48 protein-coding genes (1 of these 48 only partly in view) are annotated in these 57,671 nt (G+C 44.9%); 23 read left to right on the forward strand and 25 right to left on the reverse strand.

The window, feature by feature from the left end; translation table 11 throughout:
• The first annotated feature begins 495 nt into the window (after positions 1 to 495).
• Positions 496 to 1,926, forward strand: a complete 1,431-nt coding sequence (locus VCHENC03_RS22865; protein WP_032802033.1) for a methyl-accepting chemotaxis protein — start codon at positions 496 to 498, stop codon at positions 1,924 to 1,926.
• 468 nt (positions 1,927 to 2,394) lie between these two features.
• On the opposite strand, the gene VCHENC03_RS22860 is transcribed toward VCHENC03_RS22865, so the two are convergent.
• From VCHENC03_RS22860 to VCHENC03_RS22850, 3 genes are all read right to left on the reverse strand, one after another.
• Positions 2,395 to 3,063, reverse strand: a complete 669-nt coding sequence (locus VCHENC03_RS22860) for an HAD-IA family hydrolase (RefSeq protein ID WP_009704474.1) — start codon at positions 3,061 to 3,063, stop codon at positions 2,395 to 2,397.
• 243 nt (positions 3,064 to 3,306) lie between these two features.
• Positions 3,307 to 5,061, reverse strand: a complete 1,755-nt coding sequence (locus tag VCHENC03_RS22855) for an HD domain-containing phosphohydrolase (RefSeq protein WP_009704475.1) — start codon at positions 5,059 to 5,061, stop codon at positions 3,307 to 3,309.
• 71 nt (positions 5,062 to 5,132) lie between these two features.
• Positions 5,133 to 5,642, reverse strand: a complete 510-nt coding sequence (locus VCHENC03_RS22850; RefSeq protein WP_005441903.1) for a hypothetical protein — start codon at positions 5,640 to 5,642, stop codon at positions 5,133 to 5,135.
• A 213-nt stretch (positions 5,643 to 5,855) separates the two neighbouring features.
• Between VCHENC03_RS22850 and VCHENC03_RS22845 the strand changes: the two genes are divergently transcribed.
• The 4 genes from VCHENC03_RS22845 to glgC all read left to right on the forward strand — a co-directional run bounded on the left by VCHENC03_RS22845 (position 5,856) and on the right by glgC (position 11,346).
• Positions 5,856 to 6,329: a CreA family protein gene (locus VCHENC03_RS22845; protein ID WP_005441905.1), complete on the forward strand. Its 474-nt coding sequence runs from the start codon at positions 5,856 to 5,858 to the stop codon at positions 6,327 to 6,329.
• A gap of 130 nt (positions 6,330 to 6,459) precedes the next feature.
• Positions 6,460 to 7,764, forward strand: coding sequence for an inosine/guanosine kinase (locus VCHENC03_RS22840; RefSeq protein WP_009704476.1), 1,305 nt, complete (start codon positions 6,460 to 6,462; stop codon positions 7,762 to 7,764).
• A 237-nt stretch (positions 7,765 to 8,001) separates the two neighbouring features.
• Positions 8,002 to 9,750 carry a formate--tetrahydrofolate ligase gene (locus VCHENC03_RS22835; RefSeq protein ID WP_009704477.1) on the forward strand — a complete coding sequence of 583 codons (1,749 nt, stop codon included), beginning with the start codon at positions 8,002 to 8,004 and terminating at the stop codon, positions 9,748 to 9,750.
• Between the two features lie 381 nt (positions 9,751 to 10,131).
• The gene (gene glgC / locus VCHENC03_RS22830; RefSeq protein ID WP_009704478.1) at positions 10,132 to 11,346 is read left to right on the forward strand and encodes a glucose-1-phosphate adenylyltransferase; all 1,215 of its coding nucleotides are present in this window, start codon (positions 10,132 to 10,134) and stop codon (positions 11,344 to 11,346) included.
• 99 nt (positions 11,347 to 11,445) lie between these two features.
• Here glgC and VCHENC03_RS22825 read toward each other — a convergent pair whose 3' ends face one another.
• Together VCHENC03_RS22825 and VCHENC03_RS22820 are read right to left on the reverse strand one after the other, a co-directional pair.
• The gene (locus VCHENC03_RS22825) at positions 11,446 to 14,610 is read right to left on the reverse strand and encodes a chitinase C-terminal domain-containing protein (protein WP_009704479.1); all 3,165 of its coding nucleotides are present in this window, start codon (positions 14,608 to 14,610) and stop codon (positions 11,446 to 11,448) included.
• 277 nt (positions 14,611 to 14,887) lie between these two features.
• Positions 14,888 to 15,769, reverse strand: coding sequence for an AraC family transcriptional regulator (locus tag VCHENC03_RS22820; RefSeq protein WP_009704480.1), 882 nt, complete (start codon positions 15,767 to 15,769; stop codon positions 14,888 to 14,890).
• A 181-nt stretch (positions 15,770 to 15,950) separates the two neighbouring features.
• On the opposite strand from VCHENC03_RS22820, the gene VCHENC03_RS22815 reads away from it, so the two are divergent.
• The 7 genes from VCHENC03_RS22815 (at position 15,951) to VCHENC03_RS22785 (ending at position 22,413) form a co-directional block, all read left to right on the forward strand.
• A complete protein-coding gene (locus VCHENC03_RS22815; RefSeq protein WP_009704481.1) occupies positions 15,951 to 17,099 on the forward strand; it encodes an iron-containing alcohol dehydrogenase in 1,149 nt (382 codons plus the stop codon).
• A gap of 266 nt (positions 17,100 to 17,365) precedes the next feature.
• Complete coding sequence (locus VCHENC03_RS22810) at positions 17,366 to 18,004, forward strand: lysoplasmalogenase (protein ID WP_009704482.1); 639 nt, start codon at positions 17,366 to 17,368, stop codon at positions 18,002 to 18,004.
• A 135-nt stretch (positions 18,005 to 18,139) separates the two neighbouring features.
• Positions 18,140 to 18,874 (forward strand): amino acid ABC transporter ATP-binding protein, encoded by a 735-nt coding sequence (locus VCHENC03_RS22805; protein WP_009704483.1) that lies wholly within the window; start codon positions 18,140 to 18,142, stop codon positions 18,872 to 18,874.
• Between the two features lie 3 nt (positions 18,875 to 18,877).
• Positions 18,878 to 19,675 carry an amino acid ABC transporter permease gene (locus VCHENC03_RS22800; RefSeq protein WP_009704484.1) on the forward strand — a complete coding sequence of 266 codons (798 nt, stop codon included), beginning with the start codon at positions 18,878 to 18,880 and terminating at the stop codon, positions 19,673 to 19,675.
• Positions 19,676 to 19,684: 9 nt separating this feature from the next.
• Complete coding sequence (locus VCHENC03_RS22795; RefSeq protein ID WP_009704485.1) at positions 19,685 to 20,503, forward strand: transporter substrate-binding domain-containing protein; 819 nt, start codon at positions 19,685 to 19,687, stop codon at positions 20,501 to 20,503.
• 77 nt (positions 20,504 to 20,580) lie between these two features.
• A complete protein-coding gene (locus tag VCHENC03_RS22790) occupies positions 20,581 to 21,501 on the forward strand; it encodes an amino acid ABC transporter permease (RefSeq protein WP_009704486.1) in 921 nt (306 codons plus the stop codon).
• Positions 21,502 to 21,594: 93 nt separating this feature from the next.
• A complete protein-coding gene (locus tag VCHENC03_RS22785) occupies positions 21,595 to 22,413 on the forward strand; it encodes an EAL domain-containing protein (RefSeq protein ID WP_009704487.1) in 819 nt (272 codons plus the stop codon).
• Positions 22,414 to 22,526: 113 nt separating this feature from the next.
• Here the strand turns inward: VCHENC03_RS22785 and VCHENC03_RS22780 are convergent, their stop codons facing one another.
• Positions 22,527 to 23,066 carry an RNA-binding S4 domain-containing protein gene (locus VCHENC03_RS22780; RefSeq protein WP_005441925.1) on the reverse strand — a complete coding sequence of 180 codons (540 nt, stop codon included), beginning with the start codon at positions 23,064 to 23,066 and terminating at the stop codon, positions 22,527 to 22,529.
• 126 nt (positions 23,067 to 23,192) lie between these two features.
• Between VCHENC03_RS22780 and VCHENC03_RS22775 the strand changes: the two genes are divergently transcribed.
• Positions 23,193 to 24,146 carry an endonuclease/exonuclease/phosphatase family protein gene (locus tag VCHENC03_RS22775; RefSeq protein ID WP_009704488.1) on the forward strand — a complete coding sequence of 318 codons (954 nt, stop codon included), beginning with the start codon at positions 23,193 to 23,195 and terminating at the stop codon, positions 24,144 to 24,146.
• Here the strand turns inward: VCHENC03_RS22775 and cra are convergent.
• Positions 24,136 to 25,131 carry a catabolite repressor/activator gene (gene cra / locus VCHENC03_RS22770; protein ID WP_009704489.1) on the reverse strand — a complete coding sequence of 332 codons (996 nt, stop codon included), beginning with the start codon at positions 25,129 to 25,131 and terminating at the stop codon, positions 24,136 to 24,138. The two genes, VCHENC03_RS22775 and cra, sit on opposite strands and share 11 nt — an antisense overlap.
• A gap of 426 nt (positions 25,132 to 25,557) precedes the next feature.
• On the opposite strand from cra, the gene fruB reads away from it, so the two are divergent.
• Genes fruB through fruA form a run of 3 tightly spaced genes read left to right on the forward strand, consistent with a single transcriptional unit; the run spans position 25,558 to position 29,442 of the window.
• The gene (gene fruB, locus VCHENC03_RS22765) at positions 25,558 to 26,691 is read left to right on the forward strand and encodes a fused PTS fructose transporter subunit IIA/HPr protein (RefSeq protein ID WP_009704490.1); all 1,134 of its coding nucleotides are present in this window, start codon (positions 25,558 to 25,560) and stop codon (positions 26,689 to 26,691) included.
• Between the two features lie 11 nt (positions 26,692 to 26,702).
• Positions 26,703 to 27,677: a 1-phosphofructokinase gene (gene pfkB / locus VCHENC03_RS22760; protein ID WP_009704491.1), complete on the forward strand. Its 975-nt coding sequence runs from the start codon at positions 26,703 to 26,705 to the stop codon at positions 27,675 to 27,677.
• Positions 27,678 to 27,696: 19 nt separating this feature from the next.
• Complete coding sequence (gene fruA / locus VCHENC03_RS22755; RefSeq protein WP_009704492.1) at positions 27,697 to 29,442, forward strand: PTS fructose transporter subunit IIBC; 1,746 nt, start codon at positions 27,697 to 27,699, stop codon at positions 29,440 to 29,442.
• Between the two features lie 133 nt (positions 29,443 to 29,575).
• Here fruA and VCHENC03_RS22750 read toward each other — a convergent pair whose 3' ends face one another.
• On the reverse strand, positions 29,576 to 30,070 hold the full coding sequence (locus tag VCHENC03_RS22750; RefSeq protein ID WP_009704493.1) for a hypothetical protein: 495 nt from the start codon (positions 30,068 to 30,070) through the stop codon (positions 29,576 to 29,578).
• The gene (locus tag VCHENC03_RS22745; RefSeq protein ID WP_009704494.1) at positions 30,061 to 30,894 is read right to left on the reverse strand and encodes a transcriptional regulator; all 834 of its coding nucleotides are present in this window, start codon (positions 30,892 to 30,894) and stop codon (positions 30,061 to 30,063) included. The genes VCHENC03_RS22750 and VCHENC03_RS22745 overlap by 10 nt, the downstream gene beginning before the upstream one ends.
• Positions 30,895 to 31,197: 303 nt before the next feature.
• Here VCHENC03_RS22745 and VCHENC03_RS22740 point away from each other — a divergent pair, with 303 nt between their 5' ends.
• A complete protein-coding gene (locus VCHENC03_RS22740) occupies positions 31,198 to 31,755 on the forward strand; it encodes a porin family protein (protein ID WP_009704495.1) in 558 nt (185 codons plus the stop codon).
• 138 nt (positions 31,756 to 31,893) lie between these two features.
• Here VCHENC03_RS22740 and VCHENC03_RS22735 read toward each other — a convergent pair whose 3' ends face one another.
• The 4 genes from VCHENC03_RS22735 to VCHENC03_RS22720 form a co-directional block, all read right to left on the reverse strand.
• Entirely contained in the window at positions 31,894 to 32,607 is a 714-nt protein-coding gene (locus VCHENC03_RS22735) for a hypothetical protein (RefSeq protein WP_009704496.1), read from the reverse strand.
• Positions 32,608 to 32,936: 329 nt separating this feature from the next.
• Positions 32,937 to 35,996, reverse strand: a complete 3,060-nt coding sequence (locus VCHENC03_RS22730) for an efflux RND transporter permease subunit (protein ID WP_005441947.1) — start codon at positions 35,994 to 35,996, stop codon at positions 32,937 to 32,939.
• Positions 35,996 to 37,057: an efflux RND transporter periplasmic adaptor subunit gene (locus VCHENC03_RS22725; RefSeq protein WP_009704497.1), complete on the reverse strand. Its 1,062-nt coding sequence runs from the start codon at positions 37,055 to 37,057 to the stop codon at positions 35,996 to 35,998. Before VCHENC03_RS22725 ends, VCHENC03_RS22730 begins: the two co-directional genes overlap by 1 nt.
• Complete coding sequence (locus tag VCHENC03_RS22720; protein WP_009704498.1) at positions 37,057 to 38,130, reverse strand: efflux RND transporter periplasmic adaptor subunit; 1,074 nt, start codon at positions 38,128 to 38,130, stop codon at positions 37,057 to 37,059. The genes VCHENC03_RS22725 and VCHENC03_RS22720 overlap by 1 nt, the downstream gene beginning before the upstream one ends.
• A 163-nt stretch (positions 38,131 to 38,293) precedes the next feature.
• On the opposite strand from VCHENC03_RS22720, the gene VCHENC03_RS22715 reads away from it, so the two are divergent.
• On the forward strand, positions 38,294 to 39,019 hold the full coding sequence (locus VCHENC03_RS22715; RefSeq protein WP_005441953.1) for a TetR/AcrR family transcriptional regulator: 726 nt from the start codon (positions 38,294 to 38,296) through the stop codon (positions 39,017 to 39,019).
• 172 nt (positions 39,020 to 39,191) lie between these two features.
• Here VCHENC03_RS22715 and gcvT read toward each other — a convergent pair whose 3' ends face one another.
• Positions 39,192 to 40,310 (reverse strand): glycine cleavage system aminomethyltransferase GcvT, encoded by a 1,119-nt coding sequence (gcvT, locus tag VCHENC03_RS22710; protein WP_009704499.1) that lies wholly within the window; start codon positions 40,308 to 40,310, stop codon positions 39,192 to 39,194.
• Between the two features lie 267 nt (positions 40,311 to 40,577).
• Positions 40,578 to 41,201: a helix-turn-helix domain-containing protein gene (locus tag VCHENC03_RS22705; protein ID WP_005431308.1), complete on the reverse strand. Its 624-nt coding sequence runs from the start codon at positions 41,199 to 41,201 to the stop codon at positions 40,578 to 40,580.
• Positions 41,202 to 41,580: 379 nt separating this feature from the next.
• Here VCHENC03_RS22705 and VCHENC03_RS22700 point away from each other — a divergent pair, with 379 nt between their 5' ends.
• The 3 genes from VCHENC03_RS22700 (at position 41,581) to gcvP (ending at position 46,302) form a co-directional block, all read left to right on the forward strand.
• Entirely contained in the window at positions 41,581 to 42,876 is a 1,296-nt protein-coding gene (locus tag VCHENC03_RS22700; protein ID WP_005451650.1) for a serine hydroxymethyltransferase, read from the forward strand.
• A gap of 51 nt (positions 42,877 to 42,927) precedes the next feature.
• The gene (gcvH, locus tag VCHENC03_RS22695; RefSeq protein ID WP_009704500.1) at positions 42,928 to 43,308 is read left to right on the forward strand and encodes a glycine cleavage system protein GcvH; all 381 of its coding nucleotides are present in this window, start codon (positions 42,928 to 42,930) and stop codon (positions 43,306 to 43,308) included.
• Between the two features lie 129 nt (positions 43,309 to 43,437).
• Entirely contained in the window at positions 43,438 to 46,302 is a 2,865-nt protein-coding gene (gene gcvP / locus VCHENC03_RS22690) for an aminomethyl-transferring glycine dehydrogenase (RefSeq protein ID WP_009704501.1), read from the forward strand.
• 174 nt (positions 46,303 to 46,476) lie between these two features.
• Here the strand turns inward: gcvP and VCHENC03_RS22685 are convergent, their stop codons facing one another.
• The 4 genes from VCHENC03_RS22685 to VCHENC03_RS22675 all read right to left on the reverse strand — a co-directional run bounded on the left by VCHENC03_RS22685 (position 46,477) and on the right by VCHENC03_RS22675 (position 49,652).
• Positions 46,477 to 48,357: an AAA family ATPase gene (locus VCHENC03_RS22685; protein ID WP_009704502.1), complete on the reverse strand. Its 1,881-nt coding sequence runs from the start codon at positions 48,355 to 48,357 to the stop codon at positions 46,477 to 46,479.
• Entirely contained in the window at positions 48,344 to 48,781 is a 438-nt protein-coding gene (locus VCHENC03_RS0125320) for an ABC-three component system middle component 5 (RefSeq protein ID WP_157621012.1), read from the reverse strand. The genes VCHENC03_RS22685 and VCHENC03_RS0125320 overlap by 14 nt, the downstream gene beginning before the upstream one ends.
• 67 nt (positions 48,782 to 48,848) lie before the next feature.
• The gene (locus VCHENC03_RS22680; protein ID WP_155647818.1) at positions 48,849 to 49,454 is read right to left on the reverse strand and encodes an ABC-three component system protein; all 606 of its coding nucleotides are present in this window, start codon (positions 49,452 to 49,454) and stop codon (positions 48,849 to 48,851) included.
• 3 nt (positions 49,455 to 49,457) lie between these two features.
• A complete protein-coding gene (locus tag VCHENC03_RS22675; RefSeq protein WP_155647817.1) occupies positions 49,458 to 49,652 on the reverse strand; it encodes a hypothetical protein in 195 nt (64 codons plus the stop codon).
• A 661-nt stretch (positions 49,653 to 50,313) separates the two neighbouring features.
• Here VCHENC03_RS22675 and VCHENC03_RS28200 point away from each other — a divergent pair.
• Entirely contained in the window at positions 50,314 to 50,451 is a 138-nt protein-coding gene (locus tag VCHENC03_RS28200) for a zinc ribbon-containing protein (RefSeq protein WP_081096608.1), read from the forward strand.
• 5 nt (positions 50,452 to 50,456) lie between these two features.
• Entirely contained in the window at positions 50,457 to 50,681 is a 225-nt protein-coding gene (locus VCHENC03_RS0125325) for a DUF2188 domain-containing protein (RefSeq protein WP_032802037.1), read from the forward strand.
• Between the two features lie 363 nt (positions 50,682 to 51,044).
• Here VCHENC03_RS0125325 and VCHENC03_RS27940 read toward each other — a convergent pair whose 3' ends face one another.
• The 6 genes from VCHENC03_RS27940 to VCHENC03_RS28095 all read right to left on the reverse strand — a co-directional run.
• Complete coding sequence (locus tag VCHENC03_RS27940) at positions 51,045 to 51,524, reverse strand: hypothetical protein (RefSeq protein WP_009704506.1); 480 nt, start codon at positions 51,522 to 51,524, stop codon at positions 51,045 to 51,047.
• A 16-nt stretch (positions 51,525 to 51,540) separates the two neighbouring features.
• Entirely contained in the window at positions 51,541 to 51,981 is a 441-nt protein-coding gene (locus VCHENC03_RS22670; protein ID WP_032802219.1) for an ankyrin repeat domain-containing protein, read from the reverse strand.
• Between the two features lie 89 nt (positions 51,982 to 52,070).
• The gene (locus tag VCHENC03_RS22665) at positions 52,071 to 52,772 is read right to left on the reverse strand and encodes an SDR family NAD(P)-dependent oxidoreductase (protein ID WP_009704508.1); all 702 of its coding nucleotides are present in this window, start codon (positions 52,770 to 52,772) and stop codon (positions 52,071 to 52,073) included.
• Between the two features lie 29 nt (positions 52,773 to 52,801).
• Positions 52,802 to 53,095 (reverse strand): putative quinol monooxygenase, encoded by a 294-nt coding sequence (locus VCHENC03_RS22660; RefSeq protein ID WP_009704509.1) that lies wholly within the window; start codon positions 53,093 to 53,095, stop codon positions 52,802 to 52,804.
• Positions 53,096 to 53,239: 144 nt separating this feature from the next.
• Positions 53,240 to 54,463, reverse strand: coding sequence for an MFS transporter (locus VCHENC03_RS22655; protein WP_009704510.1), 1,224 nt, complete (start codon positions 54,461 to 54,463; stop codon positions 53,240 to 53,242).
• A 329-nt stretch (positions 54,464 to 54,792) separates the two neighbouring features.
• Positions 54,793 to 57,671, reverse strand: the 3' portion of a protein-coding gene (locus VCHENC03_RS28095) for an SEL1-like repeat protein (RefSeq protein ID WP_032802039.1). 103 nt of this gene lie beyond the right edge of the window; only the last 2,879 of its 2,982 coding nucleotides appear in the window; its start codon lies beyond the right edge, outside the window; its stop codon occupies positions 54,793 to 54,795.

A 57,671-nucleotide genomic window follows, 5' to 3' on the forward strand; every position in this document is an offset into this window, starting at 1 on the left:
GTAGTCCGACAGGATAATACCGATTTCAAGAGCATCTAGCATCTCTAGGCATTCGTCGTTTTGATATTGGTCGCTCATTGTGACCTCCTTTGTTTTACATCTCCTGAAGCTGCTTGCTTCAATCTCTACTGCCATTTCTTTTCTTCATCGATGACAGCAACTCCTTTTTATAGCCTTTATATGACACATTCATGACAGCGAGAAGTAAAGTTTTAGAAAGCTATGACAGAAATCATAAGTAAACGTTTGCTCTAATAACACCCTCTCGTTCATCAATTGCATTAAATTGCCCCCACCCTTTCTTTAACAAACTGTCAGTTTTTATTTAGTTTTTTGTCATTTATGGAGACGACGTACCGTTATAAGCGATCATAGATCTCATATTTTGAAATCTATCAACCTCTCGTTACATATTTTGCTGATAACCATCGCATATTTTGTTTCGATATATCTCTAAGTTTGTTCATCCCCTTTTCATCTCAAATGGAGCTATAAATGAGAGAAGTTGAGTTTAGAACGATAGACAGGTTATTTATCAAGATGTCTATCAACGACAAAATGTGGGTCATTTTCCTTCTATTCCTAGTGACTTTAACTTCAGTGGCGGGAAGCCGTTATTTCAATGATATTCAACAGTTTGAGCAACAATCTATTCTTGCGGCAGAAGCGAAGCTCTCAGGCATAGTTCAAGCTCAAGTACAAAACGTAGCGAGCGTGAATGGCGTGGTAAACGTAAGCAACGTTAATGATGCCAAGTTCAACAACGGCACCGTGACGGTTTATGCGAAGCTGAATTCAGGTCAGGCAATCCAACTGACAGAAAACCTTTCGCGCCAATTTGAGCAAGCAAAATCTGACGCTTTAACCTCTTTCCTTCTCAGCTTGCTTTGGATGGCACCATTCGCCCTTTTCACTTACTGGGTAGCGACTTTCCTTGGTGGTGCGCTTTGGGTGTTGTACACCACTACACAGAAAATTGGAGAAGGTGACTTAACTTCTCGCCTAGGTTTTCATCCGGGCCGTGACGAGTTTGGCACGATTGGCTGCGCTCTAGATAAATCAATGGATACGCTGACAGAGCTTGTCAACAATGTAAAAGACAATGCCAACACGTTAAGTGAGACATCCGCAGCGTTTGAGCAAGACATGAAGCTCAGTGAAACGCAAATCGCACATCAATACCAGACGCTAGATTCTGTTGCGACAGCGATGGAAGAGATGACGGCTTCAGCAAAAGAAGTCTCAAGTATCTCTCAGCAAGCTACTTTGCAATCAGATCAAGATGCTCAGCAAATCGAAAATAGCCGCAATCGAGTTCAAAGCGTCATTTCGGAAATCGAAACGCTATCGAGTTACATCGAACAAGCATCCGCATCTGTTAGCAGTTTGAACGAAAACACGACACAGATTAACGATGTGATTACTACGATTAACGCAATATCAGAACAAACCAACCTTCTCGCGCTAAATGCCGCTATTGAAGCTGCTCGCGCTGGTGAACAAGGTCGTGGTTTTGCAGTTGTCGCAGATGAAGTTCGTACCCTTGCTAGCCGCACGCAACAGGCAACCGTCGAAATCCAAGCGATGATCGAGAAACTGCAAACGGAAAGCCAGAACATTGCGTCTATCACTGACCGTACGGTTCAACAAGCACAAACAAGCAGCCAGTTGATTGATGAGATTGGTGGTGACGTCACCGCAATTGCCGACTCTGCACGTTCATTAATGGACATGAGTATTCAGATTTCAACGTCTGCCGAAGAACAAAGTGCCGTCGCGAATGACATCGCTTCTGAGCTGTCTGACATTCGTTCGCAATCCAATACTATTCGTGAAGTTGCCGAACAATCGACAACTGGCGTGGCAAACTTAACCAAAGCTTCTCAATCCCTTGGCGAAGTATTGAAGCGATACCGAACAGCCTAAAACACGAACACCCCGAAAAAGCTCCTAATGTGGAGCTTTTTTATGCTCGATCAACGGCAATGGACAAAAAGCGACCATTAGATTGAGGAAGGAAAGCGAGCGAAAAAATAATTAAATCAAGCGTTCGATGAATGCTTGTTTAATTTACTTTGAAGTGAATCGAAATAATTCTCTGAATTCGACTAAAGAATGTTCAAAGGTTAGGTGTTCGGCTATTCTAGATCTTGCCAATTTAATTTTGCTGCTGGTGAACAATATGAATAATTACAACAAAACAAAAGACACTGAAGATCTCCAGTGTCCACTCTGCCAATGCGATGAATATCTGATTTCATCCGATGGTGAAAAATTCACATGTGCCTCTTGCGGGTTTCATACAAAAAACTTTTCTTCCATCCAGTGCTTACATCAAACTCCTTACCTACAAACTAAATTTAAACACATCCATAGTTTGAGTAATATTTGTCACTAAACTGAGCAGCCTAAGAGCTGCTCTTTTAGTTCATCTAGATGGGAAATTTGAATAACACGTTCGTCATCAACCAAGTTGATCGGTGCGCCGTTGTATAGTTGTACGGTTTTTATGCCAGCGTTAAGCCCTGCTTCAACGCCTTTAGGTGTGTCATCAATGTATAAGCAATCACTTGGTAAAAAGCCCATATTCATCGCGCTGTACATGATCAAGTCTGGTTCAGGCTTCCAGCTGTTTGCATCGAACGCAGAGAACACTTTGCCTTTAAACGCATCAAGTAGCCCCGTCAACTCAAGCGAGTATTCGATTTTATCTTTTGGTCCATTAGACGCCACGCAATACTCAATATTGTGCGAATCTAAAAAGTGGATAAGTCGTTTCGCGCCGTCCATTGGTTTTAAATGACGGACAAACAGTTTCTGTAACTCGTCACGGTACTGCGGCTCTAGTACATCAATCGGAACATTTAAGTTCATCAACTCTTTAGCGTCACGAAGGATATCCGCAAGCTTACCGCCTCTGAAGTGCTCTACGCATTCACTAAAACTCATCTCTGCACCGTATTGGCCAAAGACGTTCACTAAGGCCTGACAACACAAGCGTTCACTGTCTACTAGCGTGCCATCGCAATCAAAGATGACACATTTAATATTGTTAATAGCCATACGCCCTTCCCCCCGACGCTGAATATCTTAAAGACTTTAGCTGACCAATTTATTTGGCCTTATTGACTTATTTATTTGTACTAAATATGTATCAACATGATAGGTAAGTTTAGAAATGTTTAAACGACAGACTTGGCATTTCGTAGAAATGAGAAAGAGGAATTAATGATTTTCTAAGCGAGATCACCGAATGAAGCCCCTAAATTAAGAAATATGAAACTTCACTCGGTACAAAGGAAAGGATTAAACTTCGGAATCTGGATATAAATAACGCACTTCTATAAAGTCATCCAAATTATCCAATAGAAGTTGGCTCAACGTAGGATCAAAGTGTTTGCCTTTTTCACGCGTAAACAGATCCACAACTTCTTCAACCGTCCAAGCTCGCTTATAACAGCGTTCACTCAGTAAGGCGTCAAAGACGTCGGCAATCGCCACAATACGTGCAAAGAGATGAATCTCCTCACCTTTTAGGCCATTCGGATAACCCGTACCGTCCCAACGCTCATGGTGTTCATGAGCAACAATGGCGGCCAACTTAGTGATTTCGCCTTCACGATTGTTCAGCAATTCATAACCTTTCACCGTATGGCGCTTCATGATTTCCCATTCAGCCTCATCTAACTTGCCACTTTTGTCCAAGATAGATTCAGGAACCGAAATCTTACCAACGTCATGCATTGGGCTGATGACTTCAATCATCTCAACTTCACGATGGCTTAACCCGCAAAACTCAGCCAAGGTCGCAGACAATCTAGCAACACGTTTAACGTGCTGTCCTGTCTCACCAGAGCGCGATTCAATCGCCTCGCCAAGAACGTGAATCATCTCCTTTTGAACGCTCAAGGTACGCTTTTGTAAGGTCACGATCTTGCGGTTCTTCTGATCGATCACCTTACGCTGGCGAATGGTCATAAACTGGCTAACAATCACCAAAGAAAGCAGCACAATCAGTGCACAAGCAAAAAGCAACAGTTTGATATTAACTTTAACTGCAGGAGGTGGTGCATTGATGATGTGAGCTGATTTAGGGATGTCGTAGCGACTGATACCATATTTTTGAATGGCCGCGAAATCTAAAACGGCTTCTGAAATCAGTTCGTTCTCGGTTTTGGTCATCGATAGACCCAACTTGGCAGCCATTAGCTCTGCGGCTTCGTGACCATATTGCTTCGAACGATTTAAGAATCCACCTAAGATACCTGGTTCTTCTAAGTACATTTCCCACAAGACAAATACAGGCGCAACACTTTTAGCGCCAATAACGTGTGCCACTTCTTGGTAAGAATGGTAGTGCCCTTGTTCCGCTTCTGTGTTGAAATGGGTCAGCAGCACGGCATCATTTGGGTTGATTTTCGAGAGTCTGTCTGCAGCTTCAGCCAAGGGTTCATCCCGAAGCTCGATCAAATTGATTTGAGGAAACTTCTTCATCTCTTCTACAACACGAGCATGAACCAGTTCCGATGTCATGCTTCTGTCGGCGAGATAATACAAGTTCTTGATTTGAGGACGTAGCTTAATGATGAGCTTGATGTTTTCGGTAACTTTATCTTGTTCATACAAGATACTACCGGAAGTGCTTAAAGAGTCTAACGTCGCTTGTGTGTTATTTATGCCAACGGCCACCAAAGGCACAGCGCGCTCGTCGTTTGGTAAGTAACGTTTAGAAAATTCTAATGCAGCATCGTCCGAGATGATGATGCCGTCAAACTTGTAGTTTTGATATTTGAGCTGCAGATAGTTGGCCATGTTTTGAAAATAGCCATCAGAGTGCACGCGCTTAGCGTCTAGGTATTCGATCGATAGTTTGACTTCGCTGTTGGTTTGCTCAAAGCCCTCTTCGACACCACGTTGAATGTCATTGGTCCATTGGTATGAGGGCTCATACGAATGTAAAACCAGTACTTTTTTGATTTCCCAATCCGTTTGGTCAGCATTGACTGCGGCCGTCCCTAGGCATAGAAATAGAGCCAATAAACGCGTCAAACGCATAACCATGTGTCGCCCAGCCGAGAAAGAATGTTGTTGCACATATTAAATGCCAAATCCCCATCTGGGACCGACATTGATCAATTTTCTACGACTATTGTTTCACACAACTTTTGATCGTCGTTCAATTTTTTCGCCAAATCACACACAAACTGCGATTTATCCAAGTTTTGAGAAACGGTAATGTCAGAAACAAGTGTGTTGCCTTCATATTGGCTGACAATTGCAGCTGCTACAGCCTCGCCTTGTTTAAAACCGACATAAAGCTCAAACTCAGGTGTCAAAATGATCTGAGTTAAGTATTCCACGATCATTTCTTGCTCGTGCTTATCCGACCAACGTTGTGACTGTAGAATCGAAAACATCACGGTAAGCCTATGAAAATCAACAAGGAAGATGTCGTCCCCTGTTAACTCTTGCCCGTTTTCTAAAAGCGTAGTTTTATCGACAGCATCGTAGGTTAAAGCGTCGAGCATACGAGTATAGATGGCTCGCCCTTCGATGCTTTCTTTAGTAGGAAATTCGACTTCTACTAAATCATGCAACCACGCATTTTTTCTGTTGATGCTTTCTAATTGTTGTTGGTTCATTTTCTTACCTTAAGCGCTGCAAGCCTAGTGTTTTACAGCGAATGAAAAACAGGACTTTGATTAGAAATGTAGGCGTCATCTGTTCTGGAGCGGTACATTAGCATGAAGCCTCTTACAAACCTAGCTAAACTCCTGAGGTAACGCCAAATTTTGTTTTAAGTGTGTGCGTCTGATAAATTGAACTAATAAATTAGCCTAATTAAGGGATGAAAAATGAAGAAAAGCTTGCTTGCTTTGGGTTTGGTAACCGTTCTGGCTGGGTGTAGTGATAATGAAGTGGGTGACGTATCACTGGGTATGTTCACAATGAAAGACATCAAAATCGGCCACCTACAAGACGAAGTCGTGACGGGTGTAACTTGTCATATTGCTTCTATCGAGGCGAATTTAAGTTTGTCTGATCCAAGTGACAGTTCTATCTCATGTCGTCAAACAGGTGACATCACGCCAGAGATGATTGCTAAGATTGATAAAAGCAAATCTGGTGAAGTCGTCTTCAAGAAGTCAAAAAGCATCTTCTTCAAGACCATGAAAGTACGTCGCATCTACGATCCAGAAAACCAAACGCTACTTTACTTGTCTTACACAACCAAAGAGACAGAAGGCAGTTTCAAACATAGCTTATCAACTGTTCCTCTATATGGCACAAAAGCTTATGTGGAACCGACTGTAACACCTACAAATTAACCCCAATTTGTGTGTAAAAACAGCAGCCCGTTGAATTTTTCAGCGGGCAAATTTCTTTGCAAGAAAACGGAACGATTTTCAAAATTTTGTGATACAATCCCGCCTCTTTTTTTCTCACTCAAGAACAAGCATGAAGTTTCCTGGTCAGCGAAAATCTAAACACTACTTTCCAACTCACGCTCGAGATCCATTAGTAAACCAAATTCGACAAGCACCGAAATTGTACCGCCCTACGGTCGTTGGTGTGGGTCAAACCATCGTAGATATCGAAGCGCGCGTAGATGATGCGTTTTTAGAAAAATACAACCTAAGTAAAGGACATTCTCTCGTTCTTGAAGAGAGCAAAGCGGACGCACTGTACGAAGAGCTAGTAGAACAAGGTCTGATTACTCACCAATACCCAGGTGATACTATCGGTAACACACTTCACAACTACTCCGTGCTTGCGGACAGTAAATCAGTGCTACTTGGTGTTATGTCAAAGAACATTCAAGTTGGTTCTTTCGCTTACCGTTACCTATGCCGTACCTCTTCTCGTATGAACCTAAACCACCTACAAACCGTAGATGGTCCAATTGGTCGTTGTTACACGCTGATCACTCACGATGGCGAACGCACTTTCGCGATCAATGAAGGTCACATGAACAAACTCTCTCCTGAGAGCATTCCAGAAGAAGTATTTACCAAAGCATCTGCTCTGGTTGTTTCTTCTTACCTAATGCGTGGTAAAGAAGAAGATCAAATGCCTCAAGCCGTTCAACGTGCGATTGAGTTTGCTAAGAAGCACGAAGTCCCTGTAGTACTGACTCTTGGTACTAAATATGTGATCGAAGGCAACGCTGAATGGTGGCAAGAGTACATTCGCGAGAACGTATCTGTTGTTGCCATGAACGAAGAAGAAGGCGCAGCACTGACTGGCGAAGGCGATCCACTCGCAGCAGCGAATAAAGCACTGGAATGGGTAGACCTAGTTCTTTGTACTGCTGGTCCTGACGGTCTTTACATGGCGGGTTACACTGATGAGAAAGTGAAACGCGAAACGACGCACGATATTCTTGAAGGCTCGATTGAAGAGTTCAACAAGTTTGAGTTCAGCCGTGCAATGCGTAAAGACGATTGCCAGAACCCAATGAAAGTGTACTCACACATTGGCCCTTACCTTGGTGGTCCACTTGAGATCAAGAACACCAACGGTGCAGGTGATGCAGCATTGTCAGCGCTTCTACACGACATGGCAGCGAACTCGTTCCACCATAAAGAAGTGCCAAACTCTGAAAAACACGAAGTACGCTGCCTAACTTACTCTTCTCTATCTCAGATCTGTAAGTACGCAAACCGTGTAAGCTACGAGGTGTTAACTCAGCACTCTCCTCGCCTATCACGTGCACTACCAGAGCGTGAAGATAGCCTAGAAGAAACCTACTGGGATCGCTAAGAACCAAGTACTTAGAGCAATAAATATGCGAAGGTCACCATTTGGTGGCCTTTTTGTTTTGATCTAGCGCAGTAATTAGTGGTTTTTGTTATGATGTAGCACGCTAAGGCGCACGAACTGCTTTACACCTCGTTTTTTACCAGTATTATTCTCGCGCAAACGTTTGCGCAACGCCTGCTAAGTCTTTTGCTTGCTTGATGTTGAACGCCACGTGTTAGCCATTTTTTTGGAGTATCCATGCAGTCTGATATTGAAATTTGCCGAAACACACCGTTGTCTTCTATCGCTACCGTCGCTGCCAATGCCGGTCTTTTACCACAAGAGTTCGATACACACGGAAAACACAAAGCTAAAGTTCATCCCCAATGTCTTGATCGCTTAAACGCAAATCAAGACGGCAAGTTGGTGTTGGTCACTGCAATCACACCTACCCCTCTGGGTGAAGGTAAAACCGTAACCACAATCGGCCTTTCTCAAGGTTTATCTAAGATCAACCAATCTGTAATGGCGTGTATCCGTCAACCATCAATGGGGCCAGTCTTTGGTGTCAAAGGTGGCGCTGCAGGTGGTGGTTACTCCCAAGTTGCACCAATGGATGAGTTAAACCTACATCTCACTGGTGATATTCATGCGGTAACAGCGGCACATAACTTAGCTTCAGCCGCATTAGATGCTCGCCTTTATCATGAACAACGTGAAGGCTACGAGGCGTTCGAAGCCCGTACTGGCTTAAAAGCACTAAAGATCGACGTCGAACGAATCACTTGGAAACGCGTGATGGACCATAACGACCGTGCACTACGCATGGTTAAGATTGGTCTCAATGAAGAAGGCAAAACTATCAACGGCTTTGAACGTGAAGAAGGTTTTGATATCTCTGCCGCTTCTGAGCTAATGGCGATCCTCGCTTTAGCTAAAGACTTAAAAGATCTGCGTCAACGCATTGGCCGTATCGTCGTGGCTTACAACTTAGACGGCCTTCCAGTGACAACTGAAGACTTACAAGTTGCCGGAGCAATGGCTGTCACGTTAAAAGAAACCATTGCCCCTACTTTGATGCAAACACTAGAAGGTGTGCCAACCCTGATCCACGCGGGTCCATTTGCGAATATCGCTCACGGTAACTCTTCTATCATCGCAGACCAAATTGCACTAAAGCTTTCTAGTTACGTTGTCACCGAGGCAGGTTTTGGCTCAGACATGGGATTCGAGAAAGCGTGTAACATTAAAGCGTCTGCAGCGGGTCGTGCACCAGATTGTGTGGTGATTGTCGCTACGCTACGTGGTTTAAAAGCAAACTCAGGTCACTATGATCTGCGCCCAGGTATGGCCATTCCAGATTCAATTTTCAATCCGGACCAAGCGGCACTTGAAGCAGGGTTTGAAAACTTAAAGTGGCACATTAACAATGTCCACAAATACGGTATCCCAGCGGTGGTTGCCATCAACCAATTCCCACAAGATTCTCAGAAAGAATTGGCTGCGCTTAAGGCGTTGATTCACGAATTTAACCCTGAAGTTAAGGTGGCCGTCAGCACAGCATTTGGTCAAGGTGGTGAAGGAGCCGTAGAACTAGCGCAACACGTTGTTGAAACGTGTGAACAAGCTTCGGATTTCCGCCCTCTTTACCGCAAAGAGCAAACTCTAAAAGAGAAACTCATGGCCGTTTGCGAAGCAGGTTACGGCGCTGCAAACATTGAAATGAGTGAACTCGCGACACAACAGCTAAAGCACTTTGAACAATTGGGCTTTGATGAACTAGCGGTATGCATTGCGAAAACGCCGCTCTCCATTACCACTGATTCAGCTATAAAAGGAGCGCCAAGTGGCTTTAGCGTTCCTATTCGTGAGCTACGCTTATGTGCAGGTGCGGGTTTTGTTTACGCGCTTTCAGGTAATGTTATGACCATGCCTGGTTTACCGGATAAACCCGCGTTCATGAATCTCGATCTTGACGATCAAGGCAATATTATCGGCCTTTCATAGCGTGAAACGTTTATCTCAAACAAACAGGAGCCATGGTGCTCCTGTTTCCATTTTAAATGACCGCTAATTTATTGTTTTTAAAACCCTTTACACTGTAAACTGAAACCACCAAATTAAAGTATTTACTTTATTTCACCAATTCGGTGCAGCAACAATTTCCTCACTCCCTAATATAGTGCAATAAATAATACCCCACCTCTAAAGAGCATTGATTTTATTAACAAAATCCAATGGCTCGAATCTTGTACTACGTTATATAGCACTACCATTTATAAGTTCAAAGGACACTCAACAACGTCACTCGAAAGCCACCAGCAGTTGGCTAACTCCTCAGGCTTTAAGTTGCTTTCGATGTACGTAACATAAGGGAAAGGGAACATTATGCAAGACGCACTCGCAGTAATCTTAGCTGGCGGTATGGGATCAAGGTTGAGCCCTCTTACCGATGATCGAGCCAAACCAGCCGTTCCATTTGGCGGTAAATATCGCATCATTGATTTCACGCTAACTAATTGTCTTCATTCAGGTTTAAGAAAGATATTAGTGTTAACTCAATACAAATCGCACTCGCTGCAAAAGCACTTACGAGATGGTTGGTCGATCTTCAATCCCGAACTTGGTGAATACATCACCGCTGTTCCACCTCAAATGCGCAAAGGTGGTGCATGGTATGAAGGCACAGCAGATGCCATTTACCACAACATGTGGCTGTTATCTCGAAATGACGCCAAGTATGTCGTAGTTCTATCCGGTGACCACATTTATCGCATGGACTACGCAGCAATGCTGGAAGAGCACAAAGAAAACGGCGCGAAGTTAACGGTCGCATGTATGGATGTGCCTGTCGAAGAAGCGACTGCATTTGGCGTAATGGGCATTAAAGAGAACGGTTTAGTCGAGTCCTTTGTCGAGAAGCCTAAGAACCCACCTACTCTTCCTAACGACCCAACGCAGAGTCTAGCGTCTATGGGGATTTACATCTTCGATATGGACGTTTTACAAGATGCGCTCGAAGAAGACGCAAAACTCGAAGATTCAAGTCACGACTTTGGCAAAGACATCATTCCAAAACTCATCGATTCTCAATCAGTTTATGCTTACAAATTCTGTGGTAGTAAAGGACGTGTAGACAAAGACTGTTATTGGCGCGATGTCGGTACCATTGATTCTTTCTATGAAGCCAATATGGACTTGTTAGAACCCGTTCCACCAATGAACTTATACCAACCAAACTGGGCGATTCGCACTTACGAAGCTCAGTTTCCACCAGCAAGAACGGTATCTTCTGCGACTGGTAATGAAGGTATTTTCATTAATTCCATCATTGCAAACGGCGTAATCAACTCGGGCGGTTCTGTTCAGCACTCGGTTATTGCTTCTAATGTACGCATTCACGACAGCGCGACAGTAGTCGACAGTATTATCTTTGACGATGTCGAAGTTGGTGAAGGTTGTCAGCTGGTAAGTTGTATCATCGATAAGCATGTTCGCATCCCGGCGCACACTCAAATCGGCATGAACAAAATTGAAGATGCAAAACGATTCCATGTGTCAGAAAAAGGCATTGTCGTGATTCCAGAAGGCTATGAGTTCTAACCTGTTCGCTCAGCTATTTGCCATTGCAAAATCCACAAATGCACCAAATATAAAGCGCGCGATGTGAATCGCGCGCTTTTACTGTTCAACTAATCTGAATTAGACATTACATACTGTAGACCAGCTACCATCGCTACCCGGCTCTGATGCAGTCCACCAGTTTGCTTGGTATACCACACCATTGTGAATCACTTTATCACCTTGGTTAGCGTGGCTTGGGTTACCTTGCCAATCTGTTTGCGGAAGATCTGGGTAAGTAACTAGACCCGTAGTATCACATGTACCCGGCTCAGTACCACCGCCGCCGCCAGTGCCAGAGTTTAGGTCACCAATTGGTAGGTCTGGTTGTTCAAACTTGAACGCAAACTCTTTACCGCCAGAAATCACCGTGTAGTTAGCTGGACCAGAGATTGGTAGGTAGTAAACCATATCAAGTTCGTAAGTGCCGCCCGCTGGTAGGTCTTTCCATGCTGGTAGAGAGAAAGATACGCGGTGCATTACACCATCCAAACCACCAATGTTGTTCGCGCGAGTATGACCAGAAGCAATCACACTTAGACCGCCGCCAGACTGATCTTTCGCGTTATCCGGAGCAGATACAGGAATATCGAACTGGAATTCTGTACCACCAGGAATCGCTTGACCCGTGTTGTTTGTAAACGTGATCTTAGGGTTGATTGGGTAGTTTTGGTCACCAACTTTGAAACCTCCAACACTAACAGCAATATCTACTGCTTCTGTTGGAATAGCACCAGTTGCGATCTTGTTACCGTAAGGCGTTGCAGACTTAAACTTGTCGTAAATCGCTTTAGTCATAGTGTTACCCATGTGGTATTCACCATTACCCGCAGCACAAGCTTGTTCTGTTGCATCAATCGTCGTACGGTTGCCGTTCGCGTCTAGTACGTAACAGTTATAGTCACCTGCTAGCTCCCAGAACATGATACCGCCGATTTCTTTGTCGATAACGTAGTCCGCTTTCACTTCAACAGATGCCTTATCTTCTGTCGATAGGAATACGCTCTTCTCTGCATTCCATAACCAAGGAGCTACAGCAACATCATCGTAATGACGCGTGTAAGAACCGACAAACTTATCGGAAGGATCATTTACAGGGTCAAGACCATAAGCTTGAGCGTAAGAACCCCAAATGCCCTTCTCTAGGTTCTTCGCGTGCCACATTGGGTTTGAACCAGCGCCCATTTCGTTGCCTTTAGGGTCAGTATCATGCCACATGTTATCGATACCGATAGCGCCGTGACCACAGTTGTTCTTCTCACCTTCGCCAGTACCCGGTGCACACTCTGATTGATTAGGGAGTGCCGCTCGGCCCCATAGACCGTTGTCACCACCAGTTACACCTTGCCAGCCACGAGTATAGTAAGGAACACCAATGTTAATACGACCTGCTGGCATAGAGCCACGGAAGTAATGGTAAGCCCAGTCAGTGTTCAAGTAACCAATACCGCCGTAAGCCGCCGTGCCGTACACGTTCCATTGAGCAAGCTCAGAGTCTTTACCCGTATCGAACAGTGCCGCGTTGTGGCCAACGTGATCGTTCCAAGCACCATGCAAATCGTAAGTCATGATGTTCACGTAATCGAGGTACTTAGTGACGTCGAACGTTTCCATACCACGCAATAGGTAACCTGAAGAAGGCGCCGCGATAGTTAGCATGTAGTGGATGCCATCTTGTGCAGACGCCGCATCCAATTTCTCACGCAGAACTTTCATTAGCTCTTGGTAAGAAGCCCATAGATATGGACGACGCGGTTCCATAAAGTCTTTATCGTAAGGGTTACCAGCGCCCGCCATTGATGTTGGGTACTCATAGTCGATATCTAGGCCGTCGAATTTGTAGGTACGCATCATTTCAACGGCAGACGTAGCAAACTTCTCGATGCCCGCATGGTTGATTGAGCCATCTGCATTGGTCGTCATGGTGTAGAAACCACCGTCAGCAACGCGGTTACCATCAGCACCGAAGTGACCGCCTGTTTCAGCCCAACCACCAATTGAAATCAGTGTTTTAACGTCATGTTTTTGCTTGTAAGTTGCTAGCGCACCGAAGTGACCTTTAAAGCCAAGTGCTGGATCTACTTCTACGCCCGGCCAAGTTTTACCTGTTGCAGGGTTCGTTGGGTCTGTCACATCACCTACGTTTACTTTGCCGTCTGAACCAATACTGACGAACGCGTAGTTAATGTGTGTAAGTTGATCCCATGGAATGTCTTTTACTAAGTAAGCGGCTTGTGGGTCATCACCACTACGCCAGCTAGTGAAGTAACCGATCACACGACGAGGATGATCAGCCCCCATTAATTCACGACCTTCTTCATCGTAAATCGTACAGTAAGGAACATCGACACCAGCCGTTTGGTATAGACCGTCAGGACGACAGTTCGATGTAGTTGCACCGCCATTTACTGTTAGAGATACAAGAGAAGAATCTGTTGTTGCGCCTGCATCGTCTGTGGCTTGCGCGTAAATAGAAACACTGCCCGCTTGTGCTGGCGTGAAATCTACCGCGTATGGCGCTGTTGTTGCTGTACCAACAAGGGAACCGGCAGCGAAGAATTCAACTTTCGCCACTGTGCCATCCGCATCAGCGGCATTTGCTGTAACGGTAACCGTCGCGCCTAGTTCAACAGAAGTCGCTGAAAGAGCAACATCGACAGTCGGCGCTTCATTACCCGGTTGACCCGCGTTTACTGTTAGCGTTACGGCACTCGCAACACTCACAGCGTTTTTATCATCGTACGCTTTAGTCGAGAATTCGTGCGCACCTTCAGTCGCCGTCCATGAAGCAGTGAAAGGTGCTGCGGTAGAGGTACCGACTAATGCGCCATCAACAAAGAATTCAACCTTACTAATTGAACCATCCGTGTCAGCAGCGTCTGCAGCAAGATTTACAACATCTCCAGCAGTGATAGAAGCCGATGCACTAGGCGATGTTAATGTCACAGTAGGTACTTCATTAACTGGAGGATCTACAGGGCCAGTGCCACTACAAGCACCTAGATTTTCCCACTCACCCCATTCACCTGCTTGCGCTGGATTATTGTTTTGAGTCCAGTAGCGCGCTTTATAAGCGTTACCTTCGTGCTGAACTTGGTCACCGCCGTTATAAACCTTCGACGAATCCCAAACTTCTAGAGGTGCACAATCAACCGCTGCATAGCTGTTGAAGGCCATTAGACAAGACGCAGTTAATGTACTGAGTGTAAAGGCACTCTTCACTGCTTTCCCACTTCTAAGGTGCATATTGCTCTTCCTTAAGTTATTGTTAATACAATACAAAATACGCTTAACTAACACGTATAGTTACTTTTGTTTCGACGTAAAATAACTTAAGTACAAGTGCAGCATTTCACACTATGTATTTATAAATTTTCAGCAGCACCTCTCAAGAATCCACTAAATGATTGCAACAATTAACACCTTATTTTGCACCAACAACTAATTTCATTACCCAAATAAATATGTCGATCGCAAATTATTAAAAAAGACAAAAAAAGTCCTACTTTTGAAATAAAGATCACTAAGCCTTTGTTGATCTGGGTGTTTCGTTGAAGTGTCGCTTGTACTCTCGGCTGAACTGTGATGGGCTGCTGTAACCCACAAGGCGCGCAGCATCGTTCACTCGGCGACCCTCTAACTGAATCAATTCACGTGCCTTGTTTAAACGCACCTTTTTGATGTATTGCAAAGGCGACTCGAGAGTCACACTCCTAAACGCTTGGTGGAATGCAGAGACACTCATGTTCGCTTCTTCCGCCAAGGTTTGTACATTTAGTTGTTCGTGGTATTCCTGATGAACGCGGTTTAGCGCTTTTGCTACCCTAGCGTAAGAACCTTCTTTGTGTGCGAGCTCAAAAAGTACATGACCGGATTCGCTCACCAGCGTGCGATACACAATTTCTTCTAACAGCATGTCACCAAGCATTGCGACTTCAAGATCGCTGCATAATGCCGTTATAAGGCGTTTGCACGCATCCAACATTTGGTCGTTCATGCGTACCGATTTCAACCCACAGCGAGTATCATCCTCACAAACATTACTGAATCGTTGTGATTCCAACTTCTTGACCAGCTTTTGCAGCATGGCGGGAGAAATGTCGATGGAGATTCCCAATAAAGGCTCATCGTCAACAGCAATCGCTTCACACTCAAGTGGCATGGGTACACCGACAACCAAATAGTCATCTGGGCCATAACGTACAGGTGTTTGGCCAATGTGAATGTTTTTGTAGCCTTGTCCTAAAACGATGATGCCAGACTGATACACAAACGGTTGGCGATTGTTCCCTTTGCTACTGCGGTAGAACCATACCCCATCAATGGCGGTTTCTTTGATGCCCTCTAAATCGTCTAAACCAAATTTAGTGGCGTATTGCTGCATGATCTCAGCAAGTGTCTTCATCTTGTCACTCCAATAGTTATGCACGCACTATACTTGGAGTTCTGATTTCAGTTCCAGCATAAGAAACGCATATTTGTAGAAATAGGCAATAAATTTGCAGAAATCGGCCTACTCCTTCTCACAAACGCGTACTAATATGCATGTATTCACTCTCCTCACATTGGAAGCAAGAGGTCTAATAATGAACTTTTCATACGTCAACCCAACTCAAATCTTCTTCGGCCAAGGCCAAATCGCAGCAATCAAAGAAGCGATCCCTGCCGATCAAAAAGTGCTCGTTATCTACGGTGGTGGTTCTATTAAAAAGAACGGTGTTTACGACCAAGTAGCACAAGCATTAGAAGGCCGTGAATGGCTTGAGTTTTCAGGTGTAGAGCCAAACCCAACAAAAGAGACGCTAGATAAAGCGGTTGCTATCGTAAAAGAGCAAAACGTTGACTTTATCCTAGCTGTTGGTGGTGGTTCAGTTATCGATGGTTCTAAGTACGTTGCAGCATCTGCAAAATACGACGGTGACGGTTGGGACATCATGGTAGGCAAACATCAAGTAACAGAAGCAACGCCGCTTGCTGCGATTCTTACTTTGCCTGCAACCGGTTCTGAGTCAAACATGGGTGCAGTAATCACTAAGAAAGAAACCCAAGACAAATTGGCATTTCTAGCGCCTGCTGTTCAACCAAAATTTGCTGTGCTTGATCCAGACGTAATGAAAACTCTACCAGAGCGTCAGCTTATCAACGGCCTAGTTGATGCATGGGTACACGTATGTGAGCAGTACCTAACACTGCCAACTGGTGCAATGGTTCAAGACGGTTACGCAGAAGCGCTACTTAAAAACCTAAAAGTATTGGGTGATCAATTCGCAGAACGCGATAACGACCAATGGCGTGCGAACCTAATGTGGACAGCAAACCAAGCATTGAACGGTCTAATCGGTAGCGGCGTTCCTCAAGATTGGGCAACGCATATGATTGGCCACGAGCTGACTGCACTATGGCACGTAGACCACGCTCGTTCACTAGCGATCATTCAACCATCTCTACTTCGCAACCAAATGGAATTCAAACGTCCTAAGCTTGAGCAAATGGGTCGTAACGTATTTGGCTTGGCAGAAGGTGAAGATTTGGCAGAACGCACAATCCAATCGATTGAAGCTTTCTACCATCAGCTAGAAGTCGCGACTCAACTTGAAGGTTACGGTGATGACCGTCAAGCAGCTATCGATGCTGTGATTGATCAACTGAACAAACACGGCATGACGGTTCTTGGCGAAAACCAAGCAATCGACCTAGAAAACAGCCGTAAAATTCTAGAACTTGCCGTTGCATAACGACTCGATCTATTAAATTACTGCCTTTTTTGACGGCATTGTGTCTACGCGGACACAATGCCGTTTTTTATGTTAATTTAGCGCAACATTGACAACTCGATAAATATTGAACTTTTCTGCTAGAAAACTAACAAATAAGCGATGGTTCGATGTTGTTATGTAAGCCGATGACCAAAAACAAACCAAGTGCTTACTATTCGAAGTGTCATTTTTTAGCTTGCTCATAAAAAGATGAGCGTTTAGTCGTCTATTCAAGAGTTATTCGTATGTGGCTGATTGTCATAGCTTGTGCGTTCATACATATCATCAGTATTAAGACTGGCCCAAAGTGGCTGTTCTTTTTGACCAAACCGCTTCCAATCGTCGCCATGATTGGAATGCTACTCCTATCACCTTCAAATCACCTCCCCTACACTCAGTGGATCATTGCCGGTCTGTCAATTTCGCTTATCGGTGACTTAGTCATGATGCACCCGAAAGACAAGTTCATTCTCGGTATTAAGCTATTTTGCCTAGCATTAATTTGTTACGCCTTAGGCTTCATTAATATGGCAGCTTGGCACTTTACACCTTGGTTGCCTTTTGCCGTGTTCGGCGTCGGCCTCTGCGCCTATTTCTTCTTTAAACCCGATTTGGGGAAAGAGAAATGGTCAGTTGCCAGTTACATCTTCGTCCTCATGGCCATGTTGTGGATGTCGATGGAATACTATGCCAGTGGTAAAACCCAATCTTCCGCATTTGCAGTTTTAGGCAGCTTTGTCTTTACTTTATCCGGTGCGGTTTTGGCGTTTGAACGCTTCGGTGGCACGTCGATTTTCTCTCGACAAGTTGTCATGACCACCTACTATTCCGCCCAATATTTAATCACGATGTCCGTGTTCGCCATAGTGATCCGTTTCCTCTAAAACTGACTATATTATCGGTTAGTTTTATCACGAGTTATTTGCTCACCAGTTGGACAGTTTATGCTTGATTAACAGGTGCAATACGGTTAATAACTTGTTATTGTAGAAAGAAATTTATTCTAAAAGTTGGCAGCCTTGAAAGAGAAAAATATCGTTGTTGAGTTCAGCGGCGTAAACAAGTGGTATGGTGAATATCACGCCCTCAAAGACATTAATTTTTCAGTACATACCGGTGAAATCGTTGTTGTTTGTGGCCCTTCCGGTTCAGGTAAATCAACACTCATTCGTTGTATCAACCACTTAGAATCCATCCAAGAAGGTGAACTCAGCGTCTTCGAACAACCAGCCGATTCCAAAGCTCAAAAACCTGGCAAAGTCGGCATGGTGTTCCAGCACTTTCATCTGTTTCCACATCTTACTGTGTTAGAAAACCTCACTCTTGCTCCGATCCGCACGTTAAAGCTATCCAAACAAGAAGCCGAAGAACGTGCAATGCATTATCTCAAGCGTGTGAACATCGAAGAACAAGCCAATAAGTATCCAATTCAACTTTCTGGTGGTCAGCAGCAACGTGTTGCTATCGCGCGTTCCCTTTGCATGGAACCCGACCTACTGCTGTTTGATGAGCCGACTTCTGCGCTCGACCCTGAGATGATCAACGAAGTGCTAGACGTGATGGTGGAACTGGCACAAAGCGGCATGACCATGATTTGTGTGACGCACGAAATGGGCTTTGCTAAGAAAGTGGCGAATCGAGTGGTGTTTATGGACGAAGGTGAAATCATCGAGATGAACTCCCCAGTAGCCCTTTTCGAAACACCGCAGCATCCACGAACCCAAGCGTTTTTGAATCAGATTCTGAGCTACTAGCCTATGGTAATTCGAATCCTAAAACCTGTTTTACAAGCCATATTACAAATCGCCATTCTTTTGATAGCGATCGTGTGGGTACTCGATTCCGGCGCACAAGCGATGGGGTACCAATGGCAATGGGAACGTGTACCCGATTACATCGCCTTTTACGAAGATGGTGAGTGGTGGCCAGCAGAATTGGTCGATGGACTTATCGTTACCTTAAAGATTTCGGCGATCAGTCTTTTCTTCACATTAGTGATTGGTTTCGTCACCGCATTATTGCGACTCAGCAACTCAAAAGTTGGTAACGCGATCGGTACCGCTTATGTCGAGTTGATTCGCAATACCCCATTGCTGGTGCAAATCTACCTACTCTATTTCGTGTTTGGCCCTGTCATTGGGTTAGATAGATTCAGTACCGCTGTTTTAGCACTGTCACTATTCCAAGGTGCTTATACCGCAGAGATCTTCCGTGCAGGCTTAAACAGCATTCCAAAAGGTCAGTTTGAAGCTGCCAAAACCTTAGGTTTATCACCTTTGTTTGCTTACAAAGACGTGATTCTTCCGCAGGTACTTCAACGCACTTTACCACCGTTAACTAACGAAGTGGTGTCACTGATTAAGAACTCTTCAATCGTCAGTGTGATGGCGATATTCGACCTGACAACCGAGGCGAGAAACATCGTATCTGAGACGGCGATGCCGTTTGAGATTTGGTTTACTGTGGCAGCAATCTATCTTGCTCTCACATTATCACTTTCTGGCTTATCCGCTTGGCTAGAACACAAACTAGGAGCCAGTTGGCGCAAATTATAAGGAGATAACATGAAGTTATTCAAAGCGACCATTACTGCATTATTAGGGCTTGCAATTGCTTTACCTTCATTAGCCAATGAAGAAGCAGCGACACCAAACGTTGATCAAATCAAAGAGCGTGGCACGCTGCGCGTTGGTATGTCGACATTTGTACCTTGGGCAATGCGTAATAAACAAGGTGAGTTGATTGGTTTTGAAATCGATGTGGCAAAACGTCTCGCAACAGACACAGGCTTAAAAGTTGAGTTTGTACCGACAGCGTGGGATGGCATCATCCCTGCTCTTCTTGCTAAGAAATTCGACGTAATCATTGGCGGCATGTCAATTACGCCAGAACGTTCAAAGAGTGTATTGTTTACTGAACCTTACTCGCACTCAGGCGTTCAAGTAGCAGCAAACAAAGAGCTAGCGGCTGGCTTTAGTGAGTTTTCAGACTTTGATTCTCGCCGCGTGAAAATTGCTGCTCGTCGTGGTGCGTTCACTGTGCAAGTGGCGCGTGAGACTTTCCCTAAAGCGAAGATCCTTCAGTTTGATGACGATGCACAAGCATTCCAAGAAGTATTGAACGGCAACGCACACGCTGTTATTGCATCAAGCCCGAAACCGGAACATGAAGCGATCAAGCATGCTGACAAACTGTTCATTCCATTTACTGAGCGACTATCCAAAGGTAATGAGGCATTTGCTGTTCGCCTAGGCGAAGAAGATAAAAAAGCCTTCTTCAACGAGTGGATTGAAGCTCGTACCCAAGACGGTTGGCTAGATGAGCGTTACGAATACTGGTTCTCAACGCTAGATTGGCAAGACCAAGTTGCCCAAGGTCAATAACCCTTAATCGTTGCAATAATCAACAACACCGACTCGTACTGCGGGTCGGTTTTCTTCTCTACTATCGGAGTTAAACCTTGAGCGGACAAACCACCACTCGCGTTGCACCAACCAAAGCAAAATCAGGCTTTTTCTTAAGTCGTTTTAACCTACTCGATTGGGTACTGCTTGCCATCTGCGCGTTGGCTGGGGTTTGGCTCTATCATCGTTCTACCGTCGGCGTAAACTACATCTGGCATTGGAAAGAAGCAATCGACCTCTTGTTCACCCCAAGAACAGATGGCGGTTTGCCGTATTTCTTCCAAGGTCTAATCTCAACGCTGCGTTTAAGCCTTTGGGGCATCATCTTTGCTCTGGTATTAGGAACATTGCTTGGGTTAGCACGTTTTTCAGATTCTGTTTGGTTGCGCACGCCTGCCAACGCATTTATTCAATTGGTACGAAACATTCCACCTTTGGTGTTCGTATTCATCTTCTACTTTTTCATCTCTAACCAGTTAATCCCATTACTTGGTTTGGAAGATCTTCTCCGTAACTATCGCGGCGAACCTAACGCGGTTCAGCACTTCTTCTTTGGCCCTGCTAACCTATGGGAAAACCTTGCGTCCGGCGTGCTTTGTGTGGGTTTACTCTCTTCTGCCTACATTGCTGAAGTGGTTCGTGCGGGCTTGCAAAGCGTCGATAAAGGCCAGTGGGAAGCGGCTGACTCGCTTGGCCTATCTCGTTGGGTGAAATACCGTTTCATCATCGCGCCCCAGGTGCTAAAAGCGATTACACCCGCACTTGCAGGACAAACGATTTCTCTGGTTAAAGACACCTCCATCGTTTCGCTGATCTCTATTCAAGAAATGACCTTTGTCGGCACAGAGATGGCGAACTCATCAGGCTACATTTTCGAAATCTGGCTAATTGTCGGCTTCGTTTACTTCCTGATTTGTTTCGGTCTATCAATGTTTTTTAGATACATCGAGAAAAAATCGGAATCTATTTCAAATTAACTCAATAGGCTTCAAAAATAAGACAGCGTAGCGCTTCAAATCGGAATTCCATCCTGTTACAGTCGTTTTCATGCTAATTTTTTGGCGTTTTTCATGGAGTTAAAGAAGCAGTCCGATTACGAGCAGTACATAAGGCAGGACAGCCTTGGCGAATACTACGTTGTGCTCAATCAATACACTTTCCACAGTGTTTATCAGCCAATTTTTGATAAACACCAACAAATGATCGGGATGGAAGCCCTGCTCCGTATTCGTGGTGCAGATGGCTCGAATATTCGACCAGATCTCTTCTTTGCTGATGCCAGCATCGATACTTACTTCCGACTTTGTATTGAATTTCTCTCCCGTGCGATTCATATCCGTAACTTTGCTCGTCACTTTGCAGGTTCACCAATCAAGCTCTTTCTTAACGTCATGCCACAAACCTTGCTGACGCTGACCAAAGACATGGGCTTTAAAGACAATGGCCTGCTCTACAAACGATTGTTTGAGTTAGGTATGGAACCTTCTGACGTGGTCTTTGAAGTCGTTGAGGAATCTTGCGGCGATACAGAGCTTTTGATTCAAGCAGTGCAACTCATGAGAGCAAACGGCTTCTTGTTTGCGATTGATGATTTTGGCTCTCACCATTCAGATATGTCTCGTGTCAAACAACTTTGCCCAGACATCATCAAAATAGATCGCTCTTACCTGCTCGATTATTGCTCTGGGGACACATTAGCGATCGCCAATGCAGTAGAGCTTGCTGAAGAGATGAACGCAAAAGTGGTCATAGAAGGTGTCGAAGAGAATACACAACTTTCAGCCATGCAAGCACTAAACTTGGATTACTACCAAGGTTTTTATCTGGCGAAACCAAACTCGATTCACCATTGGACTGAGCAAAAAGAAATAGCCAAAGTGCTACATTAAACGCGTTACCGCAGATACAGATTAAATTGCTTTAGATACAAAAGCGCCGCCAAGGTTACTCACCAAGGCGGCGCTTTTCTGTTTACGTCGATTTTAATATCGAAACAAATCGCTTAGAAGAAGTCGATAGAGTTACGACCACTCTTAGGATCGCGTGCAACCTGCGGCTTTTCTTCTTTCTTGCCTTTCTTAGCAGATTGAGACAATGCTTCTTTTTGTGCTTTACGCTCTTTGTGCGCTGCTTTACGGCCGGTAGATTTAGGGCCTTTAGCACTTGGCTTGTCGTTCTTTTTCGAGCGAGACTTTTCTTTACGTGCCGCTTGCGCTTCTTTCTTCGCCTTCTTCTCTGCTTTTTCTTCAGCAGTTTCAGGTTCGGTTACTGGCGCGTCACATACAACAACGTAGTATTCTTGGTTGAATTCGAAGAAATCGCCGTCGTACATTTTGCGACGTTTACGAGTTTCTAGCTCGCCGTTTACGGCAACGTAACCTTCTTCGATGATGTGTTTTGCTTCACCACCACCACTCACCAAGTTCGCGATTTTGAAAAGCTTATACAGCTCAATTGGGTGCGCGTCAACGTCGATACCGATCGCTTCGATCTCAATCTCTTCGCCTTCTAAATACTCTTCGTGTTCGTAATCTTGGGTCATGTTCGTTACTCATTTTTCTTGATGAACGGAGTTTAAACGGAATGCGTACAAATAGAAACGTGATCTTCACTCATCTTGACCAATTGGGTATATACTCACCCAATAACTCCTTGAACGAGCAATATTTTGTCTAATAAGAACCACATTACCTTTGCCACCGCCAACCTGTTTAACTTTGTTGCACCGCCTGGCGCGTATTACGACTTCGAGAACATATATTCTCGCGACGATTGGCAGGACAAACTCGCTTGGACCAAATCGCAGTTAGAACAATTAAATCCTGACATTATCGGCTTGCAAGAAGTGTTCAGCATCGAAGAAACCAAAACCTTCTTTGCTGAAATAGGTTATGAACACTTTGCCTGTGTCGATACGCCGAACATTGAAGGCGATTACATTTATTCCCGCCCAGTGGTTGCAGTGGCCTCGCGCTTTCCAATTGAGAGCTTTGAAGCGGTCACGTTCGATAAAAATACACTCATTGCCTTTGGTGATATCGACGCGCCACCTTTTAGCCGCAAACCCGTTCGTGCCTGCATTGTTCACCCAATTATTGGTCATCTCTCTGTGTACGTCACACATTTGAAGTCACAGCGCCCTGCGGATTCAACCACTCCAGAAGAAGTAAGCAGACCGATTGCCCGTTGGCTATCTACGCAACAACGTGGTTGGGAAGCGGCAATGCTTCGTGACGCAATGCAAAGGCAATACGCTTTGAACCCAATGCCAACAGTATTAATGGGTGATATGAACCAAGGCATTACTTCAACCAGCGTTAACAATGTTTTGACTGAGCAATACGGTGACAGCGTCACTGATTTACAGCTCAATGACGGATGGGAATTGCAAGTAACGCCCTCATTGGAGTCAAGACCAGCAACGCACTACCACTTTGCGAAAGGAAACGTGTTGGATTACATCTTGTTGTCGCAAGAGTTTGATGCGCACGCCGATGTATCAATAGCAGAAGTCACGAACTACCAAGTGCTAGATGGGCACTTAATCAATCCGTCTTTTGAGAGAGATAAAAACGCCAGCGACCACGCATTTGTGGCGCTGACCGTAGAAATTAAGCTTTAGTGTCGGTGTGGCGCTTTACAATCTTACGCGGAATCAACTCTACACCTGCTTTATAGCGTTTAGCTGAGGCATTAAGCGCCAACTCCATTGCGCTGTCGGCAATCAGCTCAAACTGCTGTGGAAGAGAGTTGATTTTGATTGGAAGAAAATCGAGCAAGCGGTTATCACCAAAGGTGGCCAAACGTACTTTGCCCATCAACTCTGGCTTTTCTAACATCACATCCAATACGCCTTCTAATAAGGTGTAAGACATGGTCACCACAGCATCCGGGAGTTTGCCCTTTTCGATCCAACCTTCAAGCACCTTCTTGCCTTCTTCACGAGAGAAGTGCTGACCATAGCCAACCAAAACACCAGTGCTACCTTGCTGACAAGCCGAACGGAAACCGAGTTCACGCTCTTTAGAGACTTGCAGTTCTTCTAACGCACCAATCAAACCAATCGAATCAATCTCTGAAGACAATACCGACTCGGTTAGCTCAAACGCCGCATCGAAATCTTCGCTGATCACACAACAAAAGTGTTCATCATCCATAGGACGGTCAAGTGCGATAACGGGCGTACCCGAGTTTTGCAGCTTAAGATAATACTCGCTCGCTGCTGGCATACTGCTCGCAACGAATAGCGCATCAATACGACGACTCACGAGCGCCTCTGCAACCTTTTGCTCCGTTTGCGGATCATCATCAGAACAGCCAATCAAAATTTGATAGCCCGCTTTGCGCGAGTTCTGTTCAATCAGTTTTGCTAAACGTGCGTAACTGGTGTTCTCTAAATCTGGAATGATCAAACCGAACGAACGTGAGTTGCCCGCTCTTAAAGAAGATGCTGCGTGATCCGGTTTGTAATTGTACTGCTCAACCACCGCCATGACTTTCTTTTGAGTCTTTTCGCTGATGCGGTATTTCTGCGCTTTTCCGTTAATCACATAGCTTGCCGTGGTCTTTGAAACCCCAGCTAATTTCGCTATTTCATCCAGTGTCATATTCTAAGCCCTATTCTGTGCGCGGGATCATATTAATACATCAACGATCCTTCGATAAGTTGAATTATATGCTGAACCGATTCAGTATAAAAGCTGAAAGGATTCAGCAAAACTCAAAAATTGACGAGAATCACCAAAATCAAGCAATAGGGTCTCCCTTTGCTAGGCTTTAAAAGCACTGAGACACTGAGTGGTTAAGTTTCGATTTTAAAAACAGTTTCGCTGAGTGTTTTAAAAAATTTGACCAAATGCTGAATCGATTCAGTTTCTTTTGTTCAGCAAATTGTGGTTAAGCAAAACCGACTCTAATAGAGAAATGACGAACAAAGACACGTTCAGCAACCATAGATAAACGGCGTTACGCAAACAAAGTACTGCGTAACCAAGATGAATTAGAAATAGATACCTTAAGGCTGGAGAAGCACCATGCTTAAGCTAAGTAAGAACGACATTACCCTATCTCAATCCGCTACAGATAAGTTTGAAGCGATCAAAAGCATCGCTCAGAGCCTGACAGACAAAGCTCTGGTTGAACAAGGCTATGTAGAGGGCATGCTAAACCGTGAAAACCAGAACTCAACGTTTCTAGGTAACGGTATCGCAATTCCACACGGCACAACTGACACGCGCTCAATGGTGAAAACCACGGGTGTTGCTGTTCACCACTTCCCAGAAGGCGTTGAATGGGGCGACGGCAACACAGTTTACGTTGCTATCGGTATTGCAGCGAAATCAGACGAGCACTTGGGCATTCTTAAGCAGCTAACAAAAGTATTGGGTGCGGACGGCGTTGAAGAGCGTCTACGCAATGCGAAAAACGAAGACGACATCATTGCCCTACTTCATGGCGACGTTCAGTTAGAAGCGGATTTCGATGCTTCTCTCATTCAACTGCTATTCCCAGCAAGTGACATGATTCAAATGAGCGCAGTTGCCGGCGGCCTACTTAAAAACACAGGTTGTGCAGGTACTGAGTTCGTTGCAGATCTAGTAACAAAAACGCCAACGCATCTAGGCCAAGGTCTATGGCTTGTTGGTAGTGATAAACAAGTAACTCGTACTGGTGTTTCTTTTGTATCAACAGCCAATGATTGTGAATTCGAAGGCGAGAAAGTGCGTGCTCTAGTTGCATTTGCAGCTTGCAACAACGCTCACCAATCTATCTTAAGCACGATTTCAAAGCTTGTGTTTAACAACGAACACAGCAAATTACTTGATGCTTCTGCTGAACAGATCCTTGCACTGTTCAAAGGCGAAGAAATGGCAACAGAAGCGGTTGAAGATGGCAACACAGCAATCTTCAAAATCAAAAACGCCCACGGCCTACACGCTCGTCCAGGCGCAATGCTAGTTGCTGAAGCGAAGAAGTTCGAATCTACCATTCGTGTGGCAAACCTAGATGGCGATGGCAAAGCAGTAAACGCGAAGAGCCTAATGAAAGTTATCGCGCTAGGCGTGAAACACGGCCACCAGCTTCAATTCTCTGCTGAAGGTCCAGATGCTGCACAAGCACTTGAATCAATCGGCAAAGCAATCGCATCTGGTCTTGGCGAAGGTTAAGGGGCGAGAGAATGACAGCATTGAAAACAAACAAAGTCGTTACCATCACGCTTAACCCTGCCCTTGACCTAACAGGTTCGCTGGACTCAATTAAAGTGGGTTCTGTCAGCCTAGTTGAAAAGAGCAACCTACACGCGGCAGGTAAAGGCGTAAACGTAGCGAAAGTGCTTAGTGACCTAGGTGCAGACGTAACAGTGACGGGCTTTCTTGGCAAAGACAACCCTGAGCTGTTCCACCAGCTATTTAGCGATATCAAGGTTAAAAATGAGTTCGTTGAAGTCGAAGGCGCAACTCGTATCAACGTGAAATTGGTCGAAGCAGATGGCCAAGTGAGCGACATCAACTTCCCTGGCGTTCAAGTTACGGCAGAAGAAATCGCGCGCTTTGAAGAAACCCTATTCCGCCTTGCAGAAACACACGATTACTTTGTATTGGCAGGCAGCCTACCGGGCGGTGTTACTGCAGAGCAATGCGCGGCATGGATTGAGAAGTTGCATCAGCAAGGCAAGAAAGTCTTGTTCGATAGCAGCAAAGCGGCACTACGTGCAGGCATCGACGCTCATCCTTGGTTGATCAAACCAAACGACGAAGAGCTAAGTGACTTTGTCGGCGAGCACCTTTCAACGCCAGAACAATGCCAAGACGCGGCGCAAACGCTAAGCGATAAAGGCATTGAGAACATCGTAGTTTCTATGGGTGCAGACGGCGTGATGTGGCTTAACCAAGGCGAATGGCTACGCGCACAACCACCACGAATGAATGTAGTAAGCACTGTTGGTGCTGGCGATACGCTTGTTGCTGGCTTGTGCTGGGGTCACATGCAAGTGATGCCGAAAAACGATTTACTGCGCTTCGCTACCGCGCTTTCTGCCCTAGCAGTAAGCCAAGTTGGCGTTGGCCTAACCAGTCAGGAAGAACTGGAGAACATCAAGCTCCAAACGCAAGTAACCGAGCTTTACCCTAATACGAACTTAGACAAAAACTAAGGAACAGAAGGTTATCAGTATGAATATTGCCATTATTACAGCTTGTCCAAGTGGTGTTGCGAACAGCATCATTGCGGCAGGTCTACTAGAACAAGCAGCGGCGAAGCTGGGTTGGAACGCAAAGATTGAATGCCAATCAAGCGTGGTAGAACCAACACTGCTGACAGACGCTGACATTGAACAAGCAGAAGCGATCGTAATTGCGGCTAACACTCCAGTTGATACTTCTCGTTTCGTAGGTAAAAAAGTCTACCAAGCAGATATCAGCACCGTAGCGAAAGACGCATCCGCTTTCTTACAAACTGCGGTTGAAAGTGCAGCAACGCTAGAGCAAGCAACCACAGTTACAGCACAAGTAGCAGCACCAGCAGAAAGCACCTCTGCAACGAAGAAGATTGTTGCTATCACAGCATGTCCAACCGGCGTTGCACACACCTTCATGGCAGCAGAAGCGCTAGAGGAAGAAGGCAAACGTCGTGGTCACCAAATCAAAGTGGAAACACGTGGCTCAGTAGGTGCGAAAAACCAACTGACTGACCAAGAAATCGCAGACGCAGATTTGGTCATCATCGCAGCAGACATCGAAGTACCTCTTGACCGCTTCAACGGCAAGAAGATGTACCGCACCAAAACAGGTCCAGCTCTAAAGAAAACAGCGGAAGAAATGGACAAAGCGTTTGAACAAGCAAGCGTATACCAACACTCTGGCTCTTCTAGCGCATCATCAGCGACAGAAGAGAAGAAAGGCGCGTACAAACACCTAATGACAGGTGTATCTCACATGCTTCCAGTTGTGGTTGCCGGTGGTTTGATCATCGCCCTATCCTTCGTATTTGGTATCGAAGCGTTTAAAGAAGAAGGCACGCTAGCAGCAGCGCTAATGAACATTGGTGGTGGCTCTGCATTCGCATTGATGATTCCAGTTCTTGCTGGTTACATCGCGTTCTCTATTGCTGACCGTCCTGGTCTGGCTCCGGGTCTAGTTGGCGGTATGCTAGCAAGCTCAACTGGTGCAGGTTTCCTTGGTGGTATCGCAGCAGGTTTCATCGCAGGTTACGCTGCTAAGTTCCTTGCCGACAAAGTAAAACTTCCACAATCAATGGAAGCACTTAAACCTATCCTTATCATCCCGTTCGTGGCGACATTGTTCACGGGCCTTGTGATGATTTACATCGTGGGTGGTCCAGTATCTGGCATCATGAGCGGCCTAACTGATTTCCTAAACAACATGGGTTCAGACAGCGCAGTTCTACTGGGTATTATCCTTGGTGCGATGATGTGTTTCGACCTGGGTGGTCCAGTAAACAAAGCCGCTTACGCATTCGGTGTAGGTCTATTGGCTTCACAAACTTACGCACCAATGGCTGCAATCATGGCAGCAGGTATGACACCGGCACTAGGTATGGGTCTTGCGACGTTCATTGCTAAGAACAAGTTCGAGCAAAGCGAGCGTGAAGCAGGTAAAGCATCATTCGTTCTTGGTCTGTGCTTCATCTCTGAAGGTGCAATCCCATTCGCAGCGAAAGATCCAATGCGTGTAATCCCATCATGTATGGCGGGTGGCGCACTAACAGGTGCTCTATCAATGCTGTTCGGTGCAAAACTGATGGCACCACACGGTGGTTTGTTCGTACTGCTTATCCCTAACGCAATCTCACCAGTGCTAATGTACTTGGTAGCAATCGCAGCAGGTACAGCGGTAACAGGTTTCACTTACGCGTTCCTAAAGAACAAAGCAGAAGCGAAACAAGAAGCAGCTGCTTAATCGTGACTAACTCGCTTAGACGGTTCTAAGCAACGATTAACAATGCCTCCCTCGATTTGGCATTCGACACCTCCCTCTAGCCTCGGCATTGGGAGGTGTTTTTTATTGAGCAAGAAGCGGAGTCTAACGGGCGCTAAATCCTATAGCAGATAAAGTTACTCTCCTCTGTTTCGCTCTGATTGAAAAAGAATAATTGCTCGTCCTGCACTTTGTAGATGAAGTCTGTTTTTGTGCCCACGTATGAGTTCATGTCTCTTACGAAAACCTCACTCTCCGTTGGCTGTTCATTCCAGCTGACTTTCTGATAATCCACTGTCAGCGCATGACCATCCACTTGATACTTGCCGTTGTAAACCAGTTCATATTCTTTGCTTTCGCCCTTTTTTGTCAGCAGCGACCCTTTCTGAAAAATGTACATGTCTCTATCCGAGCTAAACACCACGACAGAACGGTCACTGATGTTTTCATAACGGCGGTAACCTCTGGTAATAAAGTCTTCTTCAAACGTTGCACACGCCCAGCGCGAACCAGTAATTTCATCGGATTGAAAATACTTTTGGTGAACAACCACACCCACTAGGCCAATTGCGAATGCAACATTGAGGACGAGGAGTTTGTTTATCTGCATATTGCATCCGCCCTGCTCATGCTCTCTAAAACCGTTTCTTTCAAGGTGTCGATATCGAGAGAAAACTTAATGTAATTGACGTTCTTATTGCTGTTTTTGGCGAACGCAAACGCACGCAAAATATGCGCTCCTTCTTGATAAGCAGATTCAGACACGCGCAAATACACGATGGCCGGACACACTGGAAACACTTCATCGTTGAGGCTTTTTGCCAAAGCAGAAAGGTCTAACTCGTCATGATTTTGGTCGTAAAAATAGAATTCGGTTTCAGACACAGAAAAGTGTTGGTAGTCCGAATCATCAAGAAAATCAGGATGCGGCACAAACGGACGAAAATAAAGCACAGAGACAATCGCGATAAGCAGGAAAGCCGTCATCATTATCGGAATTAAACTAAATGCCTTATCTCGCGATTCAGCTTCTTGTTTGGACGCTGCTTTAACTTGAGACTCAACATCATCAATTTCGAGCGTTTGAAGTTCCGGTATCTCAACTTTCTGTTTGATGGGTTTCACATCCGCATCAACTTCCAGTAAATAGCCAATTTTACTCACCGTTTTAATCTGTACGCCTTGTGCATTCAACTGAGCCAGTTTCTTTCTTAAACCGGAAATCACATTGGTCAAAGCTTGATCGGTAACGACTGAGCCGTCCCAACACGTTTCGAACAAGGCCTCACGAGTCACATGCACGCCCTGCTTTTCTATCAGCAAGTTCAATACTTGGTATGGCAGAGGTCTTAGGGGAACACCATCGCCGTCTGAATTGGACAGTTTCCTTGTCGTTGGATCGAGGATTAGATTGGCGAAATAGATTCTATGCATACAGGCTCACTACTTTCTCAACTCCTTGAATTATAGGTTAGGTTTCTCAAACCACTCGAAAAACCAAATCAACCTCATCACACCAGCATAAAGCGTCCAGTTTGGACGTAATCACGGATTCAAACATCGATTTCTTGTTATGCATACCTTCCGATCACACAAAAAACACACAATTGCCTAAGTGACTAAATCAATGGGAATTATTTGGTTTTTGTTTGCTTTTTGTTTAGTTTTTCAGCGCCTCATTTAGATAATGAACACCGTTTTAAATATAAAAAGACAGACAGTCATACAGAGGTAACTATGAAAAACACAATCATCCTTTTATCCGCTCTTTTTAGCGTTTGTGCTCAAGCAAATGGTTCACAAGATGTCTCAGGTTTTTATCTTGGAGGCGGTGTGGGTAACAACACGTTTAGTGACGATAACCCGTTTACAAAAGTGGATGACAACGGCACCGCGTTCAAAATTATTGGTGGTTATCAGTTCACCCGTATCGTTGCGGTTGAAGCGCAGTATACCAATTATGGTGATTTTAAGATCGTAGATACCGCTTATGATTTAGGTGCGAGCAACGTCTCGGTGGCGGCGAATATTGGTTACTCGTTCAATAATGGCCTGCGCCCTTTCGCAACCTTTGGTTTGGGTTATATGTCTGTTGATATTCCGACGACAGACAATGAAGATGATTTATCCCTACGTATCGGTGCAGGTCTGAAATACACGCCAATTCAATTTGGAAACATCACCTTTCGCGCGGCGTATGAGATGGACCATTTCACAGTAAAACCGAAAGGTTCAAGTCTGGATACAGACGTACAGATTGGCTCTTTCTATGCGGGCGCTACCTATAAGTTCTAAACTGGCTAGTTTCTAAAGCAGCCTAAGCTCGTAAAACAATAGAAATAAAAGCAAACACATAGAAACCACAAAGGGCGAACGCGTATGATAAGTGTTCGCCCTTTTCTTGTTCAAGTTGGCAGTGTTTAAACCGACAATTTATTGCATTGGTTCAGACTCGATATCCACATCACCGCTGCTCAAGTTCACCGTTGCATTGTACACACTGTGCGGATCACCATGATGCTTAAAGGTAAAGTGATAAACGTTCGCTGGCGTCCAGATCTCTTTATCATCGACAGGCAGAATGTCGTAACCGTCTTGTTGGTAAAGCTCGGTTGCCATCACATACGCGATTGCTGTTTGCACTTGGGTGTTATGGTCGTATTTTGGCTCGACAGATGGGTTACTTGGGTAAGAGTCACCATTAAAGCTCATTTGACGGTATGCGCCATTGCTCCACACAACAAAATCTTGCCAACCGTTGCTGTAGCTGTCTATAAGTGCAATCGGCGTTCTGGTTACTGACATGCGGCTAAGCACTTTACCGCTGTTATCGAATATGTACCCAGTACAGCCACCACTGCCGCAGAAGTAACGATCTTGGAACAACACAAAGTGTTCTGCCATACCGTCACTGTTTAAGTCAGCAGAACCCACTTGGTAGTTGATCTTGTCGTTTGCTAAAGAAAGCCCTTCTGGGTTCAGAATGCTTTGGTCAATCCAAGTTGCGATTGTTGCCGCATCGGCACTTTTCACTTCCACAGGCGCTTCTGTTGCCGTGGTATTTGAAGAAACGCCGTCCGTTGTAGAACAGCCAATAAGCGTTAGAGAACCTAACAGGAAGAGTCCGTGTAATCCGCGATTGTTCATTTGCGTTCGCTCTTTTAATGATGATGTATTCTTAGTATACGCATGATTTATCAATCGCTTGTAAGAAAATCATAAAAATCAGTTAGGTGTACACGAAACCATCAGTCCTTCTTTTCACCTTTGCTTTCTTCTCGTTTCTTGATTCTCGCCTCCATTATCTTCTCCTTCTCGCATCTCGCATCTCGCATCTCGCATCTCGCATCTCGCATCTCGCATCTCGTATCTCGTATCTCGTATCTCGCATCTCAATTCTCTCAGATCAAAAAAGCCCTGAGGAATACCCTCAGGGCTTGGCAGGAATCTGACAATAAATAAAGCCAGGAAGTCCCTTATGCAGTGGTTGGTTTGATCTTAAACAGAATTGCAAACATGACTGGTACAACAATCAGAGTCAAAACTGTAGCAAAACCAAGGCCTGCCATAATCGTAATAGCCATTGAGCCAAAGAACGCATCAAACACCAATGGAATCATACCTAGGATGGTGGTCAGCGCCGCCATACTCACTGGTCGAACACGGCTAATCGCACTGTCGACAATCGCTAAGTAAGGATCCTTACCTGATGCTAGCTCTAGGTTAATCTGGTCAAGAAGTACGATACCGTTCTTCAAGATCATACCGCTCAAGCTCAGTAGACCAAGGAACGCGGTAAAGCTAAATGGCATGTTTGTCGTTAGAAGACCAAACGCCACACCGATGATAGACAGCGGTACAGTGAACCAAATAACCAATGGCTTCTTCAGTGAGTTAAACAGCAGCATCGTAATGATGAACATCAACAAGTAACCCATTGGCAGCGAGCCAAACAGACCTTCTTGCGCATCTTTCGATGATTCGTACTCACCACCCCACGTGATTTCATAACCTTCTGGAATATGCAGTGCCATCACTTTTGGTTGAACACGAGCAAACAAACTTGCTGCGGTGTCATCACTCAATACATCGTGGTCAGCCAGTACCGTCAGAGTACGTTTACGGTCACGACGCTGAATCAATGGCTCATCCCAATCCAGCTTCACACCATCAATCACTTGATCAACTGGAATGTAGCTTTGTAGCGATGGACTCCAGATGTTCACGTTCTGCAGTGATTCAAAATCCACACGTTCCGCTTCTGGCAAACGCGTCATGATAGGCAAAATGTGCGTACCATCGCGAAGGAAGCCAAGTGTGCTGCCACCAAACGCCATTTGCAGTGTGCTTGAAAGATCTTCTTTCGAGATGCCCAAGCGACGTGCTTTAGATTCGTTAAATACAGGTACTAGCTCTTTAGTACGCTCACGCCAGTCGTGACGGATGTTACGAGCACCCGGGTCAGTATGAAGAATATCTTCTACTTGTACCGCAAGCTCACGAAGCACTTGTGGATCAGGGCCAGTAATACGCGCTTCAATCTTAGACGCTGGAGACGGGCCGAATTCCATCAACTTGAACTGGAACGTTGGCTTGTCGAACGTCTTCGCAAGGTTGTCGTCCAGCTTATGCAGAAGCTCAAACATGTTCTCACGGTCCGTAGTACGAACTTGGAACTGTGCGTAGGCTTCGTAACTCTTCTCTGGTTGGTAAGTCAGAGCGAAACGCTGCAAACCTTGACCAATTGACGCTGACACGAAATCAATGTTGTCTTGAGTACGGATGTAGCTTTCAACTTCTTCCGCTTTCTTGATGGTCTCGCGAATATCTGTGCCTTCTGGCATCCACATATCAACGTAGAACATCGGCGTATTTGATGGCGGGAAGAACTGTTGTTTCACACTACCAAACGCAACCACAGCACCAACTAGCAGCGCCACCATGCCTGCTACCGTTAACCAACGGAAACGAAGCGCAAGTTTAAGAGACGCACCAAACGCGACGAACAACCAACCTTTGTATGGGTCTTCGTCTTCTGCATCTGCGTTCTTGTCTTCTTCTTTCAATAGAAGATCCGCTAGGAATGGCGTTAGCGTAATCGCCGTAATCCAGCTCAAGAATAGCGAGAAACACAGAACCCAGAACAGAGAGCCCATGAACTCACCAGTCGCATCTTGTGACAGACCGATAGGCGCAAACGCGGTAATAGCAATGACTGTCGCACCAAGCAGCGGCCACTGAGTTTGTTTCACGATATCTGTTGCCGCTTGAACTTTGGTTCGTCCTTTCTTAAGGCCAACCAATATCCCCTCGACCACCACGATGGCGTTATCCACCAGCATACCGAGTGCAATGATCAACGCACCAAGCGAGATACGGTGTAGCTCAATGTTGTTGTAGTTCATCAAAATGAAGGTACCGAATACGGTCAACAACAGCACCAAACCGATGATCACGCCACTGCGTAAACCCATAGTGAACAGCAGTACGATGATTACGATAGCCACGGCTTCTGCCAAGCTAATAACAAACGCTTTTACTGAATCGTCTACTTCTTGCGATTGGTTGTAGAAGTAGTTCATATCGATGCCAGCAGGCTTGATGGTCTCAAGGCTTGCTAGTTCTGCTTCTATACGTTGACCGACTTCTACTACGTTTACGCCAGACGCAAACGAAATACCAATGTTGATTGCTTTCTTACCGTTGTATAGCAGCACATTACCCGGCTTTTCTTGAATGCCACGGCTGATGGTTGCAACGTCTTTCAAACGGATCAGATTACCGGTGTCACGACCATGAATAATCAGGTTCTCTAGCGCTTCTACGGTGTTTAACGTACCGCTTGGGCGAATAATGAGGCTCTCACCGTTTACCATTACCTCACCTGCAGAAACCACATTGTTCTGTTGGTTCAGCAAGCCAGAAATCACGTTCATGTCGAGGTTCAGAGCCGCCAAGCGATCCAATGAAATCTCAACAAACAGCATCTCTTGTTGGTCGCCAGCGATATCAACTTTACCCACGCCATCGATCAGTTCAAGTTCACGCGTGAGTTGGTCTGCGTAACGTTTCAGTTCTACGTAATCGTAGTCGTCACCCGTTAGCATCAGCATTACGCCGTACACATCACCAAAGTCATCAATGATTTGCAGAGATTGAACGCCTTGAGGCAAAGTTGGTTGCAGATCGTTGATTTTACGGCGCATTTCATCCCAGATTTGCGGCAATTCATCCGGACCGTAGTCCATCTTCATGCTCACCATAATCTGTGACATACCACTTGAGGACGTCGACGTAATCTTATCGATATAAGGCAGCTTGCGAATCTCTTTCTCAAGTGGATACGTCAGCTCTTCTTCTACTTCTTTAGAAGTCGCACCAGGATAAGTCGCAATCACCATCGCATCTTTGATGGTAAATGCTGGGTCTTCCAATCGACCAAGTTCTAGGAACGACGTCACACCGCCGATCGCTAGAATAACGATGAACAGCCAGCTGATGACTTTGTTCTTAATTGAGTATTCAGCAATGCTCATTATTGTTGTTTCTCCACCACATCCACATGCTTACCTTCGCGAAGTTTGCGTAAGCTGGAATTAACTAATACATCGCCTTGAGCAACACCTGATGACACAATCGCACCTTCGCCATTAACTTGGTCGATGGTTACTTCCACTTTAGTGACGGCGTCACCATTTAATTTCCAAACAAAAAACTCACCATCTTGATTGCCCGCTTGTAATGCAGTCATTGGGATGTTGTAGCCATCAATAGAAGTAATACCTGCTGCCACCATGTCTACTGCAACGCTTACGCTGGTACCCGGCAGAATCTCTTCCTCAGGTTGTGGCATGGTTAAATACATTTGGTAAGTTTGCGTTTGAGCATTTGGCTCACTGGTGTGCTCCAAATAATCCAACGCATAAGATTTCGCGTCACCCGAGAACGTAGCTTGAGGCTGGTAGCTCATGCTTTGTGTATTTGGGTTTACCATCGCAAGCACGTTGTCTGACAGCTCGATACGAACGTAAACTTTGTCGCTTTGGTAAAGGTTTAAAACCGGCTCGCCAATCGCAACACGCTCAAAACGCTCTTTGAATACATCCGAAACCTTACCCGCAAACGGGGCAAACAAACGTGTGTAGTTCAATTGGTTTGTCGCGTTGTAGAAGTTTGCTTCCGCCAGCTCTTTATTTGCTGTTAGTTCATCCAGCTCCGCTTTAGAAATCATTTGGCGGTTATGCAGCTCTTCACCACGTTTAAGCTGACGAATCGCTAGCGTGTATTGTGCTTCAGCATCGTTTACCGCTTGCTTCTCTTTGCTGTCGTCTAGTTTGGCGATCATCTGGCCTTCTTTAACCGTGTCACCCGCTTTGACTAGCACATGCTGAACTTCACCTGCGCGACGGAATGCAATTGGCGTTTGTTCCGCTGGCACGACTTGGCCTTTGAATGTGCGGTATTGGCTTTTTACTGGAACATCAACATCAACCGTAGAGACATACAAAGGCTGCTCTGCGGTCACTTCGTCTGTGCTATTACAACCGGTGAGTACCGCCAGTGCGATAGCCGATACTGTGAATAATGAACGTTTCATTAGATACCTTCCTCACGAACCCAAGCTTTCACTACTTGGCCTTCTACTAGGCGTTCAACACCTGCAATAACAACGTAATCATTCTTGTCTAGACCCGACTCCACAGCGCCATTCGCATTTAGTGACAAGGTCACTTTATTCACTTGCTGTGTATCGCTGTCCATTACCCAAACTTCACCATGAGCGGCGTCTTTCGACACCCAAGCCGCATTTGGCAGCATCATCGCGTCTGATACGTTTTGCTTCGCAATGTGTACTTGGCCTGTCATGCCCGTTAGCAAGTTACGATCAGAAGGACGAGTAATCGTCACGATCGCTTCGTAGCTGTTGGTGTCGGCATTGGGTTGAGTAGAGATTTCTTTGAATTTGCCTTGGATGCGGTTGTTTGGTTCGCTGTCCATCGTCACCCACATCTCTGCATCTTTAAGTGAGTTCAACGACACCGCTTCGGCGTAAGTCACAGGCAAAGTAAACGACACATCCAAAGTGGTGTTGTCGATTAGGTTTAGGATTTCTTGCTTAGCAGCAACCACTTGGTATGGCTTCACGTAGGTATAAGACACCACACCATCAAACGGCGCATGAATCTCTGTGTAGCTCAAATCGGTTTTCGCTTGCTCTAAGTTTGCCAGTGCCGCTTTGTATTGCGTTTCTTGTTGGTCGTAACTGTCTGTACTGATCAGCTTCTTGTTGTACAAGCTTTTCGAGCGTTCCCATTGGGTTTTCGCTAATGCGTACTGCGCTTGTGATGCATCAAGAGCTAACTGCAAGTCTTTTGGGTCTAGCGTTGCAAGTACATCGCCCTGCTTCACCTCTTCGCCCATTCTCACGATCAACTTCTCAATTTCGCCACCTACCTGAAATGAAAGTTGGGCTCTGTACGTTGCATCTATTCGTGCAAGGAATGCATCGGAATCGGCAACAGTCAGATCATTAATAGCAAGTAATTTTACAGGTTTGATTAATGGCTCAGACGGTTCTGATACGGCTTTGTTACACCCTGTCAGCATCGTGGCGAGGCTCAATGCCACCGCTGCTCCGACAAATGTGCGCTTTAAGTATTGTTTTCGCACTGGCTTTCTCCATCGACTTTATATTTACTACACAGGTGTGCAGTATATGTATAACGAAAAAATGATCAACATATTTTCCACGTGGATAATAAAATAATTAGGCAAACTGTCCGGTTTCTGGTAAAAATAGGCGCGTTGATTAATATTCGGGAAAATTCGAACTATGACAGAAAGAAAGCAAGGCCGTAGAAGTGCTGAAGCCGCTGAGCAAACTAAGTGCCTGATTCTAAGAGTCGCGGCAGATATGTTCTGTGAGTTAGGGTACGAACGTGTCTCGCTTCGAAACATCAGTGAGAAGGCTGGTGTGTCCCATAGTTTGATTCGCCACCACTTCGGTAGCAAAGAGAAGATCTGGCAAGCCGTCAGCGATGGCATGGATGAATTCATGCAAAGCTACATGGCGCAGTTGGTAAGCGAAATGCCAGCGAATACGCCATCGAATCAAAAAATCTACCTGTTCATGGTAAGAATGCTGGCGTTTGCACTCGTTAACCCGCACCCAGTTCAAATGATTGCCGATGCGATTCGCCAAGGCGACGATGCATTGCTGCAATACTTCTTAAGATCCAAAGATGAGTTCGCGGCGATCTTTACCGACCTCTTTGCTGACTACAACGTGGAATACCCAGAGCATCGCATTGACCAATGGGAATCAAAGTGGCAAATGCTGGTGTTTGCACATGGTGCGATTAGCCTAGCGCCTATGATGCAAGAGACATGGCCAGAAGATGCAGACAATCGCGAGAAAATGCTGATCAACCACTGGGAATTGTTCAACACCATCATGGCAAGTCAGTTTAGCGTGAACAAAGAAGACATGATTCACCCAAGCAAACTGAGTGAAGTTGTGATTGAAATGTGTTGCCCTATCGAAGAACTCACTGCATAAGTTGGGCTTTCAAAAGAACATAAAAAATGCCGAGCATATTGCTCGGCATTTTTGTTTGTGTTTATCGATTCAGAGAGGAAACGAAATGGAACCTACGTTCTGATGGTTAGATTCCTAGTCTCGCTGAAATGACGAGCCTTATTTAACTCTCTAAATCAATGAAATAAGCGAATTAACCACGGTAGTAGCGTTGTGGTACGAACGGCATTTTTTCTACCGTCATTGGTAGCATCTTGCCACGTACTTCTGCAAACAGCTCTGTACCGATAGCCGCTAGATCTGCGCGTACGTAACCCATTGATACTGGCTTGCCTGCGTTAGGGCCTGCTGTACCACTGGTTACCACGCCAATCTTGTTACCGTCTGCATCGAACAGCTCAGCGCCTTCACGAACCGGTGCTTTTGTTTGACCAACCAAGCCAATACGCTTACGTGCAACGTCTTTCGTTTCGATTTGCTTTAGAATGATATCTGCACCAGGGAAGCCACCTGCACGCTCGCCATCTGCGCGACGTACTTTTTGGATGCCCCATAGTAGGCTTGCTTCAACCGGCGTTGTTGTTGTGTCTAGGTCATGACCGTACAGACACAGACCACATTCAAGACGAAGTGAGTCACGAGCACCAAGGCCAATCCACTCTACTTCTTCTTGACCTGTGAGTTTACGAGCCAGTTCTTCTGCTTTGTCCGCAGGAACAGAGATTTCGTAACCGTCTTCACCTGTGTAACCACTACGAGAAACAATGCACTCAACGCCTAGTAGCTCAACTTTGCGAACATCCATAAACAGCATCTCTGCTACTTCTGGTGCGAAACGCGCTAGTACTTCTGCCGCTTTAGGACCTTGAATCGCAAGCAGTGCGCGATCATCAATGATCTCTAGCTCGATGCCAGAAGGAAGATGCGCCTGAAGGTGTGCAATATCTTGCTCTTTACATGCTGCGTTCACAACAACAAACAGATGATCGCCGAGGTTAGCCACCATCAAGTCGTCCATAATGCCGCCCTGCTCATTAGTAAAGAAAGCATAACGTTGCTTGCCCGCACCTAGGTCAACAATATCAACCGGAACCAGTGTCTCTAAGAACGCTGCTGCGCCATCACCAATCAAACGAAGTTGACCCATGTGAGAAACATCGAACAGACCTGCTGCATCACGAGTGTGTAAGTGTTCTTTCTTTACGCCTAGTGGGTATTGAACTGGCATGTCGTAACCCGCGAACGGGACCATCTTTGCGCCTACTTCTACGTGAAGTGCATGCAGTGGTGTTTTCAGAAGTTCTTGAGTCATTTTCGTCTCCATTTAGATAGACCCGAGAATGCTGTCGGCATTCGCATCGAATAATGTTTCCAATAATAAACACGCTTGATTCAATTTTGCACGAACAAGACATCGGTCGACTTTCAAAAGTGTGACTTTTAACATTTTAATCACAACAAAACGCACAAAAAAGGCGCTCTGTTGAGTGAGATATCATCAACAGAGCGCCATCATAACGCATTCAAAGCCGATAGCAAACGTTTGCTTTCACTATAGGAAATTTACAACTATTTATCACTATTTGGCAGTCACCCACAAAATGTGCGCGTCTTCCTCACTCACACTGGTCAACATATGACCCATGTTCGCATCGTAATACACACTGTCGCCTTCGCTTAATACAACAGGCTCATAGAACTCAGAATAAAACATCACCTCACCTGATAAGATGAGTAAAAACTCTTCCCCATCATGGCGAACCCAGTCTTTGTATTCGTCAAAACTACGGGCACGAATTTGGCTCTTAAAAGGCATCATTTTCTTATTGGAAAGTTGAGTCGCCAACAGCTCGTGTTCGTAGGTTTGGGTTGGGTGTGGTTTACCCTCTTTTTTCTTGGTCACATCTCTGCGCCCTGTCGCGACCTTTTTTCTAGGTGGCTCAAACAGTTGCGGCATATCAATTTGTAAGCCATGCGCTAATTTTTGCATCGCTTGGAACGTTGGAGAAATCTGTTCATTCTCGATCTTACTTAGCGTAGAACGTGCAAGGCCAGTTCGTTGGCTCGCCTCTTCTAGCGTAATACCAAGTTTAGAGCGGATATCTTTAATGCGCTGACCGAGCTTAAGCGGTTCAATATTTTGGTCTTGCTGCTCTTTCGCCAACGTCATTGACGGGTATTCATCGTAAATACTTTCTGCCATAAATCCCTCTGTAAATATCCTTTATTCCTTCCTAATAGCATTGTGCATGAACCCTATAGTGGATAAAAGTCCACCGAGTTAATTAAAGCGTGCTCTTGTTAACAAAACCAGAAATCTCGTTTCCTATAGGAAATTTTTGGTTGATTGTTCGTGCCGCAAGCGCTATGTTACCAACTTGTTAGATGTAGAGATGCACATTTCCGTAAGAGATTGGACAAGAGAAACCACAATCCGACGGAGTTTTGCCCACTTATTCGGGCCGAAAGTTCACTCTGTTCTGCTATGCAGTTCAGCTGTTTTGAGGACAAATGAGCCACCATCGCAATCAAACAACTATTTCTACTGCGGGTTCATTTTCAGATTTGGAAGGTCAACTACCATGAACAAGAGTTACCCTAACCACAGCTTGGAAAACTTTTTCTCTACCAACCTCTCTGCGACAGATGACGCTGTCTTTGCTGGAATTCAGGCAGAATTCGCTCGCCAAAACGAACAAATCGAACTTATCGCTTCTGAGAACATCGTTTCTAAAGCGGTAATGCAAGCTCAAGGCACATGCCTAACAAACAAATACGCTGAAGGTTACCCAGGTCGCCGTTACTATGGTGGTTGTGAGCACGTAGATACAGTGGAAGCCATTGCTATCGAACGTGCGAAAAAACTTTTCAATTGTGAATACGCAAACGTTCAACCACACTCAGGCGCACAAGCAAACGGCGCAGTAAAACTGGCACTGCTTCAGCCTGGCGACACCATTCTTGGTATGTCTCTAGACGCGGGTGGCCACCTAACACACGGTGCGCGCCCTGCACTTTCTGGTAAATGGTTTAACGCAGTTCAATACGGCGTTGACCGCGAAACACTAGAAATCAACTACGAGGACGTTCGCCAACTGGCACTTGAGCACCAACCTAAAATGATCATCGCAGGTGGTAGTGCTATTCCACGTACTATCGACTTTGCAAAATTCCGTGAAATCGCAGATGAAGTAAATGCGATTCTTATGGTCGACATGGCACACATCGCCGGTCTTATCGCAACAGGCGCGCACCCTAGCCCGCTTCCTCACGCACACGTTGTTACGACCACAACGCACAAAACATTGCGTGGCCCACGTGGCGGTATGATTCTGACCAATCACGAAGACATCATTAAGAAAATCAACTCAGCGGTGTTCCCAGGTCTACAAGGCGGCCCACTGATGCACGTGATTGCTTCTAAAGCAGTGGCGTTCGGTGAGGCGCTTGGTCCTGAATTCAAAACTTATATTGATTCAGTGATCAACAACGCAAAAGTTCTGGCGGAAGTATTGCAAACTCGCGGTTGCGACATCGTAACCGGTGGTACAGACACGCACTTAATGCTTGTTGACCTTCGCCCTAAAGGCTTGAAAGGTAACAAAGCAGAGGAAGCACTAGAGCGTGCAGGTATCACGTGTAACAAAAATGGCATCCCATTCGACACAGAGAAGCCTATGATTACATCGGGCATCCGTTTAGGAACGCCTGCGGGTACAAGCCGCGGCTTTGGCGCTGAAGAATTCAAACTCATCGGTAATTGGATTGGTGACGTACTGGACGGTTTGGTGAACAACCCTGAAGGTGACGCAGAAGTAGAAAAACGCGTACGCAAGCAAGTGAAAGAGCTTTGCAGTCGTTACCCTCTTTACCAATAAAAGATTTATTAAATCAGAAACTATCCTGACAAGTTATTTGGAGATTAAGCAATGGACAAAACACTGAAGTTTACAGATAGCCACGAGTGGGTACGTGACAACGGTGACGGCACAGTAACTATCGGTATTTCAGAGCACGCTCAAGAGATGCTAGGTGACGTAGTTTTCGTTGACCTACCAGACGTGGAAGATGAAGTCGAAGCAGGCGAAAGCTTTTCTTTGGTGGAGTCTGTAAAAGCGGCTTCAGACATCTACTCACCAATCACTGGCGAAGTAGTTGAAATCAACGAAGAACTAGAAGACAGCCCAGAGCTAATCAACGAAGAACCATACGAAGGTGGTTGGATTGTGAAAGTGAAGCTTTCAGACCCATCTGAGTTGGATGACTTAAAAGATGCGGAAGAATACCTAAGCTCTATCGAAGAAGAGTAATTAGGATGAGACGAAAGCTGTCCCCTAGCATAACGATTAGTGGACAGCTTTTTTTCTAGGTTCGGACGTATAATTTAGATTATCAGTAGCGTAAATCCGTTACCCGAACCAAGGAGTAGGTAAAGGACAATGACTGAATTACTTCAAAGCCTCAGCACACAAAACGAGTTCGTTGCTCGCCACAATGGACCAAACAAATCTGACCAACAGAAAATGTTGGAAGCGATCAACGCAGTTAGCCTAGATTCGCTTATCGACGAAACCGTACCAGCGCAAATTCGCCTAGAGCAGCCAATGAGCTTGGCAGAAGCGAAAAGCGAAGCAGACATGCTGGCAGCAATGCGTGAGTTCGCCGATCAGAACCAAGTTAAACGTACATTCATTGGTCAGGGTTACTACAACACCTTCACGCCAAACGTAATCCTACGTAACGTGATGGAAAACCCGGGCTGGTACACCGCTTACACCCCTTACCAACCAGAGATCTCTCAAGGTCGTCTAGAAGCCCTTCTAAACTACCAACAAATGGTGATGGATCTTACTGGTATGGAAATCGCGAACGCGTCATTGCTTGATGAAGCAACGGCAGCAGCAGAAGCGATGACACTTTGTAAGCGTGCGGGTAAGAGTAAGAGTAACGTATTCTTCGTTGCTGACGACGTTCACCCACAAACCATTGAAGTGGTAAAAACTCGTGCGAAATTCATCGGCTTTGAAGTCCTAGTTGGTTCTCTAGAATCACTACCAGAGCAAGACGTATTCGGCGCGCTAGTTCAATACCCAGGCACAACAGGTGAAGTTCGTGACCTAACGGACATCATCGCAAAAGCGCAAGCAAACAAAACGCTAGTAACCGTAGCGACTGACCTATTGGCTTCTGCCCTACTGAAACCTGCGGGTGAAATGGGCGCAGACGTAGCAATCGGCTCTGCACAACGTTTCGGCGTTCCTATGGGTTACGGCGGTCCACACGCAGCCTTCATGGCAACACGTGACAAACACAAGCGTACAATGCCAGGTCGTGTTATCGGTGTTTCTATCGATACTACCGGCAACCAAGCACTGCGCATGGCAATGCAAACCCGTGAGCAGCACATCCGTCGTGAAAAAGCGACATCAAACATCTGTACCGCTCAAGCTCTACTAGCGAACATGGCGTCTTTCTACGCGGTTTACCACGGCGCAGAAGGTCTACGCACGATTGCTCGTCGTACGCACCACATGACCGCTATCCTAGCTGCCGGCCTAACTAAAGGCGGCTTCGAGCTTGCTCACAACAGCTTCTTCGACACCATTACCATCAATACTGGTGCGCAAACTGAAGACCTATACGCGAAAGCACTAGCAGCAGACATCAACCTACGTAAGTTGGGTACTCAGCTAGGTGTAAGCTTCGATGAAACCACAACAGTGGTAGACGTAGAAGCGCTATTCGCAGTATTCGGTGTGAAAGAAGAAGTCGCAGCCCTATCAACAGAAATTGCTGGCAACGAGTTTGCAGCGATTCCAGAAGCACTGCGCCGCACAACAGAATATCTAACGCACCCTGTGTTTAACACGCACCACAGCGAAACACAGATGATGCGTTACCTAAAACAGCTAGAGAACAAAGACTTCTCGCTAACGCACGGCATGATCCCACTGGGCAGCTGTACGATGAAGCTGAACGCAGCAGCAGAAATGATCCCAGTAACATGGCCTGAGTTTGGTTCGATCCACCCGTTCGCACCAGCAGAACAAGCAGCCGGTTACGCAGCACTAGCAAAAGATCTTAAAGAGAAGCTATGTGAAATCACAGGCTACGACGCATTCTCACTACAACCAAACTCTGGTGCATCGGGTGAGTACGCAGGTCTTATCGCGATTCAACGCTACCACGAAAGCCGTGGCGAAGGTCACCGCAACGTATGTTTGATCCCAAGCTCTGCGCACGGTACTAACCCTGCGACAGCGTCTATGGTGTCAATGAAAGTAGTTGTGGTTAAGTGTGATGAAGAAGGCAACATCGACATCGACGACCTAGCAGCGAAAATCGAGAAACACAAAGACAACCTATCAAGCATCATGATCACTTACCCTTCTACGCACGGCGTATACGAAGAGCAAGTGAAAGAAGTGTGTGAAATGGTCCATGCTGCAGGCGGTCAGGTTTACCTAGACGGCGCAAACATGAACGCACAGGTTGGCCTAACAACGCCGGGTTTCATCGGCTCAGACGTTTCTCACCTAAACCTACACAAAACCTTCTGTATCCCACACGGTGGTGGCGGTCCGGGTATGGGTCCTATTGGTGTGAAATCGCACCTAGCACCTTTCCTTCCGGGTCACATTGAAAACGGTGCAGACGGCGAAAACTTCGCAGTATCCGCAGCAGATATGGGTAGTGCATCTATCCTGCCTATCTCTTGGGCTTACATCGCAATGATGGGCGAAGCTGGCCTAACAGACGCAACAAAAGTAGCGATTCTGAACGCGAACTACGTGATGGAGCAATTGCGTCCTCACTACCCTGTTCTTTACCGTGGCTCAAACGGCCGTGTAGCGCACGAATGTATTATCGACATTCGTCCACTAAAAGAAGAAACAGGCATCAGCGAAGAAGACATCGCGAAGCGTCTAATGGACTACGGTTTCCACGCTCCAACTATGTCGTTCCCTGTAGCAGGTACGCTAATGGTTGAGCCAACGGAATCGGAAGACCTAGAAGAGCTAGACCGCTTCTGTGATGCAATGATCGCAATCCGTGAAGAGATGACGAAGGTTAAGAACGGTGAGTGGCCGCTAGATAACAACCCGCTTGTTAACGCGCCACACACTCAAGTTGACCTTGCGAAAGATGAATGGGATCGCCCTTACTCTCGCGAACTTGGCTGCTTCCCTTCAAAAGCAACCAAATCTTGGAAGTACTGGCCAACAGTAAACCGCGTAGATAACGTATACGGTGACCGTAACCTAATCTGCTCGTGCCCAAGCATCGATAGCTACGAAGATTAATTTTTGTAGAATCTAAATAGATAAAGGCGAACCGATTGGTTCGCCTTTTTTGTTGAAACCTTGAAGTATAATTGCGTAACTATACACACAATTCCAAACTAGAGTAAGAACATAGCATAAAGATAAATAACGGCAGAGTAGTTGTAATCCGTCACAGATATAAACATCAAAGGTTCATACCCTTAAGGTCTTATTGTGCATATTATAAAAATCACCAACGCAGTACCCACTTTGGTTTAGATTGCTATCAATCATAGATGTAGTGAATATTATTTGATGCTCGACATTGAGAGAATTCGATAGTTTTACGATTTCACGCTGAAATAGTTGGCTTCGCTCTTCGGCCATCCCTTTATCTTCTATGTTATCCATAAGCAAGAAACGAGGGTACAAATAAGAAGGATCTTCACAAGAGCATTTAAGCATTGCCAGTCTAAATGCGTTTTTTAGATAAACCATAGAACTTGCGGAGAATAGAGCTCTATCATCAATAGTTACTCGATCTTCAGCAAAATCGAATTCGACATTACGACCATCCACAAATATTTCTTCGTGACCAGCATCTGCTTTAAGAATACTTAGCGTCGCTTCTGAAAGCTTTTTCTTTTTCGCTTTAAGTTCATTTTCCATACGCAGAGTTAATCTATTGATTTCATCATCCAGTGAATTGAAATTTGTCTGTAACGTATCTCGCTCATCATACAATCCATAAAGCTTGGCAAATTCTTTCTTACTGTTGTTCAGAGCCTTAATCTCGTTACGCAACCCACCGATGTCAGCTAGTTTTTGTCTCAATTGAATATTCACAGTTCTCTGAGGCTTACGGATAATTTCGAGGTCTCGCTCTAATTCACCCAGTTTAGTTTCAACTTGGTTTAACTCAACTCTCTGTTCACCAAGCCTTTTTTGCTTCTTTTCAATAAGAAGAACAGATTCTGCAATTTGGAACTCTATTTCTTTCCTTACCTTAAAAGTGGGATCAACATTAATTCCTAATTCAGATTTTGTAGTGCCACACAAAGAACAACCTGTTGGTTGTGATTGGACTTCAGCTTGACAAGCTGGGCAATGATTAAACGCAATATCAGAAAGCGCGTTTATCGTATCTTGAGTCTCCTTAAGTGCCTTTACTCTTCGGCTCAAAGATTCAATAAACATTTTAGAGTCATTTATCTCAAAAGATGTTTTAGCGATTTCCTGCTGGCATGATGTGTAGTTTCCTCTAGCTTCCTGAACTTCCAAAATCAACTTCTTAAGTACTTCATCTTCCGAACTTCCATCTTCCGAAGGAATAGAAAATGCTTCAACTTCAAGTTCTAAGACGTCAATCGCTTTCCGCTTGTCTTCAATCTCACTATCGATTTCTTTAACAGATTTAATTGTGCCACCTAGAAATGAGTGGATAGTTTTAATTTCTTTGATTCGATTTTCCAATGCCAGTTTCAAGCTCTGTAACCTGACTCTTTTTTCATACAGTTCAAAATCAGATAAGCCGATCAATAACTCACCTATAGCTTGACGCTTATTCGGTGAATCGAACTTATCAAACTTAAAGAGTCGATCTGGTGAAGTCATTTGATCAACATAAAGCATGCGAAGCAATTGATGCATAGTGATACTATTCTTGTCATCCGATTTTGAATAAGGCATGCCAAGCTCTTTAAACAACGCTTGGTAAAAGCTCTCTTTTGTGTTTGCGTTGTATGGATGGCGAGTCCAATCAGTTACAGTGGCAACTGCGGCAGCGTCATAACCTCCGCTGAAGATATCCATACCTTTTCTTCCACCTTCAGCAACTTCTCGCTTTAGCGTAAATACTTTGCCACTTAATGAGGCTTCAACAAATACAAAACTACACTGCCTAGCTTCATTCTTTAGTTTAGTTACATCCCCACCAAGCCCGTAGAATATAAAATCCGAGATCGTCGACTTACCTGAACTGTTAACACCTCGGATAATGTTTACACCTGTCGTAAATTTTTCATCGTAGGCAATACTATTACCTTTGGTAATGACTAGCCTTTTGATAGTTAAAAAAGGTTTATACTGCGTCATATCTGTATTCCATTAAGCCTGTTCTTTTTTTAAGTCCACTCTCCCCAAACACTTCAATCGCATTGAGGGCTTGGAATAACTTACAAAAGAGCACTGTAGTTTCATTTGAGTTATCTTTAATCAGCTTTTGAATTGATGAGTTATGAAACTCCTTCGAAATTCGTAATCTACCGTTATTTTCTTCAAAAATACCTTTCGCCTTAAGGATTTGGAGCGCTTGTATATGGTAGTCTCCCATCTCGGAAAATAGTCTCCTCTTGTCTGGTAGAACTTCGTAAGGTGGGTCAATAGAGCTAAAACTACGCTTTAACGCTGCAATTCCTTTCCTTCTTGGAAACTCAATATCTTTAACAAGGTGGGGAAATAGGTAGAACAAATCGTAAATACGAAGTCGTACTGAATCAAAGTCTTCAAGATCTTGCATACTCGCTATGCTGATAAACCTGAACATACAGTGGTAAAGATCGTTTCTAGGATGATAAATAATCACTTTAGTCCCACTCTATATAGCAATTACCTGTAAGTATATACAGTAGTCCGTATAACTCATCTTTGTCAATATTTAGGCTGCAACCATGGACACTTTCTAATACTGGCTGAATTATTTTGTTTTCGACTAAGTCATTGATTTCATAAATTTTAAAATCCTTAGACTTTATTCGAGGGGAGATCTCATGCAAAAATGTGGTTCTAATATTACTTAGGATGTAAGTGTAGAGTTCTTGAGCGGACCTATAATGCGAATACTGCATTATCTTCTTCGATACACGCTCTTTAACATCCATAGCGTAATCCAATAAAAAGTCTCTATTACCGTCAATCAGCTTTTCCCCTAAATTGCGCAACTTACCTTCAACTTTTCGCTCAAGGAAATTGTTGAGCTGATTGGAAAACTCTTTGTACTGTTGATCTGTTTGAATTTCTCTTTCGTGCTCTTCAACAAGTGCCCTCAACCTATGATCTTGGCGATACATTACTGGCGCTTGATGATGGTGTGTTGTTATATGTGTTGAGTTGTCATACACATCTCTTCCTCCAACATTACGCCCAGCACTAACGTTGTCAAAAGAAGTTTTATTTGAATCAAGTACCGACACTTATTACCCTTTTTTGTCCCTACCAACAACGTCACCTCCAGCTCTAATATTGCTCATCTTTACGTTGTTAGAAGATGTTTTAGACCGAAAAAAGAAGTAACCCATAACCGCCACAAATAGGCTGATAACGTAAACACCCAAGCCAGAGAACAAAACATCAAAGTTTTCGCTGACCCAGTTCCAAGCTTTATCCATCACAATGACATCCTCATGATTATCCATAAATTTTATAATGATTTAAGCCGCTGTCACAATTGAACAAATTTAAAAAGACAACTTACCGTCACAATACCTGCAATAGCACTAACTACTAATCCAAGCGCGCGAACGAAAAACTACTTCTCTGTTAGACTGGTAACAGAAGAATTTAGCGTCTCTCCATACCAATCTTTAAAGAACCCCAACACAAAAGTTAAAGCTAAACTCAATAGCAAACATGTTAACCCTTCAGACTCTATGAATTCGATATTCCGAACAGCATACATTTACCTCTTTATCCTCACAAAAGAGATGTTTTATTGTCTACATAGAAATTTTTAAAATGCCCGCAATTACACAACGACTATTTACGTGGTAAGTAGATTCCGAGGTTGGGTAGAATGACTGTAATAAAAACTCCAAGTGTAGTGCTTCAAACCTAGAGTCTAAGTTAGAACTTGTATAAACCCCGCACCTCAAGGCACGAAAAAGTGAGCACACAAGCCTGCCTTTCTTCTTATAACAACTTTTTAAGAGTTAGCGAAATCTCTGAGTAACCTCACACATTCAATATCAACATGATTGCATAATAACTTCGTAACTAATTGATTGTATTTAGTTATGTTTGTCTTTTTTATAAATTGCTAACGGAGATACAATTATGCCAACAACAGGTGAGAAACCGGGAAAAGGTCCATACACTTGCAAGAAATGTGGTCAACGAGTTGTTCTAGATGACTACACAGATACGTTACCTCCTTGCCCTAGATGCTCCCATACTGAATATCGTAAAGGTTAACCAATATGGCAAAGAGTACGCATGTAGTTCCAAATTCAAATGGTGGTTGGGACATAAAGCAAAGTGGTGGTCAAAGATCTTCAGGTCACTTTAATACTAAGCAAGAGGCAATTGAACGAGCTAGGACGATTAGCCAGAATCAACAAACAGAATTAGTCATTCATAACAAGGACGGGCGGATTGCTGCTAAGGATAGTCATGGCAATGATCCTTTTCCACCTAAAGGTTAAATACACTAAACAAACAGTTTAAGGACCCGCAAAGTATAGTATTTTCACTATACGTTGCGTCTATCGTTTAAGATGGAATGCGTAAGCAGTGAATGAATTTACCACTTTTATAGCTCACGACATGCAGCTTGAGATTCCTAGTCTCGCCAAGGCTCGCTGGAATGACCCATCTTAAGCGCCGAGTGTAGTGGTTCAGCTTTTTCTTCTGAATTTGAGTAACCCACTAAACGCCGAGCTTCAAGATCGAAAAAAGGCGAACCACGTGGTTCGCCTTTTCATTATTGGATGAGGTAACTGAGTTAGGACTGAGACGTTTAGGGTGTTAAACCGAAACCAATCAAGGGTAACTTGTTCCGACTTCCCCTAATCACCAGTCAGGTTATTGCTCTTTACCACCGCAACGTAGCTCTCAATCACTGGGTGATCGAACTGTTCCGATTCGTACATCACCCAACGTTGCGCTACGGTGAGGTCAGTAAACGAACCATCCTTAAAATCACCGCGCCAACGGACATCAAATTCAGCGACATATTTACCTTCGCCTAGGTAAGAAACATCAATACTCTCGATATCGTGGTCGTCAGACAGCAACAAGCCATGTATCCATTGGTGCCATTCCATAAACTCTTGGCGAGAATGGATTTCGTAATCGGGAAAGTCGACTTGGATATTTTCATCAATGAGATCTGCAAATGCTTCTGCTGGCACTCGCACCTTTCCTACGGTTGCACGCTCATACATTGAGAACACGCGATATACAAAGCTCTTGATGTCGTTCTTGGTAAACTTGTGTTCCGCATACTGCTGAATCAATTTGTCGTAATCCGCTTTTTGATAATGCATTGTGGACACCTATTCCTTATTTAAGGCTTTGCAGGTAAGCGACGATTTCGGGTTTGTCTTCAGCGATTGCCTTTTCAAGTGGCGTATTACCGTCTTTCCCTTTAATCGTGATGTCACCACCATTGGCAACCAAGATTTTTAGTGCGGGCAGGTTGTTAGCCCATACCGCATCATGCAGTGGTGTATAACCATTTCTTGGGCCAACAGCGTTAACGTCATAGTCAGCTTCAATTAGTAGTTCGACGATTCGCGTATTGTCTTGGAACATCGCGGCATGCAGCGCGGTGCCGCCGTAAGAATCTCTTTCATCCGGATCGGGATTGGTTTTCAATAATTTAATCACTTGAGCTTCATTGCCGTTGTAAGCAGCAAGGTGAATGGTATCTGCGCAAAATGCTTGAAATGCCGCAGTGATGGCAACGGCTGCCAACGAGAAAATGACAATTAACTTTTTCATATTACCCACTATTTTTTGGTTTCTTGTTTTATCAGCTTCCATGTATCAGAGAAGCCGTAACCTTGATTAAAGCTTATACCGATTAACGACTAGAATTCGATTTCTTTACCATCTCGGAAGAAGCCACCTGTTGGTCCATTTGCTGGCAAGTTTGTAGCCCAAGTTATGCCACTTGCCCCCTGCTCTACAGGTCTACCGCCGCTTCCGCCCATGTCTGTCGCGACCCAACCCGGACAAACAGCGTTAACCAAAATGCCACTGCTTTTGAGTTGATTGGCCAACATTAAGGTCAATGAGTTAAGGGCGATCTTCGACATGCTGTATGCAGGAGTGCTGCCAGTCTGGTTTTTAATCGCACCCGCACCACTGCTGACGTTAACGATTCGAGCTTGTTGGCTGTTTTGAAGCAAAGGTAAGAAGGCTTGTGTCATCCGCCATGCTCCATAAACATTGGTATCCATTGCTTCTTGAACGGTATTGAGGTCTGCGTTCACGACGTTTTGCCAAGTGTCATAGTGAATGGCGGCATTGTTGATTAACACATCGACAGCAGAGAAACGTTGCTCAACAAACTTAACCAATTGGTCAATGCTCTCTTGGTTAGTAATATCAAGTTGCGCCGCTAATAAGTTGTCCAACCCCAACTCTTCTAGTGTTTGCTGTGCGCTACTCAACTGACGAGCCGTGACAATGACTAAGTCGCCTTGCTCCGCCAATTGACGACTGACTTCTTTACCAAGGCCACGGTTTGCGCCAGTAACAATCGCGACTCGCTGGGTTGTGTTTTTCATGTCGAGTTCCTCGTCAGTTTTTTATCTGGTTAAGCTCGAGTTTCAGTTGCTTCGAAGGTTTTCATCTCAACCGAATCAAACCAAGGGCGAGCGATCTCAAAATGCTCTGTCATGTGCGCTGTGGCCAGATGCGCCTGTAGTTGTTGCTCTGACTGCCATTCTTCATAAAGGAATAGCGTATTTTCGTCGTCTGCACTGATGTTTTGTTGATAGGTAATGCAGCCATCTTCCGCACGAACCACTTTTGCAAGCTCCGCCATGTGCTCGATAAAAAGCGATTTGAATTGAGGTTTTACTTTGCCTGTTACAGTAACGATGATCATAATTCTCTCTCTTATTTTGTGTAATCTGCGCTTCGATAGGTTCTAGATTACTTAGTGTGAGTCGCAATAGATTGAAGAATCCTGCTTCGATTTTTGTACTTTATTGCTAGTGACTCTGAACTCTGCTGGGTTTGGATCAGAGACTCATGCTTTCACTGTTTTATTTATTGAGAATACCGCCAATGCAAACAGTGCGAACAACGCGTAAACCAGAGATACTTGGCTAAGATCGGTGCTATCAATCACATGAGTAAACAAGGCTGAGATTAGCGCACCAGCACCGAATGTTGTCGCTGTGTATAAACCGCTTGCCACACCTGCGTTTTCTTTAAAATCTGCCAGTGCATTTGCCGGACAGCTGCATAAAAGCATGGTGCAACCGATAGCAATAATCACCATAGGACCAATGAGAGAATACCAAGCTTGAATGCCACTCATAACAAACATGAGTACGCCGCCCGTCACAATCAATCCGAGTGACAGTGCGATTAAAGATTTAATGCTTAAGCGTGCGTTAATGGCTGGCGATAAGAAGCTACCAAGCATGAAGACAATTGCGATAGCCATAAACATTTGACCAAATGCGACCTGTGATACTTCAAGTTTGCCCATCAGGTACATTGGCGCAACGGTAAGTAGGTAGATGAACAAGCTCTGAGCCACCAGCGCAAAGAATAGGAATGTCTTAAAGCGCGTATTCGCAACTACGTCGGCATAACGGCGAATAAAGCTAGTGTTCGTTACATTCGATGCTTCTGCTACCGAAGATTGCTGCTCTTTTTTGTCATTTGGCAGAGTCAGGAAAATCCAAACAACGCTAACGACACCAAGTACCGACATGATTGTGAACAGCGTAAACCAAGAGTTTGTCTCGACAATGTACGCACCGGCAAGCGGAGCACTAACCGGAACAAACGCAAGAATACCATTCAGATAGCTGTAGGCTTTATTCAAGTGCTCGCCTTCAAATCGCATGCGGATAAGAGCAAAGATCGCGGTAAAGCACGCGCTGCCAGCAAAGCTTTGTAGCGCACGAAACGCCAAGAACTGCATTGCTTGGTCGCTATCAATGGTCGAAATCATAAAAGAGCTGAAAGCAAACAAAGCGAGACCAATCAGCGCGATGTTCTTTTTGCCTATGGTGTCAGCCATGCCACCCCAGAACAATTGGCCAAGCCCCCAGAACAACATGTAGGTGCTGATCGCCATTGAAGGCACGCCTTGGTCAGAGAAGAATTCTCCGATTTGATATACCGCAGGTAAGAAGATGTCTAAGCCAAGTGGCAGTAGGGTGAAAAGAGGTAAACCCGCAAGAAGAGTCAGCCCGACACTGTTTGTCATTGGGACTGTTTTTGTTGCTGTTGTCATAATAACTTTCCTATCTACACCCTGAACTTTTCAAGGTGCTTTTCCAATAAGTTACGCACTCTGCGTCTATGGAATAAATGATATAGATAAGATGAGTTAGAACTAGATGATGAATAGCTAAATTATTATTAGGCAAAAGCTAACAATCTAGCTATTCAAAGCCAAGATCAAAAAAGGCGAACCAATTGGCTCGCCTTTTTTGATCATAGGATTTTGTTAGCTCGCTTTTGATATCACCGACTCTTATCTAAGATAGTTGATCATTCGAGCTATTTGATAATGTCATTGCTCTATCCTGCCGTTCAGAGAAACCCTAGTATCGGTTTGGCTTAGATAACATCTTTGCAATCTTCCTTCTTCACAACATGCGTCAAAAGATGCTGGTGGTTTATATCAAGCCATGTGATGTGCATATTAATGCCCATTTGAAGTAAATCTGGCGTTTCACAAGCTTCACTAAGTAAAGCGTTTTTATCGACCTCTAATGTTTCATCTTCCGCAAATGTGTCTTGATAAACGAAGATCTGCTCTACGTAATTATGACCAGCTACAATGTCTTCATAAACTTGAAATTCGCTTATAGGAAGTGGTAACTCAATCTCTTTTTTCATCTGTTCAACGACGATTTTTATTGTCTCATATTGCTTTAGGGCTTTGCTCATCTCAGTGCTGTTTTTTTCAGCAAACTCTTTGCTGATTGAGGATGTGAAAGCAATAAGTTCTTCTCTTTGAGTCTCCGTCGTTGCTTGTTCAAGTAAAGAATTACAGCCTACAAGTTTTTTATTCTTAACGGTACTATCGTGCATATCCGAAAGCGAATATTTAGTGAAAGTGTCCCACCTAAAAATGCCAGCACATGCCTCTGAGTTGAGGGCTGTTAAGTACACCTGCATCTGTGCGGGGGACATTACTTCCTTATAGGCTTCACGCAAACGAGATTTATGTTCATCGCCCAAATATGTATTTATTAGACTCTCTTTTACAATCAACTGGTAATTTGGATCAGTACTAACACTAGGTTTGTCTGGCACCCGCTTTGCTATCGCTTTTATGTAAGTTTTTGCTACCTCTTCAACGTCATCAATATTGAATACCTCATCTATGAAGTTGTCATAAATAGCGCTACTTTGGGTATAACCATCTTCGTGCTTAGAGGCTTTCTGATACCAATAAATCGATTGTGTATCATCTCTTGGTACACCTTTACCTTCTTTGTACATCCTCCCAAGATTACTTTGACCTAGCGCGCTTCCCTGTTCTGCGGCTTTTCTGTACCAAGATACGGCTTGCTTATAGTCTTGCAGTACACCTTTACCCTCTTCGTACATGAACCCTAGGCTGTTTTGGGCATCAGCATCTCCTTGCTCTGCGGATTTTCTATACCAAGACACCGCTTGTTTGTTATCTCGTGGGACGCCTTTACCTTCCTCGTACATCCACCCTAGATAAACCTGTCCAGTCGCATCGTCTTTTTCAGCAGCTTTTCTGTACCAAGAGACCGCTTGTTTATTGTCTTGCGGGACGCCTCTACCTTCTTCATACATCCACCCTAGATTAGTTTGACCTCTCGCATATCCTTGCTCTGCGGCTTTTCTGTACCAAGAGACTGCTTGTTTATCATCTTGAAGTACACCTTTGCCCTCTTCGTACATTAATCCTAGATTGTTTTGAGCTAACGCATACCCTTGCTCGGCAGCTTTTTTATACCAAGAGACTGCTTGTATATCATCCTGAGGGACACCTTTGCCTTCTTCGTACATTATTCCTAGATTGTTTTGAGCTAACGCATACCCTTGCCCGGCGGCTTTTCTATACCAAGATACTGCTTGTTCATAATCCTGAGGGACACCTTTGCCTTCTTTGTACATCCACCCTAGATTAGCTTGGCCTCTTTCATCCCCTTGCTCTGCGGCTTTTCTATACCAAGAGACTGCTTGTTCATCATCCTGAGGGACACCCTTACCTTCTTCGTACATCCAACCTAGATTGCTTTCAGCTCTCGCGTAGCCCTGATCGGCAGCTTTTCTATACCAATAGACTGCTTGTGCATCATCCTGAGGTACACCTTTACCGTTTCTATACATCCACCCTAGATTAGTTTGACCTCGAGCGCTCCCTTGCAAAGCAGCTTTTCTATACCAAGAGACTGCTTGTGCATCATCCTGAGGTACACCTTTACCGTTTCTATACATCCACCCTAGATTAACTTGCCCATTTGCATACCCTTGCTCAGCGGCTTTTCTATACCAAGACAAAGCTTGTGCGTCGTCCTGAGGGACACCTTTACCTTCTTCGTACATAACGCCTAGATTGTTTTCAGCTCTCGCATATCCCTGATCAGCCGCTTTTCTGTACCAAAACACCGCTTGTGTATCATCTTGAGGAGCACCTCTGCCCATCTCATACATCCAACCTAAGTTGGTTTGAGCTCTTGCAAACTCTTGCTCCGCCGCTTTTCTATACCAAGAAACCGCCTGCTTATCGTCTTGAGGAACACCTCTGCCCACCTTATACATCCAACCTAAGTTGGTTTGTGCTTTAGCGTACCCCTGCTCTGCAGCTTTTCTGTACCAATAAACGGCTTGTGTATCATCTTGCGACACACCTTTACCGTCTTCGTACATCCACCCGAGGTTGTTTTGCCCTCTCGAGTGTCCCTGACCCGCAGATTTCTTATACCAATACACCGCGCGCGTATCATCTTGGGGCACACCTTCCCCCTTTTCGTACATGGCGCCTAGGTTGCTTTGAGCTAGAGCATCTCCTTGCTCTGAGGCTTTTCCATACCAATAGACTGCTTTTGTATCGTCTAGTGGTATACCTTTCCCCCCATCATACATACTACCTAAGTTGTTCTGACCTCTTGCATATTCCTGCTCCGCCGCTTTTCTATACCAATACACCGCTTGAGTATCGTCTTGAGGAACACCTTTTCCCCCCTCGTACATCCAACCTAGGTTAACTTGAGCTCTAGCGTATCCCTGTTCTGCTGCTTTTCTGTACCAATAAACCGCTTTAGTATCGTCTTGAGGGCCACCTCTGCCGCTTTTGTGCATCCATCCAAGGTTAGTTTGCGCTCTAGCATATCCCTGCTCTGCTGCTTTTGCGTACCAATAGACGGCTTTTTTGTCATCTTGCACTACACCATCGCCATCTCTGTAAATGTTCCCTAGGTTATATTGAGCTTCAGCGTCTCCTTGCTTCGCAT

Origin of the sequence: Vibrio sp. HENC-03 (assembly GCF_000305755.2) — a bacterium.
GTDB lineage: Bacteria > Pseudomonadota > Gammaproteobacteria > Enterobacterales > Vibrionaceae > Vibrio > Vibrio owensii.

What these genes read in the sequence shown, in the direction of transcription:
- VCHENC03_RS22860 (WP_009704474.1), bottom strand. Translation starts at nt 3,063, where the DNA reads ATGGCTATTAACAATATTAAATGTGTCATCTTTGATTGCGATGGCACG.
- VCHENC03_RS22725 (WP_009704497.1), bottom strand. Translation starts at nt 37,057, where the DNA reads ATGAAACGTTCATTATTCACAGTATCGGCTATCGCACTGGCGGTACTC.
- VCHENC03_RS22685 (WP_009704502.1), bottom strand. Translation starts at nt 48,357, where the DNA reads ATGACGCAGTATAAACCTTTTTTAACTATCAAAAGGCTAGTCATTACC.
- glgC (WP_009704478.1), top strand. Translation starts at nt 10,132, where the DNA reads ATGCAAGACGCACTCGCAGTAATCTTAGCTGGCGGTATGGGATCAAGG.
- VCHENC03_RS22665 (WP_009704508.1), bottom strand. Translation starts at nt 52,772, where the DNA reads ATGAAAAACACAACCCAGCGAGTCGCGATTGTTACTGGCGCAAACCGT.
- VCHENC03_RS22735 (WP_009704496.1), bottom strand. Translation starts at nt 32,607, where the DNA reads ATGAACAATCGCGGATTACACGGACTCTTCCTGTTAGGTTCTCTAACG.
- fruB (WP_009704490.1), top strand. Translation starts at nt 25,558, where the DNA reads ATGCTTAAGCTAAGTAAGAACGACATTACCCTATCTCAATCCGCTACA.
- VCHENC03_RS22815 (WP_009704481.1), top strand. Translation starts at nt 15,951, where the DNA reads ATGAACTTTTCATACGTCAACCCAACTCAAATCTTCTTCGGCCAAGGC.
- gcvP (WP_009704501.1), top strand. Translation starts at nt 43,438, where the DNA reads ATGACTGAATTACTTCAAAGCCTCAGCACACAAAACGAGTTCGTTGCT.
- VCHENC03_RS22835 (WP_009704477.1), top strand. Translation starts at nt 8,002, where the DNA reads ATGCAGTCTGATATTGAAATTTGCCGAAACACACCGTTGTCTTCTATC.
- fruA (WP_009704492.1), top strand. Translation starts at nt 27,697, where the DNA reads ATGAATATTGCCATTATTACAGCTTGTCCAAGTGGTGTTGCGAACAGC.
- VCHENC03_RS22825 (WP_009704479.1), bottom strand. Translation starts at nt 14,610, where the DNA reads ATGCACCTTAGAAGTGGGAAAGCAGTGAAGAGTGCCTTTACACTCAGT.
- cra (WP_009704489.1), bottom strand. Translation starts at nt 25,131, where the DNA reads ATGACACTGGATGAAATAGCGAAATTAGCTGGGGTTTCAAAGACCACG.
- VCHENC03_RS22655 (WP_009704510.1), bottom strand. Translation starts at nt 54,463, where the DNA reads ATGACAACAGCAACAAAAACAGTCCCAATGACAAACAGTGTCGGGCTG.
- VCHENC03_RS22845 (WP_005441905.1), top strand. Translation starts at nt 5,856, where the DNA reads ATGAAGAAAAGCTTGCTTGCTTTGGGTTTGGTAACCGTTCTGGCTGGG.
- VCHENC03_RS0125325 (WP_032802037.1), top strand. Translation starts at nt 50,457, where the DNA reads ATGGCAAAGAGTACGCATGTAGTTCCAAATTCAAATGGTGGTTGGGAC.
- VCHENC03_RS22780 (WP_005441925.1), bottom strand. Translation starts at nt 23,066, where the DNA reads ATGACCCAAGATTACGAACACGAAGAGTATTTAGAAGGCGAAGAGATT.
- VCHENC03_RS27940 (WP_009704506.1), bottom strand. Translation starts at nt 51,524, where the DNA reads ATGCATTATCAAAAAGCGGATTACGACAAATTGATTCAGCAGTATGCG.
- VCHENC03_RS22840 (WP_009704476.1), top strand. Translation starts at nt 6,460, where the DNA reads ATGAAGTTTCCTGGTCAGCGAAAATCTAAACACTACTTTCCAACTCAC.
- VCHENC03_RS22670 (WP_032802219.1), bottom strand. Translation starts at nt 51,981, where the DNA reads ATGAAAAAGTTAATTGTCATTTTCTCGTTGGCAGCCGTTGCCATCACT.
- VCHENC03_RS22750 (WP_009704493.1), bottom strand. Translation starts at nt 30,070, where the DNA reads ATGCAGATAAACAAACTCCTCGTCCTCAATGTTGCATTCGCAATTGGC.
- VCHENC03_RS22700 (WP_005451650.1), top strand. Translation starts at nt 41,581, where the DNA reads ATGAACAAGAGTTACCCTAACCACAGCTTGGAAAACTTTTTCTCTACC.
- VCHENC03_RS22855 (WP_009704475.1), bottom strand. Translation starts at nt 5,061, where the DNA reads ATGGTTATGCGTTTGACGCGTTTATTGGCTCTATTTCTATGCCTAGGG.
- pfkB (WP_009704491.1), top strand. Translation starts at nt 26,703, where the DNA reads ATGACAGCATTGAAAACAAACAAAGTCGTTACCATCACGCTTAACCCT.
- VCHENC03_RS22660 (WP_009704509.1), bottom strand. Translation starts at nt 53,095, where the DNA reads ATGATCATCGTTACTGTAACAGGCAAAGTAAAACCTCAATTCAAATCG.
- VCHENC03_RS22800 (WP_009704484.1), top strand. Translation starts at nt 18,878, where the DNA reads ATGGTAATTCGAATCCTAAAACCTGTTTTACAAGCCATATTACAAATC.
- VCHENC03_RS22745 (WP_009704494.1), bottom strand. Translation starts at nt 30,894, where the DNA reads ATGCATAGAATCTATTTCGCCAATCTAATCCTCGATCCAACGACAAGG.
- VCHENC03_RS22705 (WP_005431308.1), bottom strand. Translation starts at nt 41,201, where the DNA reads ATGGCAGAAAGTATTTACGATGAATACCCGTCAATGACGTTGGCGAAA.
- VCHENC03_RS22740 (WP_009704495.1), top strand. Translation starts at nt 31,198, where the DNA reads ATGAAAAACACAATCATCCTTTTATCCGCTCTTTTTAGCGTTTGTGCT.
- gcvT (WP_009704499.1), bottom strand. Translation starts at nt 40,310, where the DNA reads ATGACTCAAGAACTTCTGAAAACACCACTGCATGCACTTCACGTAGAA.
- VCHENC03_RS22715 (WP_005441953.1), top strand. Translation starts at nt 38,294, where the DNA reads ATGACAGAAAGAAAGCAAGGCCGTAGAAGTGCTGAAGCCGCTGAGCAA.
- VCHENC03_RS22865 (WP_032802033.1), top strand. Translation starts at nt 496, where the DNA reads ATGAGAGAAGTTGAGTTTAGAACGATAGACAGGTTATTTATCAAGATG.
- VCHENC03_RS28200 (WP_081096608.1), top strand. Translation starts at nt 50,314, where the DNA reads ATGCCAACAACAGGTGAGAAACCGGGAAAAGGTCCATACACTTGCAAG.
- VCHENC03_RS22820 (WP_009704480.1), bottom strand. Translation starts at nt 15,769, where the DNA reads ATGAAGACACTTGCTGAGATCATGCAGCAATACGCCACTAAATTTGGT.
- gcvH (WP_009704500.1), top strand. Translation starts at nt 42,928, where the DNA reads ATGGACAAAACACTGAAGTTTACAGATAGCCACGAGTGGGTACGTGAC.
- VCHENC03_RS22810 (WP_009704482.1), top strand. Translation starts at nt 17,366, where the DNA reads ATGTGGCTGATTGTCATAGCTTGTGCGTTCATACATATCATCAGTATT.
- VCHENC03_RS22785 (WP_009704487.1), top strand. Translation starts at nt 21,595, where the DNA reads ATGGAGTTAAAGAAGCAGTCCGATTACGAGCAGTACATAAGGCAGGAC.
- VCHENC03_RS22850 (WP_005441903.1), bottom strand. Translation starts at nt 5,642, where the DNA reads ATGAACCAACAACAATTAGAAAGCATCAACAGAAAAAATGCGTGGTTG.
- VCHENC03_RS22730 (WP_005441947.1), bottom strand. Translation starts at nt 35,996, where the DNA reads ATGAGCATTGCTGAATACTCAATTAAGAACAAAGTCATCAGCTGGCTG.
- VCHENC03_RS0125320 (WP_157621012.1), bottom strand. Translation starts at nt 48,781, where the DNA reads ATGCAAGATCTTGAAGACTTTGATTCAGTACGACTTCGTATTTACGAT.
- VCHENC03_RS22795 (WP_009704485.1), top strand. Translation starts at nt 19,685, where the DNA reads ATGAAGTTATTCAAAGCGACCATTACTGCATTATTAGGGCTTGCAATT.